This window comes from Paraburkholderia sp. CI2 (assembly GCF_014201055.1).
Classification (GTDB): Bacteria; Pseudomonadota; Gammaproteobacteria; order Burkholderiales; family Burkholderiaceae; genus Paraburkholderia; species Paraburkholderia tuberum.
Genome location: NZ_JACHDL010000040.1, coordinates 1 through 50,936, shown reverse-complemented (window position 1 = coordinate 50,936; position 50,936 = coordinate 1). Strand labels below are relative to the sequence as shown.

Genomic DNA, 50,936 nt, shown 5'->3' with positions numbered 1-50,936 from the left:
TCAGGCGCTCTTCAGGTTGAAGTTGCTGGTACTTTCTTTCGTGCATCGCAACACCTTATACGAAACGGTGTTGCACTTCAGATTTGAGGCCGCCCTCTCTATCGCTGTGGTGCATTTGATCCAGGTGGACGCCATTTACCGCGATTAGCGTCTATGGCTTATGCCATTTGTCCGGATGGATTGCCTACAGAAATGTTGTTACGGGACTCGACTGCGCCGCACAGTCGGCAACCGGCTTACGCCATCCCACAAGGCGACGGGAGGATCGGCGAGCGTAGATCCGCCGGCATGGCAGAACCGACGCACGAATGTCCGCGCGAAAGCATGGGCAACGGCTGCAAATGGCCCGGATTTTGCCGTCGCCCGATCAGACAGGTTTCAGCTCTTTCTGGAGGTTTTCGGCACAAATGGCGTGGGTATGTGCAGAACCTTCTCGCTTCCGCACTTTGGGCAAGCCGGATGAGCGTTTTCATGTTCAGCAAGATGCTCGGCATGTTCGAACATCTCACCGCACTTCTCACACCTGTACCGGTAAGTCGGCATGGCATTCCTCCAAAGAGAATCCCGCACGTCTGGCTGACCAGATACGTCTACGACGTCGGCAATAACCCATTCTAGTGCAGGAAAGTGCGAGAAACGCCTGCGTGCACCTCGCGCGCAGCGCTCATCGTATGGGGCAAATGTCAGTTTGCCCGTCGCCTACCAGCCGAAATACCTGCACGGCATCTTCCAATGTGGACGCCTGTTCTTGCATGCTGGCTGCCGCGGCTGCCACCTGCTCCACCAGGGCAACGTTCTGCTGGGTCATCTCGTCCATCTGCCCGATCGCGCGGTTGACTTCGCCGATGCCGGTACTTTGCTCGTTGCTCGCGTGGGTAATCTCACCCATCAAAGTGACCACACTATCGACAGCCGTGACGATTTCGGTCATGTCCCGGCCAGCCTGGTCGACCAGTTCGCCGCCTGCATTGACGTTGCCGACCGAGTCGGTGATCAGCGCCTTGATTTCCTTGGCGGCCATGGCGCTGCGTTGGGCCAGGCTGCGCACCTCGGCGGCGACGACCGCAAAGCCGCGTCCCTGGTCGCCGGCGCGTGCTGCCTCGACGGCCGCGTTCAAAGCCAGGATATTGGTCTGAAAGGCAATTGAGTCGATCATGCTAATGATGTCGACGATCTTGTGTGAACTGCCGCGGATCAACGACATGGTGGTCACCACATGCCCCACCACGGTGCCGCCTTTGACCGCGAGATCGGAGGCCGAGGCGATGTGTTGGTTGGCGTGCGAAGCGCGTTCGGCATTGGCGCGGACCATCGCCGTCAATTGTTCCATCGTCGATGCGGTTTCCTCGAGCGAGCCAGCCTGCGCCTCGGTGCGGGACGAAAGCTCCGCGTTGCCGGCCGCAATTTCGCGCGCGCCCAGCGCGATCATATCGGAGGCACGTCGGACGTTGCCGACTACCGAGGCCAAACCGACACTGATGCCGTTCATTGCCTGCATCAACTGGCCCAGTTCGTCGCGCCGGCTGACATGAACTTGCGCGGTCAAATCGCCGGCCGCGAGTTTTTCGGCGGCGGCCTTCGCTTCGAGCAGTTGCATGCCGAGACCGCGCCGGGTCGTCACGAAGACCAGCGCGCTGACCAGCAGCGCGCCGAGTAGCCCGAAGCCGATCACCCCGGTTTGCAGGAAAGCGGGCAACGCCGCTCCCGGGCTCGATCGGTCGGGGGGGATCACGGCCTCCAGCAGCCGAGCATAGCCCAGCAGAAGTACGGTATTGGCGGCCAGGGTAAGCAGCGCGAGTCTGGCTCCGATCGACAGGTTCCACACCTCACTGACGTCGAGGCCGACATACAGCGCGCCGATTATCTCGCCAGAACTGTCCCGGATCGGCTCGTACCGTGTCATGTATTGCTTGCCGAATAGCGTCGCGTAACCGGTGTAGGGTTGCCCGCCGCGCAGCATCCGATAGCCGGGATGCGAGCGGTCGAGTACCGTGCCCACGGCCCGCTCGCCGGTTTGCCTTTTGACCGAAGTGGCGACGCGCACGAAGTCGTCGCCAATTGCGACGAATAACGTGCCCGTCGCGCGGGTTTTGCCGGTGAAGTGGTCCACTTCGCCGTAGTTGAGGTTCAGCAGGGTGTTCCCGTTCAGCAGCCCGGGGGTCATGACACCGAGGATGTCGACACTGCTTGATTCGTCGCGTGAAAATGGAGCTGGAAAATACCCGGCGAGCGTTCGCGCGTGACGGCGCACCTGGGCCTTGAGCGGCAGCAGAGAGTACATGAAGTGAACCCCGTCGACTAAGTCAGCGAGCCGAATAAATCGGACGTTTTATTCTGAATTCATTAGACAGAATATTGCATCAGATGGCAATAGAGTGTGCTCGCTAATCTCAGCTCACTGAAAGGCGGCGCCAGGGCGAACCTCAAGAATATCGGCATGCGCCGTGGCGCTCCGCGCGGGTCATAGATGTTTGAACACGCCGAACGCCAGAGCACGCAGTTCTTCGAACTGCGTGACGAGTTCGACACACAAAATGAAGGCCAGCATTGCAGAAGGTCCCGGATGGCGTTCGATCCATCGCAGCGCCGGGGTCGCGTAGCGCGCGCGGATCGCATCTCGAGTCAGGACCAAGGTAATCACGATGCCCACGGCGCCCCCTACCAACAAATCGGTCGGATAGTGAAAGCCGAGATAGGCCCGCGGAAGGCAAATGAAGAGCGCGGTGTAGAGAAGCGCCAGCACGCCGATGCCCCGCCACACGAGGAAGATGCCGGTGGCGATGGCCATCCACAGCATGGCGTGATCGCTTGGGAACGAACTCCAGTCTGACAACTGCGCAGTCTGGGCCGCGCCGCTCGCGAACTGCAGATGAAGTTCGGCGCTATAGATGGGACGCACTCTAAAGGGCAACCAGTGAGCCAGCAGCCTTCCGACGAAGAGCGCCACGACACCGCTGAGAAGCGTCGCGAGAACTATTTCGCGCCGCCATTCGGCGCGCCCGTCTTGCTGAAACCAGATCCACCAAAGCAACGCAGTCAGTACCAGGCCTTTAAAGGTGTAGAGGTCGGCGATGGCTTGTATCGATTGGGTCGCGAAATGACCGAAGTGTATGCTGGACAGATATGTTTCGATGGTCGAATCGAAGCTGTTCATGCTCTTGTAATCAATATCTGCTAGTCGAAGCGGAACGTCAGAATAATTGAGGCAAGCGACAACCAATGAGGCGCAGACAACGTTTGCTAGCAATTTGCCCGTCCGAGGCGGTGTTCGCGGCATGCGCCGCCGCAGTGCGAAGCCAGGGCGGCCCGTTATGGCGCCCCCTTAACCCGCTCATGCGGATTCTCCACTCCCGCCATGCTCAGCGCCTCATGCAGCGTGCCGAAAATACAGCGCTCCTCGACGATCGGCGTGATTCCATGCCGATCCATATCCGAGCGCAAATAGCGATTCACCCGCGCAAAGACCACCTCGATCCCATTGCGCTTGAGCGCCGAGCACAACTCGCCCACCGAGCGCGCCGCCGAATAATCGACATCCGTAATCGCGCTCGCATCGACGACGAACCAGCGCACGGCGTTCGGTGCGTGATCGATCAGGCGGCGCGTATCGTCGACGAAAAAATGATCGTTCGCGTAGAACAGATCGGCGCCGAAACGATACACGATCAACCCCGGCGCGGTCTCCACGCCGGGCACCGCCGGCACCGGCACCCACATGCCGTCGCCGTTGGGCGCGAGCATCATCGTGTGGGGGCGGTAGCTGTGTCGCACGTGACGCAGCAACGACAACGCGACGGCGACCAGAATGCCGTGCTCGACGCCGATCAGCACGACCGCCGCCGCCGTGAACAACGCCAGCGCGAATTCGCCGGGACTTTCGCGGCGAATCGAAAAGAGCGACTGCAGATCGATCAGGCCGACCGCGATCGTAAACACGATGCTCGCGAGAATGCAGTGCGGCAGATACTGCAGATAGCGGCTGAAAAACAGCAGCACGACCACCACGACCGCCGCGAACACGAGCTGCGCGAACTGGCTGCGCGTGCCGGCGCGATCGGCCATCGCGGTCTGCGTCAGGCTGCCGTTGACGACGAACGCGCCGGAAAACGCCGCCGCCGCGTTGGCGGCCGCGATGCCGAGCAGGTCTGCGTTGGTATCGATCGGCTCGTGATAGCGGTCGGCGAACACCCGGCTCGCCGCGGCGCTTTGCGCGACGATCATCACGAAGCACGACGCCGCGACCGGCACGAGATCGAGCATCTGCTGCCACGTCACCGACGGAATCCGCAGCGGCGGCAATCCGCCCTCCACCGGTCCGAGGATGGAGATGCCGTGCGCGGCGAATCCGAACACATCGCTCGCGGCAATGCCCGCGACGACCGCGACCAACGGCACCGGCAGGCGCGGCCAGAAACGTTTGCAGACGAGAATCGCGGTCACCACGAGCAGCGAGATCGCCAGTGTCGGCCGATTGATCTGCGCGGCGTCGCTCACGACGAGCAGTAGTTGTTTCACGCTGCTCGCCGCATGTCCGGGCACGCCGAGCATGTCGCCGAGCATCGCGATGCCGACCTGCACGCCGACGCCCGCAAGAAAGCCGACCAGCACCGTACGCGACAGGAAATCGGCGAGAAAGCCGAGCTTGAAGATGCGCGCGACGAACAGCAACGCGGCCGTCAGCAACGCGACCATCGCCGCGAGCGCCGCATACTCGGCGCTCGACGCGGGCGCCATCGTCGAAAGACGACTCGCGAAGATCGTCGCGGTGGCCGAATCGGCGGCCACGACCAGATGCCGCGAAGCACCGAAGAACGCGAACGCGACGAGCGGCAGGAACACCGTGTAGAGCCCGGTGACGGCCGGCATGCCGGCAATGCGCGCATAGCCGAGGACCTGCGGAATATCCATCGACGCAAGCTGCACACCGGCCAGCGCATCGCGCGCCGCCGCAATCCGGCTCAAAGGAAGAACGCCCTTCAGCACGCTGGCACGCGCCGCCATTTTTTGCAGAGAATCTTGCATACGCGATGCTGACCTAAAACGAAAGTAATCGCGCATCGTGCCGCGAACCGGCGCGCCAAGGCAAGACTTATGGAAGGGAGAACGGGCTATTGACGAAAACGAAAACGAGAAAGCAAACCGAAAGAACGCAAACGATTGCTCCTTTCAAGCGCACAACGAACTAACGGACGTTAATCGCAAAGCGAAAATCTCCACGGCGCAGCCGCGGAAAAAAACGCGCGAAGAAGATCTACCGTTTGAATTGCCCTGTCTGCGGGTCCACATGGCGCGCGAAACCGAACAGCGCAGCAATGCAGATCGGACAGGCGATCAGAAAGATGACCAGCATCACACTCACCCCGTAACAACTTGTTACCGGGAAGTGTAAAGAAATTTGAAGTAAGTTTAATGAGGGAAAACCGCAAAGCACTATTGCGCAGGATTACGGGAGCCTTAAAAAAGATCGTCGATACATAAGTGAAAACGCGAATAGGCGCACCATGCCGCACGTCAAAACCCGCGCGGAAATATCCGTTGGACTTCAAGGAAACCCCCGCCGCGCATTGTTGGCAGCCGCGCCCCTAGTCCGCTCGCAGGTCTGCACACCGCCCGCATACGACAGCCGCCACGATTAGGCAAACCCTTCTACCGCTTTGCGCCGCGCGTATTTTTCTTCGGCATCGGCGCTGGTCCGACCGATTCGCGCATCGTCACGCTGAGCGGAAACTCGCGCAAGATCTCCCAGGTGGTGCCATAACACTGGTTGATGAGCCAGCGCACCGCGTTTTGCGTAAGTTCCCCGGTTGGAATATGCACCGACGTGAGCCCGGGCGCCGCGTAGGCGGCCGAGTAGTCGTCGTCGTAGCTGATCACGGAGATGTCGTGCGGCACCGAAATGCCCGCCTGGTGAAAGCGCGCGAGCACGCTGACCGCCATCGTGTCGTTCGCGCAGAACAGGCCGGTCACGCGTCGCTGCGTCTCGAGCAGCTTCTGCGCGGCCGCGTAGCCGCCTTCGGGCGAAAAGTCGGATTCGATCAGCGTGACGTCGTCGCGCGCAATGCCGGCTCGCGCGAGCTCGGCGAAAAAGCCGTCGATCCGCATCACGTTGTCCGATGCGGTAGCGGGCCCGGAAATCACCGCGATGTCGCGATGCCCGTGATCGAGCAGCGTGCGCGCCGCGAGTTCGCCACCGCGCCGATGATCTGCGCTGAACGACGCCTCGGGCAACTGCTCGAACGCGCGATTCAGGAACACCATCTTCGGATGCATGCCATGGAGCATGATCAGGTCTTCGTCATGCAGATCGTGGCTGATCACGACCACGCCATCGCAATCGCGGCCGATCAAAAAGCGCACTGCCTCGATCGCCTGCTCGCGCGGCGACACCTCGCCGCAACCGGTTGCGACCACGACATGGCGCCCCACCGCGCGCAGCTCGGTGTCGGTCTGCTTCAGGATCGTGCCGTAATAGGAACCAAAGAAGGTCGGCACGAAGATGCCGATGATGCCGAGCTGCTGCGTCGCCATCGCCCGGCCGATCGACGACGGGCGGAAATTCAGCGCCTCGATCGCCGCCTTCACGCGCGCCGCGGCATCGGCGGAAATCGGTCCCTTGCCGGAAATGGCTCGTGAGGCGGTCGACATGCCCACGCCGGCCAGTTCCGCGACGTCCTTGAGTGTTGCCACGCGGTTCTCCATCAAGCCTGTCTCGACGAGCCGCTTCGCGCGTGACGCGCCGCGGCGTTATAAGCGCGCGCCGCTCGCTTCGTCGAATAGCGAGACATGCGCGGCGTCGAACGAGAACGCCACGGTGTCATCCTCCGCAATCGGCGCCTTGGTCTGATCGATCGACGCGATCTGTTCGCCATGATAGTCGAGCCAGATCACGCGGTGGTTGCCCATCGGCTCCATCAGCGAAACTTTCGCGCGCTCGCTGGCGCCTTCCGTGATATGCACGTCTTCGGCGCGTACGCCGAGCACGCAGCGCACGCCCTGCGCGGGCGCCCCCTTGAACGCGTACGCCGACACGTCGATCCGCACCTGCCCAGTGCAAAAGTGAAGCGCGCCGTCGCGCGTCTCGAGCGTGCCCTTCAGCAGATTCATGGCCGGCGAGCCGAGGAAGGTCGCCACGAACAGATTGTTCGGCCGCGCATAGACCTCCGCCGGCGTGCCGAACTGCTGGATCACGCCGCCGCGCATCACGGCCATGCGCGTCGCGAGCGTCATCGCCTCGACCTGGTCGTGCGTCACGTAGATCATCGTCGCGCCCAGGCTGTGATGCAGTTGCTTCAGTTCGCGGCGCAGTTCGGTGCGCAGCTTCGCGTCGAGGTTCGACAGCGGTTCGTCGAACAGGAACACGTCGGCCTCGCGCACGATCGCGCGGCCGATCGCGACGCGCTGCCGCTGTCCGCCCGACAACTGCGACGGCTTGCGCTTGAGCAGCGGCCCCAGTTGCAGCATCTCCGACGCGCGGGCGACGCGCCGCGCGATTTCCGCCTTCGGCGTGCCGTTGATGCGCAGCGCGAACGACAGGTTGCGCTCGACGCTCATGGTCGGATACAACGCGTACGACTGGAACACCAGCGCGATGCGGCGATCCTTCGGATCGGCCCACGTCATGTCCTCGCCGGCGATCTCGATGCTGCCGTCGCTGACGTCGATCAATCCCGCGATGCTGTGCAACAGCGTGGACTTGCCGCAACCCGACGGCCCCAGCAGCACGACGAACTCACCGGCGAGCACGTCGAGATCGAGATTCTCGATCACCGTGTTCGAACCGAGGCGAATCGTCAGATTGCGGACCGCCACATTGGCTGGATGCGTGAGCGCCGCGGCGTCGGAGTCAACGTCAGCGCTTGCACCCGGCACGCCGGCCGCATCGGTCGCATTAGCCATGTTTGCCATGCCCTACCCCTTGACGGCGCCCGACGCAATGCCGCGCACGAACCAGCGGCCCGAAATGAAATAAACCGCGAGCGGCACCAGCGACGTCAGGATCGTCGCCGCCATATTGACGTTGTAGAGCCGCTCGCCGGTCGTCGTGTTGATGATGTTGTTCAACTGCACCGTCATCGGCAGATTCTTCGTGCCAGCGAACACGAGGCCCAGAATGAAGTCGTTCCAGATGTTCGTGACCTGCATGATCAGCGCGACGACGATGATCGGCGTCGACATCGGCAGCATCAGTTGAAAGAAGATGCGCCAGAAGCTGCCGCCGTCGATGCGCGCGGCCTTGAACAGCTCCTGCGGAATCGACGCGTAGTAGTTGCGGAACAGCAGCGTCATCACCGGCATGCCGAACATCGTATGGATCAGCACGATGCCCGGCAGCGAGCTGAACAGATGCACGCTCGCGAGCACGCGCACGAGCGGGTAGATCATGACCTGCACTGGAATGAACGCGCCGATCAGCAGCACGCCGAACAGCAGACCCGCGCCGCGTGGCCGCCAGAACGACAGCGCGTAGCCGTTCACCGCGCCGACCATGATCGACAGCACCGTGCTTGGCACGACGATACGCACCGAGTTCCAGAAGCCGACGCGAATGCCGTTGCAATCGAGCCCGGTGCAGGCCGACTGCCATGCGGCGCTCCACGCGTCGAGCGTGAAATGCATCGGCAAGCCGAGCAGATTGCCGAGGCGGATCTCGCTCATCGGTTTGACCGACGTGACCAGCATCACGTAGAGCGGCAGCAGAAAGAACACCGCCGCGGTGAGCAGAAACGCGTAGATGCCGAGCCGCGCCGGCGAGAACGCCGAGCGGCGGGGCCGCGTGCGCGCGCGATGCGGCATGCCGCCTTTGAGCGTGGAATCGAGCGTGTTCATCCTCTCTCCCCGCGCAGCGCCGCACGGCTGCGTGCATAGAAGAACGGCGCGAGCACCGCGAGCACCGTCGCCAGCAGCACGATCGATGCGGCCGACGCAAGGCCGATGTTCGCGCGCCCGAACAGATAGTCCATGATGAATTTGGCCGGCACTTCGCTCGCGGTGCCGGGGCCGCCCTGCGTCATCGCGACGACCGCGTCGTACAGCTTCACGACCATCACGAACAGCAGCACGAACGCGGTCGAGATCGATGGTCCGAGCATCGGCACCACGATGCTCGCGTACACGCGCCAGCGAGGAATGCCGTCGATGCGCGCGGCTTTCCACAACTCTTCGTCGATGCCGCGCAGGCCCGCGAGCAACAGCGCCATCACGAGGCCCGAAGCCTGCCACACGGTCGCGATCACGATCGTGTAGATGACCCAGTCCTGATCGACGATCCAGTCGAAGCGCGCATGCGCGAAGCCGAGATTGCGCAGCACCTGCTGCGCACCGAGCGCGGGATTCAGGATCCATTGCCACACGAGCCCGGTCGCGACGAACGACATCGCGTACGGATACAGAAACACCGTGCGCAACGCGCCTTCCGCGACCACGCGCTGATCGATAAAGATCGCCAGCAGCAAGCCGATCACCATGCACGCGATGATGAAACACGCGCCATAGATCACGATGTTCTGCAGCGACGTCAACCAGCGGTCGTTGTGAAAGAGCCGCACGTACTGCGTGAAGCCCACGAAGTCGTGCGACGGAAACGTGTGCGAATTGCTGAGCGACACGCGCGCGGTCCAGACCATCGTGCCCAGGTACGTGAACACGACGGTCAGGAGCATCGGCAGCAAGGCCAGCCAGACCGCGATCGAAAACCGCCGGTTCAGCGGCTTGTTTCGCGGTTTGGGGTGCGACTTGTCCTGTGGTTTCGAACCCTCGGCTGGCAGCTTGAGCGCGTGCATGGCGAGGCCTAGCCCTTCAACGCGCTGGCGAACGCTTTCTGCGCGTCGTCGACGGACTCGTTCTTGTTCCAGAAGTTCGTCACGACGTCAGTCAGCGCACCCTGCGTATCGGGCGACAGCAGCATTTCCGGATTCGGCAACTGGCGCGACTTGTCCTTCATGATCGCGATGCCCTCCTTGGCGCAGACGTCGAGGCTGCTTGCGTCGACGTCAGACCGGATCGGAATCGAGCCCTTCTTCGCGCTGAACGCGACCTGCGCGGACGGCGAGGTCATCACCGTGGCGAGCAGATTCTGCGCCTTGATCGCCGACGCGCTGTCGGTCTTCGGGAACACGAAGACGTCGCCCGCGACCAGATACGGCGAACGCGGACCGAAGCCCGGGAAGCAGCCGAAGTCCTTGCCCGCCGTTTGATTCGCCGCGACGAACTCGCCCTTCGCCCAGTCGCCCATGATCTGAACGCCGGCCTTGCCCGAAGTCACGAGCGCGGTCGCGTCGTTCCAGTTGCGGCCAGGCGAGCCCGGATCGACGAAATCGTGCAGCCGCTTGAACGACACGAGCACCTTCTTGAACGCATCGGAGTTCACCGCGTTCTGATCGTGATCGCGATAGACCTTCATATACAGGTCCGGGCCGCCCACATCGGCGAGCACCGCGTCGAACGTGATCTTCTCCTGCCACGGCTGGCCGCCGAACGCGAGCGGAATCACGCCCGCGCTCTTCAGCTTGCCGAGATCGGCGATGAATTCGTCGTAGCTTTTGGGCTCGCTCGCGATGCCCGCTTTCTGGAACACCGGCTTCGAGTAGAAGAACCATGCGGGCATATGAATGTCGACCGGCGCCGCGTAGAAATGGCCCTTCACGCGGATACTGTCGAGAATCGACTGCGGGAAAATGCCGTTCCAGTTTTCTTTCGCGGCGACGTCGTCGACGTTATTCAGGAGTCCCTGGTCGATCAGATCGTGAAACTGCTTCGACGTATTGAACTGGGCGGCGGTGGGTGGATCACCGCCGACGATCCGGTTGATCGCGGTGGCGCGCGCCTGATCTCCGCCGGCGACTGCGTTGTCGACCCATTGGCCGCCGGCCTTGTCGTACGCGACGGCAAACTGCCGAATCGCGGCCGACTCGCCGCCCGAGGTCCACCAGTGAATCACGTTAGCCTTGAGCGGTTCCGCATGCGCGACGACGCCATACAGCGCCAGTGCCGCAACTACGCCTCGCAAGACCATTCTGTTGCTGTTCATTCCGTCTCCTCCAGGCTCAGTGCCCGTGTGTCAAGTCGAAATACCAATCAGCTCCACCCGGTTTTACATCGTTGCTGCGTCGTTTTAATTGTGTTTATTGCGCTTGCGCGTTGCGATCTTCCAGGAATTTCGACACCAGCTCCGCGCTGCGCTTGACCGTACGCTTCTGCGTTTGGTAGTCGACGTGCACGATGCCGAAGCGCCGCTCATAGCCGAAAGCCCACTCGAAGTTGTCCATCAGCGACCACAGGAAATAGCCGCGCACGTCGACGCCCGCCTTGATCGCCTGATCGACCGCGGCGAGATGGCGCTTCAGGAACGAGATGCGCTGCGTGTCCTCGACGCGGCCGTCGATCACCTTGTCGTCCGATGCCATGCCGTTCTCGGTGATGTAGATCGGCGGCAGATTGGCATAGGTATCCCTGAAACCGGTCAACAGATCGCGAAGACCGTCAGGGTAAACCTCCCAGCCCATCTGCGTGCGCTCGACACCCTCGAGCGGCACCTCCTTGAAACCGTGCCCACCATCGCTCGCCACGTTGGTGCGGAAATAATAGTTGATGCCGAGAAAATCGAGCGGCGTATTGATCGTCCGCATGTCGCCTTCGAGTACGAGCGGCTCGCTGCCAGGCCACAACTCGAACAGGTCTTGCGGATACTCGCCCTTGAACAGCGGATCGAGAATCCACGCGTTGTGCTGAACTTCGAACAGCTCGGCCGCGCGACGGTCGGCGGCGCTGTCGCTATTCGGCGTGCCGCGCCCGACATTCGCGACGATGCCCTTGTGCGAGCGCGGATCGTTCACGCGCAGCACCGGAATCGCGAGACCGTGCGCGAGCAGCAGATGATGCATGGCCTGCGCGGCGAAACGCAGGTTCGAGAGTCCCGGCGCGTGATGGCCGTTGCCGTAGCCGAGGTACGCCGAACACCACGGCTCGTTGAGCGTCGCCCACGCATCGACGAGGCCGTGCAGCTCGCGGCTCATCAGATCCGCGTAATCGACGAAACGGTACGCGGTTTCGCGATTGAGCCAGCCGCCGCGATCCTCGAGATGCTGAGGCAGATCCCAGTGATAAAGCGTGACGAAAGTCGTGATGTTCTTCTCTTTGAGCCGTCCGAGCAGGCGCTTGTAGAAGTCGAGCCCCTTGCGGTTCGGCGTGCCGTTTTCGTCCATCACACGCGGCCATGCGGTCGACAGCCGGTACGCTTCGAGGCCGAGGCCCGCGAGCAGGTCGACGTCCTGTTCCCAGCGATGATAGTGATCGCACGCGACGGCGCCAGTGTCGCCGGCCAACACCTTGCCCGGTGTGGCCGAGAACGTGTCCCAGATCGACGGCAGGCGGCCGTCTTCGTTGACCGCGCCTTCGATCTGATACGACGCGGTGGCCGCGCCGAGCACGAAATCCTGGCGCCACAGCGACGAATCGGCGGGCGGTGTGAATGGATCGGAATGCGGTTCGCCGTGAGCGGTTGGACGGGCGGCGTCGATGACTGCGGATGCGTCGTTTACCACGGATTCTCTCCTGCCAATGAGGTCGTTGAACCGGGTGTGGTGGAGCTCGAGGCGCTGGCGTTCGAACTTACTGCGAACGCTTAAGTGGAAGCGCTTCCACACTGTCCAGCGAACGATAGCAGCGGGGAAATCGGCGCAGCAATCCGGGTTTGTCTGGAGGGGTTTCTGGCATGCGTGCAAGGATGATGCGGCGCGCATCGAGGTTGTCCGACTGCAACGGACAGTTGCGGCTTCCGACGAAAATCCCTGGCAGCCGTGCAACGCAAAGTCTCGGATCGCCGACAATCAGCTTATCCACTGAAGCATGGAAGACGATTGCGATGAGCGAATTCAATCTGTCGGAACTCTACCGCGGCTATATCGCCTGCCTGAACACGCAGGACTGGTCAAAGCTGCGAGACTTCGTTGGCGAAGACGTGAAGTACAACGGCCAACGAATCGGTTTGTCCGGCTATCGCGAGATGCTGGAAAGAGACTTCCGCGAAATTCCCGACCTGCACTTCGAGATTCAGATGCTGGTTTGCGAGCCGCCACATATCGCAAGCCGATTGCATTTTGACTGCACACCCATCGGCTTGTTACTTGGGCTTCCCGTGCAAGGAAAACGGGTGGAGTTTTCCGAGAACGTCTTCTACGAGTTTGGTGACGGCAAGATCCAGCAAGTCTGGTCGGTCATCGATAAAGCCGCGATCGAGAGTCAGTTGTAGCGGCTCAGGGACACGCCGCGCTCAAACGCTTCGCGCGGCAATTCTGCCATGTGGGGAAATGCCGCGGTTATCAGAAACGCCCGCATTTCACTTCGATTCTTTTTATCGGGCGAATGCGCTCGTCTATGGCTCGTCGTCCTCGCGATCGGGGTCGACGTCGGGATCGAGCGGCGGCTCATCCGGGTCCTGCGATGGACCGACGTCGGGCAGATCCGTCTGCACGACGTCGGACTGATCCGGGCGGATCGGGTTTTCGTCCTTGTTCGGTGTGGTTGCCATGGCCGGTCCTCCTTAGGTCGTTGCCATGCTGAAGCGGCAGCAAGTTGCGCTCCCGATCCAGACGCGGCCATGCCCTGTCCGGTCACAAATCGAAGCCCATTTGCGCACGGCCAAGCTCGGTGAGATCGTCTGGCGTCGCGCGGCCGACGAAATCGACTTCGAAATGATCGGCCGGAAAATCCGGCGGGCTCCTGCCTTCGAGAAAGCCCGGCAGTTGCCGCTTCAGATACGCATCGTTCTTCGCGCAGCCCGGCAGCGAAGCGATATACATCACGTTGCTATAGCCGTTGCCGCGATGCGCGTCCTCGACCGCGTGAATGACGTCGCTATGCCAGAACACGGTGTCGCCCGCCTGCATCAGCGGAATCGACGACAGCGCATGAAACAGCGGCGCGTGATAGTCGGACTTGATCGACAGCGCGCGCCCCGGCGTCGCTCCGCACAGATCGTCTTCGGCGACATCATCCTGAAGCGCGCGCAACAGGATGTAGACCATCGAGTTCGCCATTGGCACCAACTGCAGCGTGCCGTCGCCGGGGCCCTGCGGCGTCAGCGCGGTCCAGCCTTGAAACGTGCGGAACATCGAGCAGACGGCCGGCGATGCGATCTCCTCGACTTCGGTTCGCCACGCGGCGTCGAACGGATCGTAGTCGCGCCAGTGGCCCGAGAACACATGGCGATAGACCTTGCGGAAGTTCGGCTCGATCCAGCGCTCCACCGAACCGCCGTCGCAATGCGCCGACAACCCGAGCGATTCCGATCCGGGCGGCCGACGGCGCAGGCGGTCCGCATACACCGGCACATGGTTCGGATCGAAATGCACGCGCCCTTCGCTTTCGGTGCGCCACAGCCGGTTCAGGAACACGCGGGCCTGCGTGAGCTCGGTCGATTGCCGCGCGAGCACCTGCGGTTTCGACCAGTACACACCGTAGATTTGCGGCTTGCTCGAGGCGAGCTGCCCAAAGTACCTGTCTTCCGCGCGATTCTGCAGCTTTGCGTCGAGGTCGTTGCGCTCGACGTAGTCGGCGATGTCCTGATCCCATTGCTCGACGAGCGACCGGTCGAACACCTTGCGGATCACACAGGCGCCGCGAGCTTTGACGAGCGCGATCTGCTCGTCGGTGACCCGGTTCGCCACGATGTCGGCGAACTGGATTTCCGGAATGACCGGCTCGCCGCGCTCACGCAGCGTCGCGATTCGCTCCGCCTCCTTCGTCATCGCCGCTTCGACGTCGGCGAACACGTCGCGGTAGTTCGGCAGCATCGCGCGCAGTTCGCGCTTCGCTTGACGGATGGCTGCCGGCAGGTCGTCGATTTGCAAGGCCATTGCATCGTCTCCATGTGGTTTCTGATGCTTGAAGCGTACGCGAACGATCGCCGCCTGCGTGATACTATCCGGTCAAAGATTTGACGATTTCGGACATGAAAGCCGCTTTTGAACATGTGGATTTTAGCCGGGACTGTTCGGTCAGGGTTTACCACCGCCGGCTGCCCCGCATCCCTTTCGAATGGCACCACCATCCCGAGTACGAGCTGACGCTGACGATGAACAGTCAGGGCAAGCGGTACATCGGAGACTCCGTCGCGACCTACGGCGCGGACGATCTGGTGCTGGTGCCGCCGAATCTGCCGCACACTTGGTCCTCGAACCGTTCGATCGACGCGGCGCACCCGCAGGTCGCGATCGTCGTATGGTTCGACGGCGCGTGGGTGCGGCGACTCGCCGATGTCTGCCCCGAATACAACGGACTTTGCGACCTGTTGCGCAGAGCGGCCTGCGGCCTCGCGTTCGAAGACGGTGCCGGCACACGCATGCGCGAACACCTCGACCGCCTGCTGTCCGACAAACCGCGCGAACGCTTGCAGGCGGCGCTCGATGTACTGGATCTGCTGTCGGCGCTGCCCGCCACGCCGCTCGCGTCCCCAAGCGCATTCGACGCGCGAACCGGCACGCCGACTGGCCACGAATCCGATCAGATCAATCGCGTGCTCGCGTTGATCGAAACACAGTTCGCGTACCCGCTTCGGCTTTCCGCGCTGGCCAAGGCGTCGGGGCTTTCCGAGCGCTCGTTGACGCGCCATTTCACGCAGCATCTTGGCGAGAGCGTCGGGCGCTACCTGACGCGCGTACGAATCGGCCACGCATGCCGGATGTTGACCGATACGCAAGCGCCGATTTCCGTCATTGCGACGCGCTCCGGGTTCGCAAACGTCGCGAATTTCAACCGGCAATTCAAAGCCGCCAAGGACATGACGCCGGTTGAATTCAGGCAGCAGTTCGCGGGCGCGCGGCGGGCGGAGCAACAGATGTCGCCAATGCTCACCGAGCGCTCGCCTTCTCTGCGGAGACTTCGCAACAAAGGAGACGGCAAGCGGATGTCTCGGCCCGCGCGTGCAGGCCGGCAGTCCGAATGACCGGACTACCCGGCGAGCAATCCCTGCAGGCGCCAGACATTTTTTGCACGTCCGGGGGAGTACTTGCAGCAAGGGTGGGGCCAGGGATTTTATGGCGCAGACTATGCGCTGGCGGCGAAATTTCAACGCGACGGCAACGCGCGGCTGGTCGACTGCAATACCCGACTCTGGAGGCACTCCATGAACGAACAAGCGATACGTGAAGCCTTGAACGCACACTGGCGAGCGTCGGCGGACGGCGATCTCGACGCCGAACACGCTATCTACGCCGACGATGCGATCTGCGACTATCCCCAATCAGGCGAGCGAATTCATGGACGAACCAATTTGCAGGCTCTGCGCGGCCATCATCCCGGCAAGCCATCGGGTTTCGCGATCAGGCGAATTCAAGGCGAGGGCAATCTGTGGATCACCGAGTACACGATCAACTATCAGGGGCGCATCGCTTACACGGTCAGCGTGATGGAGTTCCGCGAAGGCAAGGTCGTCCACGAGACGCAGTATTTTGCTGATCCGTTCGAGGCACCGGATTGGCGGAGTCAATGGGTTGAGCGGACCGCGTGAAAAAACGCGCGGCGGCCGTGTAGGACCAAGGTCCGATTGATGACAAACGCGCGCATGCGACTATGCTTCGAGGGGGCTGAAGCCCGAACTTGACGAGGTTCGCTATGCGGCAGGCCAAGATCGTTATCGTCGGCGCGGGGCTGGTCGGGGGATCGGCAGCGCTGTTCGTGGCGTTGGCCATTCCGAGTGCGAAAGTCGTCATGATCGATGTCGCGCGGGTGCGCGCTGAGGGACAGGTTCTCGATCTCGCCCACGCCGCGGCATTCTGGGGGCACAGCCGTTTTCGCGCAGGGGACTACGAAGACGCGCGTGACGCCGACATCGTCGTGATCACGGCCGGCGCCGGCGTCAAACCCGGCGAGACTCGCCTGCACCTTGCCAGAACCAATGCGGACATCGCGACCGAAATCGTCGGGCGGATCGCGCCGCTCGCGCCCGACGCCATCTATCTGATCGCGACCAACCCATGCGACGTGCTGACCGGCGCTGTTTACGACCAACTGCGTTGCGAGCGCGAGCGCGTCATCAGCACGGGAACCTCGCTCGATACCGGGCGGCTGCGCTCCCTGCTGTCCGAGCGGCTCGGCGTGGTGGCCTCCGCGATTCACGCCTATGTGCTCGGCGAGCACGGCGAATCGGCCGTGATCCAGTGGTCCGCCGCAACGGTCTGCGGCATGCCCCTCGAAACCTTCCTGACGCGCAACGGCAAGGAGCTGGGCCCCGCCAGCAGGGATCTGATCCTGCGCTCCGTCCACGAGGCGGCGAAGCTCATCAAGGAAGGCAAAGGCGCCACCCATTACGGCATCGCCAGCGCGATAGGAAGGATCTGCGAGGCCATCGTGCACGACACCGATCTGATTCTCACGGTTGGCATCGTCCAGCCCGAAGTGGAAGGCGTACCGGACGTGTGCGTGTCGCTGCCAATGGTCGTCAATGGCGCGGGCGCGCGGTTGATCGCCTATCCGGAACTCGACCCTATCGAGCGCGAGACCTTGCTAGGTAGCGCGCGCATCGTCAAGGACGCGACGGAAAGGGTGCTCCACGAGCGGTGACGCCTTCCCGCGCACTCCGACAATACCCAACCACGCCGGCACGAGGTCCATCATGGCTCCTACACCTGCCAAGGTTTCACGGCCCACCAGCTCGCCTCCCGCCACGCCGAAGCCCTCGGTCGGACTGCCGGCCGGCGTCTGGAAATATCTGGTACCGATCGCGGTCGGCGTCGCGCTGTGGTTTCTGCCCGCGCCCGCCGGCCTCCAGCCGAAGGCGTGGCATATGTTCGCCGTGTTCGTCGCGACCATTGCCGGCATCATGACCGCCCCGCTGCCGATGTCGGTGGTTGCCATCATCGGCTCGACCATTGGCGTGCTCGTCGGCGTTCTGTCGTTTGCCGACGTCACCAAATCCACCGGCACCGACCTCGTATGGCTCGTGATGCTCGCGTTTTTCATTTCACGCGGCGTGATCAAGACCGGCCTTGGCCGCCGGATCGCGCTTCTGTTCATGCGATTGCTGGGAAAGCGAACGACGGGGCTCGGCTACGGGCTCGTGTTGACCGAACTCGTGATCTCCCCCGCGATGCCGAGCATCACCGCGCGCGCGGGCGGCGTGATGTTGCCGATCACGCGAGCCATCTCCGAAGTGCTGGGCAGTCACGCCGACGATCCGGAATCACGCGTGAAGGTGGGACGCTACCTGATTCTCTGCGCCTTCCACGCGAACATCATCACGGCGGGCATGTTCATCACGGCAATGGCGGGCAATCCGCTGGCGGTCAGGCTGGCCGCGGACCAGGGCGTGTCGATCAGTTGGCTCGACTGGGCGGTGGCGGCGTCGATCCCCGGTCTGCTGTGCCTCGCCGTGATTCCGATCGCCATGCTGTGGATCGCCCCGCCGCAGGTCAGACGCACCCCCGATGCCACCGACCTCGCGCAACGAGAGCTCACGACGATGGGGCCCATCTCGGTCAAAGAAATCATCATGGCGTGCATCTTCGTCGGCTTGCTGGTGCTATGGGTGTTCGGCGACGATCTCGGCGTCGGCGCGACGCTCGCGGCGGCGATCGGCGTTTCGTTGCTGTTCATCAGCGGCGTGCTGACCTGGCAGGACGCGCTGAACGAGAAGTCCGCCTGGGACACGATGATCTGGATCGGCCTGCTCATCATGCTGGCCTCCAAGCTCAACGAATATGGCATGGTGAGCTGGTTCGGCAAGGAATTCGGCGCGCATCTCGCGGGCTTTCCGATGCTGGCGGTCTATATGATGGTGGCGGCGATCTACGTTTACATTCACTACTTTTTCGCCAGCGCCACCGCGCATATCAGCGCGCTGTTTCCGCTCTCCATGGCACTGATGGTCGCCGCCGGCGTCCCGCCCTTCGTCGCCGCAGTCTCACTCGGGATTCTGAGCAATGTGAACGGCTGCCTGACGCAATATGGCATCGGCTCCGGTCCCGTCATGTTCGGCGCGGGCTACGTGACCCAGGGCGAATGGTGGAAGGCGGGATTTTTGATGAGCCTGTTTTACATGGTGGCCTGGCTGGTCGTTGGGCCGCTTTGGTGGAAGGTGCTGGGGCACGTATGAGAGATTCGCGCCGGAGCAAGATGGAGCGCAACGTTCCAGATCGAGTCTGATTGGATAACATAAGGCCGCGAAACTTCGCTTGCAGATGCTGTATCGTGAGCGCCTACGCCCTTGCATAGGTCCACGATCTCCGTCCAGACGTCTCAGATGATTCCGCTCCACCGCAATCCAGCTTTCTATCAGCTCCTTGCCGACAGCTACGCCCAGCGGCTTGGTCGTCCGCTGGTGCCGCAGGCCATGCCCGTGGACGAAGCAACCGAATGGCTCTACGAGAGTGCCCCATTCGCGGTACTCGCGCACAACACCGATCCCGACCCGCTCTTTATTTACGGCAACAAGGCCGCACAGCGCCGCTTTGGATACAGCTGGGATGAAATCACCCGACTGCCGTCCCGACTCTCAGCCGAGGCCCCTAACCGCGAGGAGCGGCAGCAATTCCTGGCACGCGTCCAGCGGCTGGGCTACGAGGCGGGCTACAAGGGCGTGCGTGTCACTAAGTCCGGCCAGCGCTTCATGATCGAAGAAGCCACGCTGTGGCAACTTCGCGACGCGGACGGCAAACTGCACGGCCAGGCCGTTGTCATCCCGCGGACGCGCGACATCTGATCTCATGCCAACGGTTGATGCGTGAGCCTACTGCCGCGAAACCACGAGACGAGATACCCGCGACGAAGACCTTTGTGGGGTCGATCTGATAGCGCTGAACTTTTTTTGTGATCGTGGACGTGGCCGATCCGGCATCCGCGATGGGGCTCGAGGTGGCGGCTAACGCTGTTGCCTGTGCAGATGCTGCCGGTCCACTTGCATCCGTACTGGCCGAATCGCCACCGCCACGCATCCGAGGAGACCGATCGCTGACACGGTTGCCGACGCTAACCGTTGGCCTAACGTCATCGTCATCATGGTCGAACTGCTCATCGTTCACAGCGAGTCGCAGCAGTAGGGGCGAATGAGCGAGATTGCGGCTCGGCCAAAGCAGTGCCTTTAGGTGGCAGCAGAGGCCTACTTGATTGCCTTGCTTGTCGGCGTCACGCGCGGATCGTCGCACAGTCGCTGGCAGCCCCCCGTGCATAACGGCATGAGACCCACGCTAAGCTGTAGATATCCACTGCGCCCAGTGCTATCTTTTGGATAAGGCAATTTCTCCAGATGAGAGTCAACATATATATATTGCGGCTTTATACCAAGTTCAATCAAAAATTCTTTTAGCAGCTTACCCCGCGACTCTGCCAGTTCTTTAGCATTGGCTTCCCCAACGTAAGCGTTTGCGACGATTTGGGCTTGAATCTCAACATTGGGCCATTGCCGGGCATTCAATACCATGCTCACCATTTTTAGACGGTAGGTGTTTGGAATTCCTTGGTAGTTCAGTGGAACGCTTTCGGTCAAATCTTCTGATATCGTGCAAGCCATCAATTGCTGCGATACAGCAAAAGAGAATGCAAAAAAAACGGATAAAATAAATTTTTTGATCATATTACCAAATCTTCCTTTCGGAAAATTCACTGAGGGTATCAAAATGGGCAATATAGCACGCGAAATTGTCTGCATTCCTGCATGCCCCCTCTGGATCAGTTTGCGCCCAATAACCAATACCAGGTCCAAAACCATAAACTACATCGTCTGAATCGAATGTATCGACATAGTGCGTACATTCATGAATCAAGATTTTCAACTTGCAATTTGTCGAAACATCAACATCAGGAAGGGTACAAAAATGTGGATAGATTGCGATTATTCTACGTGCCGAGTCCGGCTTGCATACTGCCGCATCGTTGCCCCCTCTATCGGGAGCTATTGCACACGAAATCTGCATGCCCTTCTGTTCGTCCCACCGAATGATCTTCTCGGGTTTTAGCTGCTGCATCGCGGTTGCCAGCCTGGGCAGGCCGAAACTCAATCGATTGTGGATAAATTGATCGCTCCGGCCAAACCAGCGTTTCACCCGGTCTTGCGTCGGCTTATCCCACCGCGCAACATCAGCAATACGCTCATTTATGAGAACCAACGCTGTGTCTCGCAAACGCATTATTAGCTTTCGAAACTCGGCGTTGCTCATATTTTCACATATTGGCAACGTATTGATTACGACATTGGATATTGAACCAGGAGTTGTATTGGTAATGGCTGTGCCGACCTCGGTCCATTCTTCATTCTCGTCGGTCTTGAGGTATTGGCTATGTTTGCTCAAAAAGTCATTTGTCATCTGTTCTCCCATAATAAAAGACTTAACTGCTGTCCGCCGCTATGACCCGGCAACATCGATAAAAAGCTGCTTTGCGTTACCTGTTGAAACACGCTGGGTGCGCCCTGAGCATCCGTGACGCCTTTCGCAAGGACCCTCGAACCGACGCGTATGCGGTAACGCACCCGCCTGTCGCTTGCCCGTGGAGTCTCTTAACTCGAACTGCTCATTGAACCGTTTGGGGGCACGCTCGCGACAATCGCACGCCCATGCGTAACCCAGGGCTTCGGCCATGTCGTAACCGTTTGAATACGACTTCAGCCTATCGAACGGAAACCATTCGCCGGTTTCGGCGTTCAGCGCCATGGCGAACGGCATTGGCGGGAAGTTTGTGTAGATTGAATAGGTGATACGGCAAAGCTGGCACTCTTCCTTGCCGCCGGTTTCATCCTGTTTCCGCTGTCCCATTTGACCTCTTCTGATTTTACAGAAAACACCCGACGAATTAACCATCTAAAGGGGGCTCGGTCAACGACATTAATTTGAGATTAAAATTTTTTGACAAAAATTCACGATGAACTCGGGCATCTCATTTTTAAGCTCATCTTTCGGATGAGTCTCTTTTACATGGTCGCATGGCTGGTTGTTGACCCGCTCGGGTGGAAAATGCTGGGCATATATGAATGATTCGCGCCGAGTCTCGGGATGCATCGAACGTGGGCATCGCCGCACTATTCACACGATGTCGCCACCGGAACTCTGCCGCCCAACTCGTCGAAATGAGTCGATCTGAAAAGCGATGGAGCCGATCTTCAATGCACCTTCGGTGGTCGACAGGAATCCGACCGTGCGCCGTCGAAAGCTCGGAACGCTCGTTCGGAGTTCGACCGGCCGGGCCCTGTCACAGCAATGGCTTGTCGGAGAACTCGATGGCTACGAACACTTTAGTGTGGTGATGGTTTCGGTTCCGGAGATCGACTATCTCGATCTGTCGACGAGAGGGCCACGCGTGGCACGACCATTGGATCGCGCCGTGAACGAAGCTTGCACGTTGTCACCCTCTACTTACCGCCGTCTTCAATCCCCCGCCGATCATCCCTGGAAACCGCCAGTCTCGAAGGTTCCCCGATCATAAGCTTCGCAATAAGCCTTCCAGTCCGCCGCGACCTGCGCCTCACACTGCGTCGCAAGATCGATCAACGGCAGTTGCCAATCGCGCCGACTGCCAAACGCGATCAGATCGTCTGCGATCGCCGACTTCTGCCGCCCTCCGCTGCGCAGATGCGCCCACGCGCTCAACTCGGCCATGCTGTTGATCACTGCCTCGAGCCGCGGCAGCTTGCCGTCCCAGTCGGCAAGCGCGACGCGATCTTCCGATGGCTGCAAACTCCGCAGCACATAGGAGCGCTGGTTGAATTCCACCGCGTGCAAAAAGGCCTGCGAGACCGCCTGATTGCGCCGCTGCACTTCGACGACACGCTGTGCCTCGGTCTGCCACTTCGGCTGCGTCGCCGTCACGTGCGCACTCACTGATGACGGCAGCGCCTCTTTCAAATCGATCAGGTAGTTGCCATCGGGCGAGCCCTTGCCCTCGACCAGAATCACATAGCGATCGACACCGAGGCTGCCCGTCCCCGCAATGCGGCGCGCGACATCGAGCGAGCGGTAGAACTCGGGATTCGGCTCCGTCACCGCAAACTGCTGCATGAACTGCGCGACCGCGGCACGCTGTTCATCGCTGACGGGCAGCGCTTTCTTGCCGTCGACCTTCAGCATGCGCGTTTTGCCCTTGAGCACCGTGCGACGGTCCAGATGCGCGGCGCGCGTGCGGCTCGCGAGCGCGACGAACAGATCGCGCACCATGCCGGTCGCGGTCTCCGCTTCGATCCAGCGCGACTTGCCGTACGCGAGCGCGGCGCCGTAGGCATCGAGAGCGGTGTGGCACAGCGCGAGCGCTTCAGCGCGGCTCAGCTTCAGGTTGGCCGCGCCGACCAGCACGCTCGTCAACAGACGCACGAGCTCGTACGGAACCGGCGCGAGACAGGCTTCGTCGAAGTCGTTGTTGTCGAAGTAGACGAGGCGATTGTCGCCCTTGTAGCTGCCGAAATTTTCGAGGTGCATGTCGCCGCAGATCCACACGTGCGGCGCGTCGTCGAGTACGTTCGCGCGCGGCAGACGCGCATAGAACAGATGGCAGGTACCGCGCAGAAACACGAACGGCGAGCCGCGCATGGCTTTGTATTTCATCGCGAGTCGTTCGGGGTCCCGCCCGGCGTTGAAGTTGGCAATGATCTTTGCGATATCGGACATAGCGGGTTCCGTTGAATGGGCAAGCTCGACGTGAGCTCCATGCCTGCTGCTGTGACCTCGGGGCGTGCCGCGAATTCAATGCGCGTTCAACCCGGATGCAGTGACGTGGCTGTCGTTGCTTGTCGCGGCAGTGGCGATCGGTGGGCTGCTTGCCTACGGGTATCGCCAGTGGGCGTGCTCGACAGGCTCGAACTTTGAGTTCTATGCGCCGTTGTTGGCGTTCAACGCGACCGCGCTCCTGTTGCTGACGAACGCGCTATGTTGGTTCGAATACATGTCCAATGTCATCAATGTGTCGCATCCATTGTGCTTACGATCCGCTGGACTGGGCTTTTCCAGCGACCTCCGTCGCCATACTCGCCTTCTTGATGAGCGGGACGCGCTACGCGATAGCCAGCCATCGGCGCTCGCTCGCCTGGTCAGGTCGTCGCCGCGGTGAGCAAGGTGATTGCATCGCCCGGCCCCCCTCACCCCTCTCCACCGAACCTGCGCCGATACGCCCCCGGACTCGTCAACGCGATCCGGCGAAAATGCCGCCGCAACGACTCCTCCGACCCGAACCCCGCCAGCTCGGCGACGCGCGCTATCGGCAGCGGCGTCGCGGCTTCGAGCAACTCACGCGCAAGCGCGACGCGCTCCCTGACGAGCCATTCATAAGGCGCCATGCCGGTCGCGTCGCGGAACTGCCGTTGCAGCGTGCGCGGGCTCATCGCCGCGCGCCCGGCGAGCGAGCGCAGCGTATGCGGCTCGGCCGCATGGCTGCGCACCCAGTCCATCAGCTTCGCGATACGTCCGCTTTCGTCGGGCGGCATCGGGCGCGGCACGAACTGCGCCTGGCCACCCTCGCGATGCGGCGGCACCACGAGCCGTTGCGCGACGCGATTCGCGACCGCGCCGCCATGATCGCGCCGCACCAGATGCAGCAGCATGTCGAGCCCGGCCGCCGATCCCGCCGACGTGATCACCTGCCCTTCATCGACATACAGCGCGTCGGGCTGCACTCGCAGTTGCGGATAGCGCTGCTGCAACTTGTCCGCGTAGCGCCAGTGGGTCGTCACGCTCTTGCCGTCGAGCACGCCGGCCGCCGCGAGCACGAACACGCCCGAGCAGATCGAGCAGAGCCGCGCGCCACGCTCGTAAGCCGCGCGAAGCTTGCGCAGCAGCGCGGCCGGCGGCACCTCGTCGGCATCGCGCCAACCCGGAATTACGATCGTGTCGGCGCTCGCGAGCAGCTTCAGCGTGTAGGGCGCGGCCAGCGTGATGCCGCCCGCCGCCCGGATCGGACCGGGCTCGCTCGCACAGACCGCGAAGCGATACCACGGCACGCCGAGTTCGGGACGCTCGAGTGCGAACAGTTCGGTCACGCAGCCGAATTCGAAGGTGCAAAGCCGGTCGTAGGCCAGCGCGACGACGAGATGATTGTGCATGGCGCAATGTTACCGAAGATTGACGATCACGCCACTTACCGGGCGACCCGCCGCTCGTCACAATCGACCGTGCCTGAAACGCGCGCGCCCCACCACCCGATCAACTCACCCCTGCTGCCATGACTCACGACAACCTCACCACCGTCCCGAACGCCGTCACCGCGATCCCCGCCGCCGACAGCGCCGCCGCGCTCGCGCACTTCCAGGCGTCGCTGCGCTTCGAAACCGATTGCACCGACGTCCACGCCGCGCTCGCGAGCGGCGCGCCCGGCTTCGTGCTGCTCGACGTGCGCAGTCCCGCGCTGTTCGCGCAGGGCCACGTGCCGGGCGCGCTGAATCTGCCGCACGGCAAGATCGTCACGTCGAAGCTCGCGGCTTATGCGCCGGACACGCTGTTCGTCACCTACTGCGCGGGCCCGCACTGCAACGGCGCGGCGCGCGGCGCACTGCGGCTCGCCCAGTTGGGCCGGCCCGTCAAGCTGATGGCGGGCGGCGTCACCGGCTGGCTGGACGAAGGCTTCCCGCTGAGCCGCGAGGACGCCGATCCGCCGTCCGATCCACGCTCCGATGCATAGCGTGACTCGCAATCCGACACGCGTTCCAGCGCGGCATCCGCCGCCGTCCGCGCGCCGGTTTTGCCCCCTGTTCGCAAATCGCAAATAAGTTGAACAAAAGTTCGAAAAGTACCGATAACATGTCCAGCCGGACTCCTCCCGGCGGACCCAATATGCAGAGTTCATATAATTTCTGGCTCGTCGCGATTTCGTTCGCGGTCGCGACCCTCGCGTCGTACACCGCGCTCGATCTGACGGGCCGCATCTTCCTGCTCGGCTCGACGCGCCGGCGGCATGCATGGCGGCTCGGCGGCGCGTTCGCGCTCGGTGTCGGCATCTGGTCGATGCACTTCGTCGCGATGCTCGCGTTCTCGCTGCCTATCCCGCTCGGGTATGACCTGGCGACGACCGCCTGCTCGCTGGCCCTCGCGATCGGCGCTTCGTATCTGGCGCTCTCGCTGACGACCCAGCAGCGCCTGACGCCGGTCCGGCTGCTGACGGGCGGCGTGGCGATGGGGATCGCTATCGCCGGTATGCATTACTCCGGGATGGCGGCGCTGCGCATGGCGCCCGCGATCCACTACCAGCCGGCATGGTTCGCGGCCTCGATCGCGATCGCGATCGGTGCGTCGAGCGCCGCGCTGTGGATGGCGCGCGCGCTCAGCAACGAACACGAGCGCCATATCGCGCGCAAACGTCTCGCCGCGGCGCTGGTGATGGGCGTCGCGATCAGCGGCATGCACTACACCGGCATGGCCGCCGCCGACTTCGCGCCGGGCGCGATCTGCGGCGCGGCCAACGACATGAACGCGCGATGGCTCGCCACCTCGGTGATCCTGCTCACGTTCGCGGTGCTGATCGTCACGCTGATGCTGTCGCGCTTCGACGTGCGCACCACCTTCCTGCTCGGCGCGGTGTCGCGGCTGAACGGCCAGATCGTGCGGCTCGCGACGCTCGACGCACTGACGGGCCTGCCGAACCGCGCGACGCTGACCGAGCGGATCGAACGCGCGATCAGCGGCGCGCGTCGCCAGCGTACGTCGTTCGCGGTGCTGTTCATGGATCTCGACGGCTTCAAGACGATCAACGATTCGCTCGGTCACTCGGCTGGCGACGCGGTGCTGTCCGCATTCGCGCAACGCCTGCAGCAATGCGTGCGTTCGAGCGACACCGTCGCGCGGCTCGGCGGCGACGAGTTCGTCGTGCTCACGGAACATCTTACGTGCGGCGACGACGCGGCCGCGCTCGCCGACGGCGTGCTTCACCGGATGCGCCAGGGCACGTGGAGCGACGAACAACCGCTGCAGGTGATGCCGAGCATCGGCATTGCGCTCTATCCGCGCGATGGCGACAGCGTCGAGACGCTGCTCCAGCACGCGGACGCCGCGATGTACGAAGCGAAGCGCGCCGGCCGCGGCACCTACCGCTTCTTCGAGCGCAGCATGAACGAGGCCGCCACGCGCACGCTGCGGATCCAGCAAGTGCTGCACGACGCCTTCGCGAATGATCGTTTCTCGCTGCTGTTCCAGCCGAAGTTTCAGCGCGGCGGCGAGGCGCTCGCGGGCGCCGAGGCGCTGATCCGCCTGCACGATCCGGAGATGGGCGCGCTGATGCCGGCCGAGTTCATCCCGGTCGCCGAGCGCTCCGGGCAGATCGTGCAGATCGGCTACTGGGTCGTGCGCGAAACCTGCCGGCGCATTCGCGGCTGGATCGAACAGGGCCTGCCGGCGATGAAGGTGGCGATCAACCTGTCGCCGCGTCAGCTGTTGCAACCGGACCTCGTCGAGACGATCCTAGACATCGTCAGGAGCGAGGACGTCGCGTGCGAGCAGATCATGTTCGAGATCACCGAGACCGTAGCGATGCAGGATGCCGCGCGCACCGTCGAAGTAATCCGCGCGTTTCAGGCGAGCGGCTTCGACATCTCGATCGACGACTTCGGCACCGGCTATTCGAGCCTCGCGTATCTGCAGCGCTTCCAGGTGAAGCAGTTGAAGATCGATCGCTTCTTCATCAACGGTCTCGACGCGAACGGCGCCGCGGGCAGCGCAATCGTGTCGGCGATCATCGCGCTCGCGCACTCGCTCGAAATGGACGTGGTCGCCGAGGGCGTCGAAACCCAATCGCAGCTCGACAAGCTGTGCTCGATGATGTGCGACGAAGTGCAGGGCTACCTGCTCGGCAAGCCGATCAACGCCGACGACTTCGGCGCAATGCTCCGCGGCAGAACGATGGCCGCAAGCGGAGTCTCTATCTGAGCAGCGTCTCCCCCAACGCCGCGAGCCGTTCGGTCAACGCCTCGCTCGCACGCGTCATCGGCAAACGCAATTCGTTGCGCACCCATCCCCTCGCCGCGAGCAGCGCCTTCACCGGCGCGGGATTCGGTTCCGCGAACGCGAGTTGGATCTGCGGCACGAGCGCGTGAAAAATGCGTCGCCCTTCGTCGAGCTTCCCCTGCGTCAACGCGCGATAAAGCGCGACGAAACGCTCGGGCCGCCAATGCGCCGACGCCGCGATCGCCCCGCTTCCACCCGCGCACACCGTCGAGAAAAGCTCGAGGTCGTTGCCCGCGAGCACTTGCAGACGGCCGTCGCGAATCAGCGCGAGCGTCGTGTCGAGCGAACCGGCGCAATCCTTGATCGCCTGAATTCGCGGATGCACGGCGAGCGTCAGCAGCGTGTCGAGGTCGAGCCGCACGCCGGTGCGTTGCGGAATATCGTAGAGCACGACTGGATGCACGCTCGCGTCCGCGAGCGCGCTGAAATGCGCGACGATGCCGTCCTGCGAGGGCCGACGAACCAGTTCCCGGAGGAAAACGCTTGACTTCTACGCGCCAGAAACTAATATACGCACCGCGTACATCAACGCGTTTTGCTGCCTTACTCCCGCCGACCCCACTTTTGCGACAGGTGCCCTCATGAGCGTTCCGCAACAAGCCTTCCTACGCGATGCGATGCGTCGCCTGAACATGACGCGCGATACGTTCGCTAACCGCATCGGCGTGTCGCGCCGGGCGCTGGATACGTGGCTGCTGCCAGACGACTCGCAGGAATCGCGGGCGATGCCGGAAATCGTCGAACGTTTCGTCTCGGAGATCGTCGCGAACACGGAGCCGGGCGAAGGATATACGCAAAGCGTAGACTCGCAATCGCTCGCAAGCCAGATTCTGTTCGAGGGCAAGCCGCAGCTGCTGTCGGTCGATCAGTTTTCGCGCGACTCGGTCGAGGCACTCTTTCGCGTCGCCGACATCATGCAGCCGATCGCCCGGCGCCGCAAAATCTCGCGCGTGCTCGAAGGCGCGGTGCTCGGCAATCTGTTCTTCGAGGCGAGCACGCGTACCCGTGTGAGCTTCGGCGCGGCGTTCTGCCGGCTCGGTGGCTCGGTGTGCGACACGACCGGCTTCACGTTTTCGTCGATGGCGAAGGGAGAATCGATCTACGACACGAGCCGGGTGATGAGCGGCTATGTCGACGCGCTGGTGATCCGCCACCCGGAGCAAGGCTCGGTGGCCGAATTCGCGCGCGCGACCAACGTGCCGGTGATCAACGGCGGCGACGGTCCCGGCGAGCATCCGAGCCAGGCGCTGCTCGATCTCTACACGATCCAGCGCGAGTTCTCGCGGCTCGGCAAGATCGTCGACGGCGCGCACATCGCGCTGGTCGGCGACCTCAAGTACGGACGTACCGTGCATTCGCTCGTGAAGCTGCTGGCGCTCTATCGCGGCATCAAGTTCACGCTGATTTCGCCGCCGATGCTCGAATTGCCGGGCTATATCATCGAGCAGATTTCGCGCAACGCTCACGTGATCGAACAGACGCACGACCTGCGCACTGGCTTGCGCGGCGCCGACGTCGTATACGCGACGCGCATCCAGAAGGAGCGCTTCACCGACGAATCGTTCGAAGGCTACACGCCCGACTTCCAGATCAACCAGGCGCTCGTCGATAGCGTGTGCGGCGCCGAAACGCTGATCATGCACCCGCTGCCGCGCGACAGCCGGCCCGGCGCGAACGATTTGAGCACCGACCTCAATCACGATTCGCGGCTCGCGATTTTCCGGCAGACCGACAACGGCATTCCGGTGCGGATGGCGATTTTCGCGGTGCTGCTCGGCGTCGACAAACAGGTCCAGCATTCGATGCGCGATGCCGCGTGGCGCCCGCCGGTCTACCTGGGACCTGACGACGCGGTGTTTCACGGAATCGATTGACGCGGATAGCCGTCCGCCGTCAGGCCGCGGCCGCGGCCCGCGCGTCACGCATTTCGCGCGCCGCCTGCCTGAACGTGCCAGCAAAGAACAGCACCTGATATTTGACCGCGTTCGACCAGTACTTCCACGTATGGCCGCCGGGCCGCTCGGCGTAATCGTGCGGCACGCCGAGTTCGACGAGCCGCTCGTGCAGCAGCCGGTTCGACTGCACGAGCGAGTCGTTCACGCCGCAATCGATCGTCAGCGCGATATGGTCGCGGCCGAAATCCTCCGCACTCGCGACGATCGCCTTGCTGTTCCAGAAGTCCGCATATTGCATCGGGTCGCCGAACACCCGCTCGATGCCGGGCTCGTCCTCGCTGCCGCGCGGGTCCACCGCACCGCTGATGCTGCCCGCCGCGCCGAACGCGTCGGGCCGGTCGAGCGCGATGCGTAGCGCGCCGAAGCCGCCCATGCTCAAGCCCGTGATAGCGCGCGCCTGCTTCGTCGCGATCGTGCGGAAATGGCTGTCGATATAGGCCACCACTTCCGTACCCACGTAGGTTTCGTAGCGGCTGCGCGGATCGACGGGGCTATCGATGTACCAGCTGTCGCGGCCGCCGTCGGGCATCACGAGGATCACGTGATAGCGGTCGGCGAGCTTGCCGATATGCGAATTCGCGGTCCAGTCCGTGTAATCGCCGCCCGAGCCATGTAGCACGTAGACGACCGGAAAGCGCGCGGCCTGGTTGCCACGCGCGTATCGATCGGGCAGCACGACGGTTGCGTCGAACGTACGATGCATCGCCGCGCTCGGAATCGTGACGACGCGCGACTGGAACGCCCACGCCGGCGATGCGATCAGCATCAGAATGAGCCAGAACGTATGGACTGGATTCATGGTGAGTCGCCCCTTGCGGTTGCTTGCGGCTGCTTACGTTCGTCAGGCATCCGAAGAAGAGCGCCCCGGCATGCCTCGGCCTATGTCCGCGAACGACTGTAGCAATGGCGACTTACAGCCAAATTTCAGCGAAACATACGATCCAGTCAGGCTTCGGTCGCTTCATCGGCTTCAGTTGCCGTCTCTGCGCCCGCATCTTCAACGTGCGCGGCAAACCCCACCCGCCCCGGCGCCAGATCGTCCCGCAATGTGAGCGCCGGAATCTCATACGCGCCGCCGTTCTGCGGCAGGAACGCGATCGGCGCGGCCGTCCACAGCGTGTCGAGCCGTCGCCCGAGCGCCTCGCTCACCTCGGCATACTTCGCCTCGTCGACGCGGCTCGTGCGATAGACGACGAACGGCGGCAATACCTCGAAGCCGGGGTAATACAGCACACCGTGCTGGATCGGGAACAGCACGTCGTCGATCGGACCGTTGATGCCGCGAGCGCTGTAGTGCGACTCCCAGCCGCCCGTCGTGACGATCAGCATCGCGCGCTTGCCCGCGAAACGGCCCTCGCCATAACGCTCGCCCCAGCGCGCATCGGAATGCTCGCCGACGCCATACGCGAGACCGTACGCATAGACACGCTCCACCCAGCCCTTCATGATCGCCGGCATCGAGAACCACCACAGCGGAAACTGCAGGATCACCGCATCGGCCCACTTCAGCTTGTCCTGCTCACGCGCGATGTCCTCGCTCTGCAAGCCGTTCTCGAACGCATGCTTCGATTCGAGCGACGCGAAGAAGCGCTCGCCGCTGTGACGCTCGCTGGTGTCGTGTGCGTCTAGCGACGCTTTCCAGTTCATCGCGTACAGATCGGACACTTGCACCGTATGGCCGGCGCGTTCGAGATGGCGGACAGTGAAGTCCTTCAGCGAACCGTTCAACGATTTCGGTTCGGGATGCGCATAGATGATGAGAACGTTCATGATGGGACCTTCGTGGCTGAAAACAGTCACGACAGGCATCGCCGAGGTATATTGGAAATGAATTCCCAATATGTCAGGTATTGCCGTGGTTAATCTCAGAAGACTCGACCTGAACCTGCTGGTCACGCTCGTGTTTGCCCACAAAAAAAAGAAAAAAGAAAAAAGAAAACAATAAAGATGAAAAAACCGTTGCCAACGCGACTCAATAAAGAACGAAAAATGCAAGCAAAACGAAAGATGTAGAGCCTCCGATTTACGGGCACAACCCAGCTAAAGGCGTTATCGGCAGGTGGATGTCAGTGCGGCAACCCGCTCCGAATGCTCGAATTGCGCCTCTCCCGGCATACCCCCCCGCCGACCGAAGGACCAAATCCGATCCACCGTTGCGGGTCGCGCGCCGACTGATCCGGTCGCCACGTCGGCCAAAGCTGACGCTCGCCCGTTTGACGGCGAAGGCTGCAGGTCGCTTCGCTGCCGTTCGCAGGCAGATGTTGGCGAGCGGACACTTCTCGCGTTCAGCAAATGACAGTCCCAAACCCGCCTTAGTCGCCCGCAATTACGCCGACAGACGTCTCTTCCTTTAACACACTGCTGAAGAAAACGGCTACTACTGGATCATTGACGACACCGGCTTTCCAAAGAAGGGACGTCATTCGGTCGGGGTGGCACGTCAGTACCGTGGGCAACTCGGAAAGCAGGACAACTGCCAGGTTGCAGTGAGCCTGTCGATCGCGACGCAACGCGGCAGCCTGCCGATTGCCTGGCAGTTGTATGTCCCCAGGGAATGGATTGACGACCGGGAACGTGCCCGTCGTGCGGGCATTCCCGACGATCTGGCCTTCGAGACCAAGCCTCAGATTGCGCTGGCCCAGCTTCGCGAGGCTATGGCATCCGGCGTTGCACCGGGCATCGTGCTGGCCGATGCTGGGTATGGCGACGAAACCGCTTTCCGGGAAGGCGTAACGGAAAGGGGTTTGTTGTACGCGGTAGGGATCCGGCCGGGCACCTCTGTGTGGGCACCAGGTACGGCGCCGCTTCCGCCCAAGCCCTGGAGCGGGCGCGGCAAGCCACCGACATTGTTGCGCCGTGCGCCTGGCCACGAGCCGATCGCCGTGAAGGAACTGGCCATGCAATTACCCGTAAGCGCCTGGCAATCCGTAACCTGGCGCGAAGGCAGCAACGCAGCACGTTCCTCGCGCTTTGCCGCCGTACGGGTTCGTCCCGCACATCGCGACTATTGGCGAAGCACCGTTCGCGACGAAGAATGGCTGCTTATTGAATGGCCTGATGGCGATCCGGAACCGCTCAAATACTTTCTCACTACCGCGCCCGGGGAGGCGGTTCAGCGAGACTTGAGCAGCTTGTGTTCGTGACCAAAATGCGCTGGCGCATCGAGCGCGACTATCAGGACCTGAAACAGGAGTTCGGGCTCGGTCATGATGAAGGGCGAGGCTGGCGTGGCTTTCACCACCACGCCACACTGAGTATCGCTGCGTATGGGTTTCTGATCGCTCAGCGACTCCGAATGCAATCAGATGGACGCGATAAAAAACTTCCTTGAACGCGCGCTGTCTGCCCTTCCCCCGGATTACATCCCCCGGGGCAGTCCAGCGCGCTCAACGCCACGTTCCTGATTCCATTACTACGTTGCGCATCCTGCTTGGACTAAGGCTCATGCAACGATGGCTCTCTTCCTGTATGGCAATAGAGCGCGCAACTAATTATCTGACACAGTAAGATTGGGGAATCGTCATAGCGCCGTCGCAGTTATGACCATGGTTGCACCCTTCGCTATGTCATTGATCCGGTCTTGAGCACCGGCAATACGTTGATCTGCGTAGTCGTACTCATTGGATTCGCCTCTTGCTCGTTCAACCGCCCGCAATCATGCGTACCGTAGCGCCACGATCAACAACGACGCGCGAATCATTCCAAGCGCCGCAGCGTGTCGTGCCGGGTCAGGCGCGCTCCAGCGCAGCGAGCTTCTTCCGACCACGGCATGCAGACCCGGAAAGACGCGGGCTTCCAACCGGGAATCTTCCGGTTTCCTCCATGCTCACCCGTGCATGGCATTACCGGAAGTCACCAGATCCAACGAGATAATCACCGCTCCCGGAACGCTTCACGAGCCTTGAAAATCGGCTTCAGAATGTAGTCAAGAATGGTTTTCTCACCGGTACGGATGTCGACCGTCGCGATCATCCCGGGCAGAATCGGTAAGCTTTTTCCGCCTGCATGCAACTCACTGGAGTCTGTCAGCACAAGCACGCGGTAATACGTCGCATCGGGCCGGCCCGATGCGGCCTTCTGGTCGTCCTTGAGCGTGTCGGGGCTGATGTGCTGAACCGTGCCTTTCAAGCCTCCATAAATTCCGTAGTCGTAAGCCGTAATCTTCACGGTGGACGGTTGATTCGGATGCAGGAATGCAACGTCCGAAGGCTTGATGCGTGCCTCGACGAGCAATTGATCTTCCAGCGGGACAATTTCCATGATGTGCTCGCCCGGCTGGATGACCCCGCCAATCGTATTGAAGCGTATATTCTTCACCGTGCCGTACACCGGTGCAATCACAGTCGTACGCTGTAGAACATCCGCACGACCCACTACGGTTTCGCTGGTTTGCGCCAGTTCGAGTTCCAGCTTCGTGAGTTCCGAGTTTGCGTCGGCCTGAAATCTGTTGCGACGCTCGACGATCTGTGAGCGCAGCTCGTTTGCCTGCCGGCGCATGCGGAGCAGTTCGACTTCAGAAACAAGACCTTTGGCCGCCAGCGGCTCGGCCAGGCCAATTTCCTTGTTCGACAGCGAGTAGCTCTTTTCCAACGCGGCCACGCTATCGTTCAGTGCACGACGTCGCGCGTTGTAAGCAAGCGTCTCCTGCTTCACGACCGTAGGCACGGCTTTCACGTCGTCAGGAAACGTCAGCGGCTGCTCGTACGCCTCGGCACGCAAACGCGCAATCGTCGCCTTCAGTCCTACCGACTTGGACCACGCTTCGCGATAGCTCGTCTCGGCTCGCGTCGGATCGATCTTTGCCAGCACTTGCCCCTTCTTGACAATGTCGCCTTCACGTACGTCCAGTTGTTCGAGAATGCCGCCCTCAAGACTCTGGATGACCTGTTCGCGGCTCTTCGAAATGATGGTCCCCTCGCCGTGCGTTATCTCCTCCACGCGCGCAAAGTACGCCCAGGTCAGACCGCCGGCCAGGACCGTGAGAATGACGTAGAGCATGATCATTGAGCCCGGCGTCGACTGCGTCAGCAGCGATTCCCGGATGTCGCTCATGAAAGCAGCGTCGCCTTTGGCGAGCTTAGCCTTTTTCTTGCCTCGTTTGAAAATATTGAAGTTCATTGCGATTGCTCCTTGTTCGGTGCGCCTGCCTGCGTATTACCCGCTTGCGCAGCGGCTGCCGGTACCGTCTCTTTGGCGCTCATGATCCTGATCTTCGCGGCAACGGCCTGAGGCGCCACGGGCGTATTTGTTGCGGCCGCGACGCCGGGCGAGGTGCCCGGTCGCGCGCGCTTCGGCGTTCCATCCACCGCTGCCGGTTCGCTCTTGCCTGACAGCATCGCGAGGATCTTGTCCTTCGGACCATCGGCCACGACCTTGCCTTCTTCGACTACGACAATCCGGTCAACCAGGGCCAGCAAGGATGGGCGATGGGTCACCACAACGATCGCCTGCCCCGCAGTTGCACGCGCGAGATGTTCAAGGAAGAGCGCCTCGGTTTGGGCGTCCATTGCGCTCGTCGGCTCATCGAGCAACAGGAGCTCCGGCCGGGCAAGGAGGCTGCGGGCCAGCGACACCAGCTGACGCTGGCCACCGGAGATGCCCGCACCACCTTCTCCGATTGGGAGGTTGATACCCCGTGGGTGGCGGCTGGCGACATGATCAAGCCCTGTCAAACGTATCACGCGTAGAAACTCGTCGGCGCTCGCTTCCGGCCGTCCGATCATCACGTTTTCGCGCAGACTGCCGTGAAAAAGACGCGCGTCCTGGCCCACGTACCCCACAGCTTTGCGCCAGTCGGCGAGGTCAATCTGCTCAACGTCCAGACCGTCCGTGAACATCTGCCCTCCGACCGGCGCGTAAAGACGCGCCATCACACGCAGAAGGGTCGATTTACCGCTCCCAATGCGGCCCAGGATAGCAACCCGCTCGCCGGACTGGATGCTCAAATTGACGTCCTTCAGAACCGGCGGATTCGGTTGCATCTCCTGTGTGGGATACGAGAAGCAGACGTCCTTCAGGGTGATTTGCCCCGAGAGCGAAGGCTTCGGCAGATACGTGCGCGATGAATCGCGATCGACAGGCATCGCCATCAAGCTGTTCAACGAATGCAGCGCGGCCTTTGCCTGCTGGAAGCGCAAGGCGAGTCCCATCACCTGGCTCAGCGGCGCAGTAATCCGGCCAGCCAGCATCACCGTACCGATCAACGCGCCTTGCGTGAGCTCGCCTGCGTCGATCAGGTAGACGCCGAACACGATCAGCACCACGGTCTGCAACTGCTGCAACAAGGTAATGAAGCTCGTCGCCTTGCTGGAAATCTGACGCGACTTCATCGAAGAAGATGCCGCCATCGCGCTGAAAGACTCCCAGCGCTTTTGCATATGCCCTTCGCCACCCACCGCCTTGAGTGTTTCCAGACCTTCAACCGATTCGATCAGCACGCCCTGCTTGAGCGACGCTTCCTTGAGGTTCCCTTTCATGATCCGCGCGAGCGGCCATTGCACCAACAGACTCACACCGATGATCAACGGGATCATCAGCAACGGCACCCAGCCGAGCGAACCGCCGACCGCGAATACCACGCCTACAAAGACGAGCACGAATGGCAGATCGGAAATTGCAGAGAGCGTGGCAGAGGTTGCGAAGTCGCGCACCGACTCGAACTCGCGCAACTGGTTGGCGAATGACCCTGCCGACGACGGTTTGTGCTCCATGCGGATGGAGAGCGCCTGGCGGAACAAAAGCGTGCCCATGACCAGGTCGGCTTTCTTGCCGGCGACGTCGAGTAAATGGCTACGTACATGGCGCGAGATCGCTTCGAACAGCATCGCAATTCCAACCCCGATCGCGAGCGACCAGAGGGTGACGTAGGCCTGGTTCGGGACCACGCGGTCATACACGTTCATCGTGAAAAAGACGCTGGCAAGGCCGAGCACATTGATCAGCAATGCACCGAGCGCAGCACTCGCGTAGTAGCGTCGATAACGCCATAGCGTGCCTAGCAACCAGTGGCCGGCCGGTTCGACGCTATCCCCTTCGCGCAGCTCGACTCTGGCCGTCGGCTTGACCAGAATGGCGTAGCCCGAATAGATTTCGTCCATTTCCTCTTGGGTGTACTCCACGGGCTCGGGACCAATTTCCGGCACCATCACCTGATATAGAACGCGGCTTTTGGCTTCCTTGTCCGGATTCGCACGCCGACCCAGCAGCACGCAGCCACCCGTGCGGCGATGCAGCAAGATGACCGGCAGCACGTGCTCCGGCAGCAGTTGCAGACGACGCTCCACCAAGCCCGCCGTGAGGCCCGCGTTTGACAGGGAGTCGAGCGCCAGTGATGGCGAAAGCATGCCGCTCTTCGGCAGCCCCGCGGTGAGCGCCTGCGCCGTCTTGCCGCAACCGTAGCGCTCGCAGATCCACATCACGGAACCGAGGAGGCCGTCCTCGTTGGTGAGGGGCGCGGCAGCCTGTACGTCAGGAAAATCGTTTCGAGTCATGATCGTAACCGGTTAGATTGAAGTATGTGGTGCGACACCTGAACCGCAATCCAGACTCAGAAAACAATGAAGCAATGCTCGTCGTTTAAAGGATCGATTCGGCTAATTCGGGTGACCTGATGAACGAAACATGAGATTTCGTACTGGCTCCAATTGTCCGGATATCGGTGACCCCGCGAAATCAGACAGCCGCGACAACATAGTGAGACTGGTACGAATTTTTAGTTCGCAGTCTTTCACAAGCACTGATTTCCGCGCGCGATTGTCTGACCAGATAGGGCCGCCAGTATCAACGGTGGCCAACCCACTATTCGCCTGTTAATCTTGTATCGTTACTAGTAACATGAAGTTAAAGTCCGACGTTTGTCGATTTAAATTCGTCTCAGTGCGGTGAAACATGAAATGGCACCGATTTAAGGTTAGAAACCTGACAGACAGGCTGACCAGCCCCAGGAAAACGGTCCCGCTTTCTCATAGTCGAATTGCTTATGCGGGCGCGTTGTAATGCAAGGCATTGTGCCCGGAGATAAAGGACGCCCCAAATGGAGAATGCCGCCATCCATGTCATGTTTGCCGACGATCACCCTGCGATCGTTGCCGGACTGATTTACATGCTTGAAGAACACCGTACCATCAAGACAGTGGGCACCTGCACAAACTCGACCGAGCTGATCGCGGAACTCGGCACGCGGCCATGCGATGTACTGGTGTGCGATTACTCCATGCCGGGCGGCAATTACGGTGACGGCATTACGCTGTTTTCATTTTTGCGGCGCCGATACCCGGCCATGCGCATTGTCGTGCTGACGATGATCGACAACCCAGGTATCATCCGCTCGCTGCTCAAGCTCGGCATTCAGTGCATTCTGAGCAAGGCCGACCCGATGGAACATCTGGTCGCCGCGATTCACGGCGCATATGCGGACGCACGTTATTTCTCTCCAACCATTTCAAAGATTGTCTGGCAACTCAACGTGGATACGCCTGCCTCCGGCAGTCGAGCGCTTACTGCACGCGAATCCGAAGTGGTCCGACTCTTCGTGTCGGGACGGTCGGTCAACGAAATCGCAGCGCAACTCAAGCGCAGTAAACAAACCATCAGTTCGCAGAAAGCCAGCGCAATGCGCAAGCTAGGCGTGGGAAACGACATCGAGCTGATCAAGTGTTCGATTGACACGGCGCCTACCCTCGTACCGGAAGATGGTGCCCATGATGCGTCCGATCCGACGCAGCCACGCGACGGCAAACCCTGACGACGAGATGACAGCGGCGACGAGGGCCTTTAAGTGCATACGCGATCGAGGGTAGCATCGCAACAAAAAACACTAAAAGCGCAAAAGCGATGAGTTTGGACGCGTGTGATGCGAAGACTGATCCGGTCAGATCTCCGGCTGCGACCCATCGGTCGCCACACCGAGCCCAGCTTCGTATGCAAAGTGAAACAGGTCGGCGTCCCGTTCAATCCCGAGCTTTCGCATCGCGCGGGTCTTTTGGGCACTGATTGTCTGCTTAGTGCGATGTAGTCGGTCGGCGATTTCATTCACAGACATACCTGACACGAACAGCCGGATGACTTCCGTTTCGCGCGTGCTCAGCGTTTGGGTGCGTTCGTTCCGACCAGGAGAGGAATCCGGAATAGCGTCTTTCAGGCTGCGCGAGGTAGAAAGAAAGTAGGTGGCGCCCGCATAGACAGCGTGAATCGCGGAGATCAAATGGCTCGTGTCATGAGCTTTACTTAACACCGAATGCACGCCACGCTTTGACATTTCACGCGTAATGGCAGGGTTTTCGATAGTCGTGAAGACTACGATCTTGAGCGCCGGGTAGGTTCGTAGCAAGAATGCCAGCAACGTCAAGCCGTCCCCGTACTCTCCACCGGGCATCGCGTAATCGGTAATGAGGACATCGCAAGGGGCGCTGTTCAGCACCTTGATGAGCTCGCCGGAGTCTCCTGCCGTGCCTGTAATTTCCAGCGTAGGTACAGCGGAAAGTTCGTGCTTGATACCGGAAAGGAGTGCCGGATGATCGTCGGCCAGCACGACACGGATTTTCATTTTGCTCATGCAAAGCTCCGCGGAAATGGGATGAACCGGGCCGCGACGGCAAGCTCAATGTACCCGAATCTGACTTATCCGAGAATACCCTCTGGAAAACTGGAAAGCAAAATAAGTGGGGCAAATTCGACTGACTGGACAATTTATGGCTTTCCCTCGTATGTGTCGGATTTCCGAGGGCTGGCCACCAGGAACCGAGAGCCGGGCCATTGTCGACGTTGTCAGGTAGCTGAGGTCGTCGCGAAGAGGGTCAGATGAAGAAATAAAAATCGCCGCTTCACGGTCACCGTTGGTCCGCTGGCGTCTTCAGCACGCCGTGCGTTGGTATTTTCTCTTTCAGTTGAGCTTGCCGTCATCGAGGAGTTGCTCTTCGAGCGCAGCGTGGTCGTGACTTACGAGACGATCCGAGGCTGGCGCGACAGATTCCGTGCAGGCTTTGATGCCGCTTGAAAGCGGCCCGACGCGAGACAGATAGCACCCGGCATCTCGATGCGATGTTTTTGACGCCGCGCACCGAGCCTTCCCTGCTTGACGAACAGGGGGTGTCCGGAATTTTGTGTAAACGGGTTGAGGTTTAACCCGGGACCAGCCGCTCTTCGAACTGGATTGTGAAGCGGTTCAGGGCCGCTTTCCAGTCGCGGATAGGCATCGTCCACTTCTTGCTGATGTTGTTCAGCGCCAGGTAGAACAGCTTGGTCACGGCCTCATCGGTCGGAAACGAGCTGCGGGTCTTGATTACTTTGCGCAGACTCATGTTGATCGATTCTATGGCATTCGTGGTGTAAATCACCTTCCTGATTTCCGGCGGGTAATCGAAGAACGGAATCACGCGTGCCCAGTTGCGCCGCCAGCTCTGCCCGATGGAAGGGTAGTCCTTGTCCCACCTGGCCTCGAAGACGCCGAGCATCTGCTCGGCCAACTCTACGGTCGATGAAGTGTAGATCGTCTTCAGATCGGCGGCGACTTCCTGCTGTATTTTCCACGGCACGAAGTTCAGGCTGTTGCGCACCATATGCACGATGCACAGTTGCACGGCCGCCTTCGGATAGACCGCTTCAATGGCTTCAGGGAAACCTTTGAGCCCGTCGACGCAGGCGATAAAAATGTCCTGCACGCCGCGCGTCTTCAGCTCAGTGACCACTTGCAACCAGAACTTTGCACCCTCGGTCTGGGCAATCCACAGTCCCAGAACCTCCTTGTGACCGGTCATGTTCACGCCGATGGCCAGGTACACTGCCTTGGTGCGCACCGCGCCGCTGTCGCGCACCTTGACGTGGATGCAGTCGAGATAGACGATCGGGTAAAGCGCATCGAGCGCACGGCCTTGCCAGACCTTCACCTCCTCGCTGACGGCGTCGGTGACCGCCGAGATGAGCGTGGGCGACACCTCCGTGCCGTACATCTCTTCCAGATGGCCCTGGATCTCGCGCACGCTCAGACCTCGCGCGTACAACGAAATGATCTTGTCGTCGAAGCCCGTCCAGCGCGTCTGATGACGCTCCACAAGCTTCGGCTCGAATGCGCCCTGACGGTCGCGCGGAATATTGAGCGGCAACTCGCCAAACTCCCCCTGCAATGTCTTGGCGCTATGCCCATTCCGGGTGTTGCCAGTGGCATTAGTCACCGCTTCGCTCTTGCCATGGCCCAAGTGCTCGGACATCTCCGTCTCAAGCGCTCGCTCCACCAGCATCTTCGTGAGCTGCTTGAGCAACCCGTTCTCGCCTATCAGATCTTCCGGCTTCTGGTAGTTCGCCAGCAGGCTGTCTGCCAGCTTGACGAGTTCAGGATCGGGTTTTTCTCTTTTGTTGCGTTTCGCTACGGTCATCTGTGCTCCTGTTGCTGACAGTTTCCTGCCAAATGACCGTTTACACAAAAATTTTTACACCCTCGACGAACATGACGCCGGGCCCCGAACAGTCATCAACCCACGCGTAAACGTGGGCGCCGCATGCGAGGCTTATTTGACAAACCGCCTCAGCATGCGCCGGCACTGGATCGTCACGTTGATAACCCATCCTGCGGACGTCCTTTCACCAGAATCAGATTTCTCAACCGACCTCAGGACACTCAGATTCTGATACCTCCGCAAGAACTTCACGCAGCGTTTTCGTGTCGGTCAGAACATCGGTGCGCAAACGGGCGCCAAGAGTCTCAATCATTTTCTGCGCCGCCTGAACACCATCCTTCGATATCGTTATTTCCAGCCGGGCGCATTGATCTGCCAGGGCGTCATGCCCAAACACCGCTAACGCGCCTCGCAGCGAATGCAACTCAGCCAGCAACCGGGTTGCATCCCCGTCATTGTGTGCCGCACGGATCACCGTCAACGATGCCTCACACGACTTCCGGAACGTTTCACGCGTCTGTTCCGGGACGGCTCGCCCCCCCAGCATGCCGTCGCGCCTGGGCTCGCTTCCATCCGCTTCTATCACCACGCGTGGCACGCCAGTCACTTCCGACAGAACCGCCGACAACTCATCCAGTTGTAGCGGCTTGGTCACCACGCGTGCCATGCCGGTCGCCTCGCACCACGTTCGCACCTCCAGCGTTGCGCTCGCCGTGGCCGCCACAATCGGCATCTCCGGCCAGTGCACCTGTGCTTCGCGTGCCAGCGCGTAGCCGTCCAGTACCGGCATCGACAGATCCGTCAGCAGCACATCAAAGCGTTCCCGCGATAGCCAGTCCAGTGCGTGCTGCCCATCTTCTGCCGCCCGCGTCTCGCAGCCCAGCATCCTCAACTGCTCCTCGAACAGTTGACGGTTCACCGCGTTGTCCTCCGCGATCAGCACTTTCAACCGGCGCGACGACAGCACCTGCTGCGTCTCATCGCACGCCTGGAGCGCCTCGCCTTGCAAGGTGTACCGCAACGCCGCCACAAGCCCCTTCAGGCTGTAGCTCGAGACCCTGACTAGCGGCTCTACCGCTACCGGATATGCCGGACCTTCCGTACTACTGTCGATCACCCACGACGACTCCGCTAACAAACCGCTTTCATCATCCGCGTGCCAGGTGTCACGCTCGCCGCAGAGGATCAGCGCGTCCGCCTCGTTCAACATCGCCGGGTGAAGTTGCGCCGGATGCCGGTATGCCTGCACCTGCAGCCCCCACGCCTCCAGCGCTGCCACTGCATACGTGTGCCAGGCGTCCGCCGCAGCCACGAACAGTATCCGCTCTCCCGCGAAACGCGGCATGTCCGACTCGCCTTCGCTCTCGCCCAGCGGCACCCGCGCCGTAAAGCAGCTGCCCTGACCTGGCTCGCTGCGCACGGCGATCGTACCGCCCATCGCCTCGATCAGCCGCGCGCACAACGCGAGGCCAAGGCCCGTGCCGCCAAAGCGACGGTTGATCGTTGCATCCGTCTGGCTGAACGCCTGGAACAGAAGCGCCTGCTGTTCCGACGACATCCCGATCCCGCTGTCTTCCACCTCGATCGTCAACATCGCGTCCTGATCGTCCACGCCCGCCTCCACCGACATCCGCAGCGTCACCTCCCCATACGCCGTAAACTTGATGGCATTCGCCAGCAGGTTGTTCATCACCTGGCCAAGCCGAGTCGGATCACCCTGCATCGGCAGCACCGGCGACGTTCCGAACACGCCCGACAGCCTCACGCCCTTTGCGCGCGCCAGCGGTCCGAACATCAACAGCGCCCGAGACGCCACCTCCTGCGCGTCGAATGCGATCCGCTCCAGTCTCATCTCGCCGGCCTCGCTCCTCGAGAAGTCCAGCACATCACTGACGACCTCAAGCAGTCCGTCCGCCGAGGCCCGGATCGTCGTCAGACGGTCGCGCTGCAACGCATCCAGTTGCGAGCGCGACAGCAGTTCCAGATTTCCCATGATTGCATTCAGCGGCGTGCGGATCTCATGGCTCATCGCCGCAAGGAACGCCGATTTCGCCGCGTTGGCGGAGTCGGCCGCCTGCTTCGCGTCACGTAGCTGCCGCTCCAGACGCTTTCCCGCCGTGATGTCCGTGAACGCCGTCACAAGCACGTCCTGTCCCTGGTAGCGCGCCGGCACGACGCTCACCGAGAGGTCCATCGCCCCGCCCTCGCGCGTAGGGAGCGTCAGTTCCTCGTGCAGCATGCCGTTCGCCCCCGTTGCCCCGCCGCGCTCCCGGTGACGTCGAACCAATTCCGCCGACAGCGTCTCGGTCGGCACGACTACCCGCGCCGCAGCGTCAATCATCGTCGGGCTGCGCAATAGCGCCTTTCCGCTCTCCACTGCGATCAGCCCCAGCCCCACTGGCGCCGTTTCGACCAGCATGCGGCTCAGGTGCTCACTCTCGAACACCCGTCGCGATCGCTCAATTGCCGGCCGGAAAACGCGTTGCTTGAGATAGATCAGAAACCCCCATACGACGGCAAGCGTCGCAAGCGTAAGCACAGCACCGATACCGATCTGTTTTCCGATGCCCGCAACAACGTCGCGCCACGTAAATACATAGACAAGCACCCAGCCCGTATCGCCAAGACGATCCGCAATCGTGAATACACCGTCCCGCCAGGTTTCGCGTTGCATGCTGCCGGTCGCTCCCGCGACACCTAACGCCCGAACGCGATCAATCAATGCAGGGGCCTGCTCATTCCAGGCTGTGCTCGCTACTATTTCTCCTTTCTCTGACACGACCATATACGTGCCATCGAACCCGCCAACGGTCAGAGGTGCTGTCAAGATCTCCGGGTCGTATTCCGTCACGAGGATCGCAAACGGTGATCCGTCTGAGAACACCGGCGCGGCGATGCGAATCGCCATTTTTCCCGTCAAGGGACTGATAGCAGGCAGCATCCAGGATACGGGCCGACGATTATCGGGTTGCTCGCCCGCATGGATGCCGGCCAGACCATCCAGCCCATCCCCCAGATCCGCAATCAAATGCGCACGGCCGGCAGACGTCCCGACCATCGCTGCCTGGTGGGGCAAGGGCGCAGACAGAATTCCGGCAATATTGTGCTGCGCACCATAGAAATAGCGGCTCGCCTGCTGGCCCCGCACCAATGAATTTACTGCGCTGACACGACCGAGTTGTGCAGTGAGACCAAGATAGCGACGGCGTTCATCGTGGGTCAGGGATTTACCTGGCACGTCGAACAACAACGGCGGTTGTGCCGTGGACGTGGGCAATGGCACGAATGCGTACCCCTGACTGCGAAATCGCGTGATTAGCTCAAGATCGACCTGATCCGCGTCCTGCCACGCCAGCTCCGCGCTGACTAGCGCGGAGCGGAACAATGCTTCGCTCGAGTTGACTTCGCTCATGACGAGGTTGCGATCGACGAGGAAGTTCTGCCGCTCGGCTGCAACCTGCCCGCGTACCGCCGACAACGCCGCGAGCGTGAAAGCGAAAAGCATCATGATCGTGGTCACCAATCCACCACCGAACACCAGCAGCTTCTTGTAGCGCTGCAACTGGTTCAAGGCATCATTCTGTGGAGCGGAGGACATGGCGGCACCGGTTCGTTCTGGAGACTATCGATGCACCTTTGACAATCACACTGACGTAGCGCACCGGACCAAAACGATTATCGCGGCGCGAGAGCGGATCCGATCAGCCGCCCCCACAAATCAGACCCATGCGATGCGAAAGCAAATAATAATCAGACCCGTCAACGTGCCGGCGTGCGCACTGAGTGTGAGTCAAGGCTTCGCGAGTAGGTTCGGACGAGTCAGTACTCGCGAACATTTTTGCCAACCGTGGTTCTTCACCCCTGCCTCACTCATCTCTGTGCAGACTGTATTGAGCGCAATGAAGATCCCGCATCGTGCTCGCTGACGATCATCCCGCGGTGCTTTTTCGGCATTAAGCAATAACCGGCTGTAGTCCTCCCACTAGACGTTTTAGGCACGGCGAAGGACTCAGGCGAACCAGGCAAGTCGCTAGACGCTTCCTCTTGCGACATCCTCGTCAGGGAATACGCGATGCCATGGGGATAGTACGGTGACGGCTTGAGGTTTTTAGCCTTCCTGCTGCGAAAGTATCCTGCACTCAGTTCAGAATCGTGGTCTTTATGACATTCGAAAATGCCGCCTCACCCATGCAGGTATCTTCACGTTGCTGGCATGTTGACGGGATCGCGGCGAGAAGCAACACGACACACCTGCCACAGACGTCATTTCTTATGCCGGCTACCGATTTCCGTCCGACGTGATTGGCTAGGCGGTGTGGCGATACTTGCGCATAGCCAGAGAATCGCTGGCTGGGCGCGGCATTGAGCTCACGTACGAAACGGTGCGACGCTGATCGGTGAAGTTCGGGCTTGCCATTGCTCGACGCATCCGTTCCACCGCGTTGGACCGGGCCAACAGGTGGCACCTCAACGATGTGGTGATCACGATCGACGGCAAGCAGTACCCACCGTAGCGTGCTATGGACCAGCCTGGCGCGGTACCGGATGTACTCACACAAAGCCGGCGCGAGTGGCATTCGGCGGCGCACATCATGCGTGATCTGCTTAGGAAGCACCGCCACGCTCCGCGTGTTCTGATCACCAATGACGTGGAACCCCGACAGCACAAAGAATTGCACAACCGGGCGGAGAACTGGCACCAGCCGACGCGAGTGCGCGAAAAAGTGTTGCACGCTCCAAATCAGCGCGCTATCTGACGCGATTCGCGTCGGCTCATGCTCAGGTGAGCAATCGGTTCAAACGCTGCCGGTACAGCGCGAACGCGCAACAGAAGCGGCAGACACGCAAGGAGGCCTACGAGGCGTAAGAAGCTGCAACCGGAAATCCGATTCCGGATCGCCTTGCCAACCAGGTGAGCCAAACTTATGTCATGCGATTTCGCATGCACGTCATTCGGCAAGTTGACATGCCAGTCACGGAAAATATCGACTGAAGCACGCGAGACTCACCGAGCGCGAAGCGACCGACTCATCCAGAGAATCATAGTGTCGTAACTCAGACCAACGAGTCTTTAGGATTCTCTGCGTGGTTCAGCGTGCGTCCGGCGTTCGATGCTGTCCTGACGGTCGGGGCGTCGACCGCTAACGCCGCCAGTTGCTCACGCATGGCGCCCCTCATACCGTCGAACGCGATGCGCTGACTGGCCGTAAGCGGCGAAGCGCCAGTTCGGCTCGTCAATGCGAGTGGATCGGTAGGGTGATTGTTCCGCCGCACCTCGAAATGCAGGTGAGGTCCCGTGGACCTGCCGGTGCTGCCTACTGCGCCGAGTCGTTGTCCTTCAGTCACGGACGCGCCAACGCGCAAATCGCGGGCGAAGCTAGACAGATGTGCGTAATACGTCGTATAGCCTTGCGGATGATTGAGCACAACGTACTGCCCATATCCGCTTTCGTTGCCTACGAACTTCACGGTTCCCGAAGCAGCCGCCACTACGGGCGTCCCCTTCGGCGCGCTAAAGTCCACGCCGGTGTGAAAATGCTGCTTGCCGCTGACCGGATGGACACGATTGCCGAAAGTCGAACTGACCCTAACGTAATCGAGCGGCATCGAAAAGGGTTCAGCGGCAAGCCGCCGTCCGTCGAATGAATAATAGTCCCCGTTGGCGTGCCCCGGTGCGACAAACCACACGGCCTGGTAGACCTTAGCGCCTGAGCGGAGTTCGACGGCCGTCACGCGCCTGCGCTGTGGCGCCGCGGCATCGCGCCCGTGGAAAACGCGATAGGTGTCGCCCTTCTGCGCGGGCGCCGCAACGTCGAGCCGGGAGGCAAAAATACGTGCAATCTGTTCCCGGATCTCGACCGGCACGTCGGCCCGCACCAGAGTATCGCGCAAGTTGCCTTCGATCCGCCCAGCGTATGACCCGATTTCGGCCTCCGGCACGACAAACGGCACAGCCCCAGATAGCGGACTATTTTGAGCGTCGCCAACGAACCCGCTGAACTTGCCGGCAATATCGGCCGAACCTTCGGACATCTGCCGAGGTCGCTCGACGGGTTGCGCAGCCGGCACGGTCACCCCAAGGCCGGACCAGATCGCGCTGGATGCCTTCACGCGATTGAATATTTCTGGTGCTGCAGTCGAAACTGATAGGCCGAGAATCGCGACCATGCCACACAGCACTCCTGCACCCGCGATGGAACTCGCTGGAGATTTACATCTGGAACGCACAGAATTGCCCACTTCGATGGCAATGGCTTGCGCCTTGGGGAAGGTGTTACCTAGAAAGTGGAACGACATCATGTCAAAACCTCGCAGTCAAAATAGAGGGCTGCAGGCGTAAATGACAGTGCTTGAAACGCGCGGCAGCGGGCGGAAATGGGATAGAGCGAAAATCCAACAGTCTGGGTACCCTTCCGCGCTACACAATCCGGTCAGAAACCGTTGGAAAGGGTCCCTTCGCTATCTACATGCGAGTCCTAAAAGGGTTGATGCGATAGAGATAGAGTAAGGCGGCGCCCCATTTCGCCCTATGTGACCAATCCGAAAGAACTCTGTCCCCGTAAGTATCGACCTGCGGCAGCGAGTCGCATCGCCGTCGCGCACGGCACAATCACGAAGCTCGACGACCTCAGACGAGCGCCAGAGGTTCATGGAGATTCGACTCTTTGCCCGCCCAATTTGCTTTGACCGGAGGCATGCAATTTCGGACTTGTAAAGCGGCGCACCTTATACCTCCTCGCTTTTATCGGTTGTTCTTCACGGGATCGCCGGCGCAAGCTAGTGCATCCAACTTGCTGGGCTGATCCCCGCGCGATTCATGACGCCGACGGGTTTGCCAACAGGCCAATTTCGACTCATGGGAAAAAATTGGGCATCTTCGGTGACATCGTGAACAAGCTGTTCCACGAGGCAAATCCCGACGCGAGGACGCCGACAGTTGAGCCTGCTCCTGATCCGGCACAGAAGCGTTGAATATCGCAAACAGCTGACGCAGGATCTGAAGTATTCCGGACACTTGAATGACTCGGCGAGCGTGAACATCTGGCTGCATAGCGAGGGTGACGGCGACGCTGGCCGCAAAGGGTGGCAAGTTTCCGCCCGATCTGGGCGGTTAAGCCACGCGTTGACAGAAAGTCCAATACGGGCCTCTTCTAATTCGCCAGAGCCCCAAAATTCATACGTGTCATATTGGCTGAATGCCGTGAATCGTGAAAACTGATTCGGACAGGCGCACGGGCATGCACGGATCACATCTGCCATTCCTCGCGGCTAACTCGGCGATGGCGCTTGCATTGACAGACCGCGACGAATACAGCTCATCGGCATAGACATGCCAAAGACGACCGCTCTCGCTTTTTGCGATGACAAGTTCTACCGTTAGAAGCTGTTTCGAAATTAGTTAAACATCGCCTTGAGACACGCTCAACACATCAAAGCGCAAGCGAGAGAAAGGAAATCTTCATGGATATGGGCGTATCGTTCGTAGCGAATCTTCAGGCGTCAAAACGAGCGAAGCCACGCAATCGATCGTTCGACTGGCCAATGCGTTTCTCCGAGACCGCTGCCGTGTGGCGAACCGATTTTTGCGAGCGCCGGCGTGACGCCATGTTTTTACAGGCGCTGTCGATGATTCTCAGAACTGTAGCCCCGGTCGCGCTGAACAATTTTCGGTCTATGCAGTGGACCTCCCCACTTGCCACCAATGCGCGCATGGGATCTATTGGAACGAAGAAACGGGTTTGCACAGCAACCGTGTGAACGGTACTAGTTTTGCCCCGCAAGGCGAGACGCTGGTGCGTGCGGCCGAAAAGCCCTTCAAGCTATAACATGATTGCGGCGATCTCCAACCGCGGCGAGTTGAACTTCATGATCTTCGAAGGAATGCTCATAAATGCCACCTTCATCGAACTCACGAAGCGGTTTCTCAAACAGCTCACGCGCAAGATCTACTAGATGGTCGACGGCCATCCGGGCCGCATCGGTCTGCTGCTATCAAGATGTTTGCCGCCGACCAAGCAACGCGTCTGCGGTTGATCCGGCTGGCGAGCTATTTTCAGGAGCCTAATCCCAGACGAGACGCCCAACCAGGGACGTCAAGACTAACGCGCTCGGCAAGATCTAACCGACCATCAAGACGGGAATGAGCCGGAATCTGCGGTTGCATCTGCACCGTCCGCAAAAGGAACTCCCGTGATTCGCAACCCTACTGCAGTAAAAGCATGTCGATATAGCACCCGATCGACTACGAACTAGTTAATGATTTCATCAGTGCCTTTGTAATTTTTATTATTAATTTACCAATACTTATCACGAAAATGCGCTTTTTTTCGGGGCCTTTTTACGAAGAGGCATCGATGATGTGGGCAGTCCATTAGAGAACTCGCGCTGAACGACAACTTGACAATACTTTTGAGGATTCTATGAGAATTGCTGTCCTAGACGACGATCAGGCACAAACCGACTTTTGCTCTCAGACGTTATCGTCGGCAGGGCATATCTGCCACGCGTTTTCCTCAGGCCGGGAACTGGCACGGCAACTGAGACGGCAGACCTTTGATCTACTCATTCTCGACTGGAACGTGCCAGACATGTCGGGCAAAGAGATCTTGTGCTGGGTTCGAGGTAGCCTCTCTGAACGACTTCCTGTTCTGTTCATGACGAGCCGCAGCAGTGAAGCGGATATCGCGTCAATACTTAATCACGGAGCTGACGATTACGTCGTCAAGCCGGTCCCTGGAAGGGTCCTGCTCGCGCGCGTCAGTTCGCTGTTGCGACGCACCTATCAGCTCAGTGCTGCTGGGCGCGAAGTCTATGGAGATTACGACTTCAATCTGATTGCGAAGCAGGCGCTGCTTAAGGGTACCGCTGCTGCGCTGACCCCAAAGGAATTCGAACTTGCACTGCTGCTGTTCCAACACTTGGGCCGACCGTTGTCTCGCGCCCACATTCGCGATGTAATCTGGAATCAGATCGCCGAAATCTCGTCGCGGACAATTGACACGCACGTGTCGGTACTACGTGCCAAGCTCAATCTGCGACCGGAAAACGGTTATCGGCTCGCAGCGGTTTACGGTTATGGCTATCGCTTGGCTCAGATGAATAGTGTCGAGACACTCGAGCGTACGTCCCATTAATCGCGCACCGATGACGTCAGCGGACAAATGGTGATCGTGAAGCCGCGATTTTGATTTCTTCTTCTCGCCATCTTCGCGACGACCTCAGCAACTGACAACGTCGCTCGAGCGCAACGGAATAAAGGACGGACTGCGGTCGCTGGTCGGTTCGATTCCCGTTTCACATCTCGCGGTGGTGCAGGCCCGAAACCTTCCGTGCCATGCGCTGGCAGCGTCAAGCCTTGAGAGAAATTAATCTACGCCCAAATACTTTGGAAACGTGGCGGATGAGCCGTTGCGCGTCTCGTGGCGCAAAGTGCGCCGGGTTTTCTTCGGTAAATCGCCAATGTCGTGCCCAGGTATTTGTGGGCCTCAGCCGGCGAGCGCGTGAAAAATGAATTTGCCACCTTTGACGACGCCCATACGAACGAGGCTTATCGCGCGGAGCCGCTCAATCAACCGTCTGCTTGATGGTGTTTGCCGTGGCGGCCTCAAATCTGAAGTGCAACACCGTTTCGTATAAGGTGTTGCGATGCACGAAAGAAAGTACCAGCAACTTCAACCTGAAGAGCGCCTGAC

40 protein-coding genes and 4 pseudogenes are annotated in these 50,936 nt (G+C 60.8%); 15 read left to right on the top strand and 29 right to left on the bottom strand.

What is annotated here, in order from left to right; translation table 11 throughout:
* Window positions 1-378: 378 nt before the first annotated feature.
* The 11 genes from HDG32_RS34085 to HDG32_RS34035 form a co-directional block, all read right to left on the bottom strand.
* Window positions 379-504, bottom strand: coding sequence for a zinc ribbon domain-containing protein (locus HDG32_RS34085; protein ID WP_409340077.1), 126 nt, complete (start codon window positions 502-504; stop codon window positions 379-381).
* A gap of 160 nt (window positions 505-664) precedes the next feature.
* Window positions 665-2,281 (bottom strand): methyl-accepting chemotaxis protein, encoded by a 1,617-nt coding sequence (locus HDG32_RS34080; RefSeq protein ID WP_184074022.1) that lies wholly within the window; start codon window positions 2,279-2,281, stop codon window positions 665-667.
* Between the two features lie 180 nt (window positions 2,282-2,461).
* Window positions 2,462-3,154, bottom strand: a complete 693-nt coding sequence (locus HDG32_RS34075) for a phosphatase PAP2 family protein (protein WP_184074020.1) — start codon at window positions 3,152-3,154, stop codon at window positions 2,462-2,464.
* A gap of 155 nt (window positions 3,155-3,309) precedes the next feature.
* The gene (locus HDG32_RS34070) at window positions 3,310-5,022 is read right to left on the bottom strand and encodes a SulP family inorganic anion transporter (protein ID WP_184074018.1); all 1,713 of its coding nucleotides are present in this window, start codon (window positions 5,020-5,022) and stop codon (window positions 3,310-3,312) included.
* A 624-nt stretch (window positions 5,023-5,646) separates the two neighbouring features.
* Entirely contained in the window at window positions 5,647-6,699 is a 1,053-nt protein-coding gene (locus tag HDG32_RS34065; protein WP_184049508.1) for a substrate-binding domain-containing protein, read from the bottom strand.
* A 45-nt stretch (window positions 6,700-6,744) separates the two neighbouring features.
* Entirely contained in the window at window positions 6,745-7,905 is a 1,161-nt protein-coding gene (locus HDG32_RS34060) for an ABC transporter ATP-binding protein (RefSeq protein WP_184074016.1), read from the bottom strand.
* 3 nt (window positions 7,906-7,908) lie between these two features.
* The gene (locus HDG32_RS34055; RefSeq protein WP_184074014.1) at window positions 7,909-8,826 is read right to left on the bottom strand and encodes a carbohydrate ABC transporter permease; all 918 of its coding nucleotides are present in this window, start codon (window positions 8,824-8,826) and stop codon (window positions 7,909-7,911) included.
* The gene (locus HDG32_RS34050; RefSeq protein WP_184040305.1) at window positions 8,823-9,779 is read right to left on the bottom strand and encodes a carbohydrate ABC transporter permease; all 957 of its coding nucleotides are present in this window, start codon (window positions 9,777-9,779) and stop codon (window positions 8,823-8,825) included. The genes HDG32_RS34055 and HDG32_RS34050 overlap by 4 nt, the downstream gene beginning before the upstream one ends.
* An 8-nt stretch (window positions 9,780-9,787) precedes the next feature.
* On the bottom strand, window positions 9,788-11,026 hold the full coding sequence (locus tag HDG32_RS34045; protein WP_184074012.1) for an ABC transporter substrate-binding protein: 1,239 nt from the start codon (window positions 11,024-11,026) through the stop codon (window positions 9,788-9,790).
* Window positions 11,027-11,120: 94 nt separating this feature from the next.
* Window positions 11,121-12,539, bottom strand: coding sequence for a GH1 family beta-glucosidase (locus HDG32_RS34040; RefSeq protein ID WP_184074010.1), 1,419 nt, complete (start codon window positions 12,537-12,539; stop codon window positions 11,121-11,123).
* A 67-nt stretch (window positions 12,540-12,606) separates the two neighbouring features.
* Window positions 12,607-12,873: a hypothetical protein gene (locus HDG32_RS34035; RefSeq protein WP_184074008.1), complete on the bottom strand. Its 267-nt coding sequence runs from the start codon at window positions 12,871-12,873 to the stop codon at window positions 12,607-12,609.
* Here HDG32_RS34035 and HDG32_RS34030 point away from each other — a divergent pair.
* Window positions 12,860-13,246: an ester cyclase gene (locus HDG32_RS34030; RefSeq protein ID WP_184040317.1), complete on the top strand. Its 387-nt coding sequence runs from the start codon at window positions 12,860-12,862 to the stop codon at window positions 13,244-13,246. The genes HDG32_RS34035 and HDG32_RS34030 overlap by 14 nt on opposite strands.
* A gap of 123 nt (window positions 13,247-13,369) precedes the next feature.
* Here the strand turns inward: HDG32_RS34030 and HDG32_RS34025 are convergent, their stop codons facing one another.
* Both HDG32_RS34025 and HDG32_RS34020 read right to left on the bottom strand, forming a co-directional pair.
* The gene (locus tag HDG32_RS34025) at window positions 13,370-13,525 is read right to left on the bottom strand and encodes a hypothetical protein (protein WP_184074006.1); all 156 of its coding nucleotides are present in this window, start codon (window positions 13,523-13,525) and stop codon (window positions 13,370-13,372) included.
* Window positions 13,526-13,607: 82 nt separating this feature from the next.
* The gene (locus HDG32_RS34020; protein WP_184074004.1) at window positions 13,608-14,852 is read right to left on the bottom strand and encodes a DUF1479 domain-containing protein; all 1,245 of its coding nucleotides are present in this window, start codon (window positions 14,850-14,852) and stop codon (window positions 13,608-13,610) included.
* Between the two features lie 95 nt (window positions 14,853-14,947).
* Between HDG32_RS34020 and HDG32_RS34015 the strand changes: the two genes are divergently transcribed.
* The 5 genes from HDG32_RS34015 (at window position 14,948) to HDG32_RS33995 (ending at window position 19,693) form a co-directional block, all read left to right on the top strand.
* Entirely contained in the window at window positions 14,948-15,940 is a 993-nt protein-coding gene (locus HDG32_RS34015; RefSeq protein WP_184074002.1) for an AraC family transcriptional regulator, read from the top strand.
* Between the two features lie 180 nt (window positions 15,941-16,120).
* A complete protein-coding gene (locus tag HDG32_RS34010; RefSeq protein ID WP_090810122.1) occupies window positions 16,121-16,504 on the top strand; it encodes a nuclear transport factor 2 family protein in 384 nt (127 codons plus the stop codon).
* A gap of 104 nt (window positions 16,505-16,608) precedes the next feature.
* Complete coding sequence (locus HDG32_RS34005) at window positions 16,609-17,556, top strand: lactate/malate family dehydrogenase (protein ID WP_184074000.1); 948 nt, start codon at window positions 16,609-16,611, stop codon at window positions 17,554-17,556.
* A 52-nt stretch (window positions 17,557-17,608) separates the two neighbouring features.
* Window positions 17,609-19,087 (top strand): DASS family sodium-coupled anion symporter, encoded by a 1,479-nt coding sequence (locus HDG32_RS34000; RefSeq protein ID WP_184065364.1) that lies wholly within the window; start codon window positions 17,609-17,611, stop codon window positions 19,085-19,087.
* A gap of 147 nt (window positions 19,088-19,234) precedes the next feature.
* Entirely contained in the window at window positions 19,235-19,693 is a 459-nt protein-coding gene (locus HDG32_RS33995; protein WP_184073998.1) for an MEKHLA domain-containing protein, read from the top strand.
* A gap of 396 nt (window positions 19,694-20,089) precedes the next feature.
* Here the strand turns inward: HDG32_RS33995 and HDG32_RS33990 are convergent, their stop codons facing one another.
* The 4 genes from HDG32_RS33990 to HDG32_RS33975 all read right to left on the bottom strand — a co-directional run bounded on the left by HDG32_RS33990 (window position 20,090) and on the right by HDG32_RS33975 (window position 23,582).
* Window positions 20,090-20,563: a hypothetical protein gene (locus HDG32_RS33990; protein WP_184073996.1), complete on the bottom strand. Its 474-nt coding sequence runs from the start codon at window positions 20,561-20,563 to the stop codon at window positions 20,090-20,092.
* A gap of 1 nt (window position 20,564) precedes the next feature.
* The gene (locus HDG32_RS33985) at window positions 20,565-21,293 is read right to left on the bottom strand and encodes a M35 family metallo-endopeptidase (protein WP_184073994.1); all 729 of its coding nucleotides are present in this window, start codon (window positions 21,291-21,293) and stop codon (window positions 20,565-20,567) included.
* Window positions 21,294-21,332: 39 nt separating this feature from the next.
* On the bottom strand, window positions 21,333-21,740 hold the full coding sequence (locus HDG32_RS33980; RefSeq protein ID WP_184073992.1) for a hypothetical protein: 408 nt from the start codon (window positions 21,738-21,740) through the stop codon (window positions 21,333-21,335).
* 624 nt (window positions 21,741-22,364) lie between these two features.
* A complete protein-coding gene (locus HDG32_RS33975) occupies window positions 22,365-23,582 on the bottom strand; it encodes a DUF2252 domain-containing protein (RefSeq protein ID WP_184073990.1) in 1,218 nt (405 codons plus the stop codon).
* Between the two features lie 100 nt (window positions 23,583-23,682).
* Between HDG32_RS33975 and HDG32_RS33970 the strand changes: the two genes are divergently transcribed.
* The gene (locus HDG32_RS33970; protein ID WP_260336694.1) at window positions 23,683-24,021 is read left to right on the top strand and encodes a hypothetical protein; all 339 of its coding nucleotides are present in this window, start codon (window positions 23,683-23,685) and stop codon (window positions 24,019-24,021) included.
* 28 nt (window positions 24,022-24,049) lie between these two features.
* On the opposite strand, the gene ftrA is transcribed toward HDG32_RS33970, so the two are convergent.
* The gene (gene ftrA / locus HDG32_RS33965; RefSeq protein WP_184073988.1) at window positions 24,050-25,009 is read right to left on the bottom strand and encodes a transcriptional regulator FtrA; all 960 of its coding nucleotides are present in this window, start codon (window positions 25,007-25,009) and stop codon (window positions 24,050-24,052) included.
* Between the two features lie 119 nt (window positions 25,010-25,128).
* Between ftrA and HDG32_RS33960 the strand changes: the two genes are divergently transcribed.
* Window positions 25,129-25,584, top strand: coding sequence for a rhodanese-like domain-containing protein (locus tag HDG32_RS33960; protein WP_090806430.1), 456 nt, complete (start codon window positions 25,129-25,131; stop codon window positions 25,582-25,584).
* Window positions 25,585-25,736: 152 nt separating this feature from the next.
* Window positions 25,737-27,821 carry a bifunctional diguanylate cyclase/phosphodiesterase gene (locus HDG32_RS33955; RefSeq protein WP_184073986.1) on the top strand — a complete coding sequence of 695 codons (2,085 nt, stop codon included), beginning with the start codon at window positions 25,737-25,739 and terminating at the stop codon, window positions 27,819-27,821.
* Here HDG32_RS33955 and HDG32_RS33950 read toward each other — a convergent pair.
* Window positions 27,814-28,356, bottom strand: a pseudogene (locus tag HDG32_RS33950) (dihydrodipicolinate synthase family protein); the annotation flags it as partial. The gene HDG32_RS33955 and the pseudogene HDG32_RS33950 overlap by 8 nt on opposite strands.
* A gap of 124 nt (window positions 28,357-28,480) precedes the next feature.
* On the opposite strand from HDG32_RS33950, the gene HDG32_RS33945 reads away from it, so the two are divergent.
* A complete protein-coding gene (locus tag HDG32_RS33945) occupies window positions 28,481-29,773 on the top strand; it encodes an aspartate carbamoyltransferase (RefSeq protein WP_184073984.1) in 1,293 nt (430 codons plus the stop codon).
* A gap of 19 nt (window positions 29,774-29,792) precedes the next feature.
* On the opposite strand, the gene HDG32_RS33940 is transcribed toward HDG32_RS33945, so the two are convergent.
* Both HDG32_RS33940 and HDG32_RS33935 read right to left on the bottom strand, forming a co-directional pair.
* On the bottom strand, window positions 29,793-30,653 hold the full coding sequence (locus tag HDG32_RS33940) for an alpha/beta hydrolase family protein (protein WP_184073982.1): 861 nt from the start codon (window positions 30,651-30,653) through the stop codon (window positions 29,793-29,795).
* Window positions 30,654-30,799: 146 nt separating this feature from the next.
* On the bottom strand, window positions 30,800-31,624 hold the full coding sequence (locus HDG32_RS33935) for an NAD(P)H-dependent oxidoreductase (RefSeq protein WP_184073980.1): 825 nt from the start codon (window positions 31,622-31,624) through the stop codon (window positions 30,800-30,802).
* A 599-nt stretch (window positions 31,625-32,223) separates the two neighbouring features.
* Between HDG32_RS33935 and HDG32_RS33930 the strand changes: the two are divergent.
* Window positions 32,224-33,258 (top strand): annotated as a pseudogene (locus HDG32_RS33930) (IS701 family transposase); the annotation flags it as partial.
* Between the two features lie 469 nt (window positions 33,259-33,727).
* Here HDG32_RS33930 and HDG32_RS33925 read toward each other — a convergent pair.
* Entirely contained in the window at window positions 33,728-34,972 is a 1,245-nt protein-coding gene (locus tag HDG32_RS33925; RefSeq protein ID WP_090809617.1) for an HlyD family type I secretion periplasmic adaptor subunit, read from the bottom strand.
* A complete protein-coding gene (locus HDG32_RS33920) occupies window positions 34,969-37,344 on the bottom strand; it encodes a type I secretion system permease/ATPase (protein ID WP_184073978.1) in 2,376 nt (791 codons plus the stop codon). The genes HDG32_RS33925 and HDG32_RS33920 overlap by 4 nt, the downstream gene beginning before the upstream one ends.
* Window positions 37,345-37,886: 542 nt before the next feature.
* Here HDG32_RS33920 and HDG32_RS33915 point away from each other — a divergent pair.
* A complete protein-coding gene (locus HDG32_RS33915; protein ID WP_184073976.1) occupies window positions 37,887-38,597 on the top strand; it encodes a response regulator transcription factor in 711 nt (236 codons plus the stop codon).
* Between the two features lie 126 nt (window positions 38,598-38,723).
* Here the strand turns inward: HDG32_RS33915 and HDG32_RS33910 are convergent, their stop codons facing one another.
* Window positions 38,724-39,407, bottom strand: coding sequence for a response regulator transcription factor (locus HDG32_RS33910; RefSeq protein ID WP_184073974.1), 684 nt, complete (start codon window positions 39,405-39,407; stop codon window positions 38,724-38,726).
* Between the two features lie 257 nt (window positions 39,408-39,664).
* On the opposite strand from HDG32_RS33910, the pseudogene HDG32_RS36865 reads away from it, so the two are divergent.
* Window positions 39,665-39,940, top strand: a pseudogene (locus tag HDG32_RS36865) (IS6 family transposase); the annotation flags it as partial.
* A gap of 32 nt (window positions 39,941-39,972) precedes the next feature.
* Here the strand turns inward: HDG32_RS36865 and HDG32_RS33905 are convergent.
* The 3 genes from HDG32_RS33905 to HDG32_RS33895 all read right to left on the bottom strand — a co-directional run bounded on the left by HDG32_RS33905 (window position 39,973) and on the right by HDG32_RS33895 (window position 47,544).
* Window positions 39,973-41,223 (bottom strand): IS256 family transposase, encoded by a 1,251-nt coding sequence (locus HDG32_RS33905; protein WP_184073972.1) that lies wholly within the window; start codon window positions 41,221-41,223, stop codon window positions 39,973-39,975.
* Window positions 41,224-41,446: 223 nt separating this feature from the next.
* Window positions 41,447-44,842, bottom strand: coding sequence for an ATP-binding protein (locus HDG32_RS33900; protein ID WP_184073970.1), 3,396 nt, complete (start codon window positions 44,840-44,842; stop codon window positions 41,447-41,449).
* 1,457 nt (window positions 44,843-46,299) lie between these two features.
* Window positions 46,300-47,544 (bottom strand): M23 family metallopeptidase, encoded by a 1,245-nt coding sequence (locus HDG32_RS33895; protein ID WP_260336693.1) that lies wholly within the window; start codon window positions 47,542-47,544, stop codon window positions 46,300-46,302.
* A 637-nt stretch (window positions 47,545-48,181) separates the two neighbouring features.
* Between HDG32_RS33895 and HDG32_RS37350 the strand changes: the two genes are divergently transcribed.
* Window positions 48,182-48,463 carry a DUF3597 family protein gene (locus HDG32_RS37350; RefSeq protein ID WP_409340076.1) on the top strand — a complete coding sequence of 94 codons (282 nt, stop codon included), beginning with the start codon at window positions 48,182-48,184 and terminating at the stop codon, window positions 48,461-48,463.
* A gap of 203 nt (window positions 48,464-48,666) precedes the next feature.
* On the opposite strand, the pseudogene HDG32_RS33885 reads toward HDG32_RS37350, so the two are convergent.
* Together HDG32_RS33885 and HDG32_RS33880 are read right to left on the bottom strand one after the other, a co-directional pair.
* Window positions 48,667-48,948, bottom strand: a pseudogene (locus tag HDG32_RS33885) (transposase); the annotation flags it as partial.
* A gap of 111 nt (window positions 48,949-49,059) precedes the next feature.
* Entirely contained in the window at window positions 49,060-49,212 is a 153-nt protein-coding gene (locus HDG32_RS33880; RefSeq protein ID WP_184073968.1) for a hypothetical protein, read from the bottom strand.
* Between the two features lie 452 nt (window positions 49,213-49,664).
* Here HDG32_RS33880 and HDG32_RS33875 point away from each other — a divergent pair, with 452 nt between their 5' ends.
* Window positions 49,665-50,378 (top strand): response regulator transcription factor, encoded by a 714-nt coding sequence (locus tag HDG32_RS33875; RefSeq protein WP_184073966.1) that lies wholly within the window; start codon window positions 49,665-49,667, stop codon window positions 50,376-50,378.
* Window positions 50,379-50,936: the final 558 nt, after the last annotated feature.

What these genes read in the sequence shown, in the direction of transcription:
- HDG32_RS33895 (WP_260336693.1), bottom strand. Translation starts at nt 47,544, where the DNA reads ATGATGTCGTTCCACTTTCTAGGTAACACCTTCCCCAAGGCGCAAGCC.
- HDG32_RS33940 (WP_184073982.1), bottom strand. Translation starts at nt 30,653, where the DNA reads ATGAATCCAGTCCATACGTTCTGGCTCATTCTGATGCTGATCGCATCG.
- HDG32_RS34050 (WP_184040305.1), bottom strand. Translation starts at nt 9,779, where the DNA reads ATGCACGCGCTCAAGCTGCCAGCCGAGGGTTCGAAACCACAGGACAAG.
- HDG32_RS34005 (WP_184074000.1), top strand. Translation starts at nt 16,609, where the DNA reads ATGCGGCAGGCCAAGATCGTTATCGTCGGCGCGGGGCTGGTCGGGGGA.
- HDG32_RS33910 (WP_184073974.1), bottom strand. Translation starts at nt 39,407, where the DNA reads ATGAGCAAAATGAAAATCCGTGTCGTGCTGGCCGACGATCATCCGGCA.
- HDG32_RS34060 (WP_184074016.1), bottom strand. Translation starts at nt 7,905, where the DNA reads ATGGCAAACATGGCTAATGCGACCGATGCGGCCGGCGTGCCGGGTGCA.
- HDG32_RS33905 (WP_184073972.1), bottom strand. Translation starts at nt 41,223, where the DNA reads ATGACCGTAGCGAAACGCAACAAAAGAGAAAAACCCGATCCTGAACTC.
- HDG32_RS34070 (WP_184074018.1), bottom strand. Translation starts at nt 5,022, where the DNA reads ATGCAAGATTCTCTGCAAAAAATGGCGGCGCGTGCCAGCGTGCTGAAG.
- ftrA (WP_184073988.1), bottom strand. Translation starts at nt 25,009, where the DNA reads ATGCACAATCATCTCGTCGTCGCGCTGGCCTACGACCGGCTTTGCACC.
- HDG32_RS34020 (WP_184074004.1), bottom strand. Translation starts at nt 14,852, where the DNA reads ATGGCCTTGCAAATCGACGACCTGCCGGCAGCCATCCGTCAAGCGAAG.
- HDG32_RS33925 (WP_090809617.1), bottom strand. Translation starts at nt 34,972, where the DNA reads ATGAACTTCAATATTTTCAAACGAGGCAAGAAAAAGGCTAAGCTCGCC.
- HDG32_RS33875 (WP_184073966.1), top strand. Translation starts at nt 49,665, where the DNA reads ATGAGAATTGCTGTCCTAGACGACGATCAGGCACAAACCGACTTTTGC.
- HDG32_RS33995 (WP_184073998.1), top strand. Translation starts at nt 19,235, where the DNA reads ATGATTCCGCTCCACCGCAATCCAGCTTTCTATCAGCTCCTTGCCGAC.
- HDG32_RS34015 (WP_184074002.1), top strand. Translation starts at nt 14,948, where the DNA reads ATGAAAGCCGCTTTTGAACATGTGGATTTTAGCCGGGACTGTTCGGTC.
- HDG32_RS34030 (WP_184040317.1), top strand. Translation starts at nt 12,860, where the DNA reads ATGAGCGAATTCAATCTGTCGGAACTCTACCGCGGCTATATCGCCTGC.
- HDG32_RS34010 (WP_090810122.1), top strand. Translation starts at nt 16,121, where the DNA reads ATGAACGAACAAGCGATACGTGAAGCCTTGAACGCACACTGGCGAGCG.
- HDG32_RS33935 (WP_184073980.1), bottom strand. Translation starts at nt 31,624, where the DNA reads ATGAACGTTCTCATCATCTATGCGCATCCCGAACCGAAATCGTTGAAC.
- HDG32_RS34025 (WP_184074006.1), bottom strand. Translation starts at nt 13,525, where the DNA reads ATGGCAACCACACCGAACAAGGACGAAAACCCGATCCGCCCGGATCAG.
- HDG32_RS33920 (WP_184073978.1), bottom strand. Translation starts at nt 37,344, where the DNA reads ATGACTCGAAACGATTTTCCTGACGTACAGGCTGCCGCGCCCCTCACC.
- HDG32_RS33945 (WP_184073984.1), top strand. Translation starts at nt 28,481, where the DNA reads ATGAGCGTTCCGCAACAAGCCTTCCTACGCGATGCGATGCGTCGCCTG.
- HDG32_RS33975 (WP_184073990.1), bottom strand. Translation starts at nt 23,582, where the DNA reads ATGTCCGATATCGCAAAGATCATTGCCAACTTCAACGCCGGGCGGGAC.
- HDG32_RS34065 (WP_184049508.1), bottom strand. Translation starts at nt 6,699, where the DNA reads ATGGAGAACCGCGTGGCAACACTCAAGGACGTCGCGGAACTGGCCGGC.
- HDG32_RS33960 (WP_090806430.1), top strand. Translation starts at nt 25,129, where the DNA reads ATGACTCACGACAACCTCACCACCGTCCCGAACGCCGTCACCGCGATC.
- HDG32_RS33985 (WP_184073994.1), bottom strand. Translation starts at nt 21,293, where the DNA reads ATGACAAATGACTTTTTGAGCAAACATAGCCAATACCTCAAGACCGAC.
- HDG32_RS33880 (WP_184073968.1), bottom strand. Translation starts at nt 49,212, where the DNA reads ATGGCCGTCGACCATCTAGTAGATCTTGCGCGTGAGCTGTTTGAGAAA.
- HDG32_RS33915 (WP_184073976.1), top strand. Translation starts at nt 37,887, where the DNA reads ATGGAGAATGCCGCCATCCATGTCATGTTTGCCGACGATCACCCTGCG.
- HDG32_RS34000 (WP_184065364.1), top strand. Translation starts at nt 17,609, where the DNA reads ATGGCTCCTACACCTGCCAAGGTTTCACGGCCCACCAGCTCGCCTCCC.
- HDG32_RS33980 (WP_184073992.1), bottom strand. Translation starts at nt 21,740, where the DNA reads ATGGGACAGCGGAAACAGGATGAAACCGGCGGCAAGGAAGAGTGCCAG.
- HDG32_RS34045 (WP_184074012.1), bottom strand. Translation starts at nt 11,026, where the DNA reads ATGAACAGCAACAGAATGGTCTTGCGAGGCGTAGTTGCGGCACTGGCG.
- HDG32_RS34075 (WP_184074020.1), bottom strand. Translation starts at nt 3,154, where the DNA reads ATGAACAGCTTCGATTCGACCATCGAAACATATCTGTCCAGCATACAC.
- HDG32_RS34080 (WP_184074022.1), bottom strand. Translation starts at nt 2,281, where the DNA reads ATGTACTCTCTGCTGCCGCTCAAGGCCCAGGTGCGCCGTCACGCGCGA.
- HDG32_RS34085 (WP_409340077.1), bottom strand. Translation starts at nt 504, where the DNA reads ATGTTCGAACATGCCGAGCATCTTGCTGAACATGAAAACGCTCATCCG.
- HDG32_RS34055 (WP_184074014.1), bottom strand. Translation starts at nt 8,826, where the DNA reads ATGAACACGCTCGATTCCACGCTCAAAGGCGGCATGCCGCATCGCGCG.
- HDG32_RS33990 (WP_184073996.1), bottom strand. Translation starts at nt 20,563, where the DNA reads ATGATCAAAAAATTTATTTTATCCGTTTTTTTTGCATTCTCTTTTGCT.
- HDG32_RS33955 (WP_184073986.1), top strand. Translation starts at nt 25,737, where the DNA reads ATGCAGAGTTCATATAATTTCTGGCTCGTCGCGATTTCGTTCGCGGTC.
- HDG32_RS33900 (WP_184073970.1), bottom strand. Translation starts at nt 44,842, where the DNA reads ATGTCCTCCGCTCCACAGAATGATGCCTTGAACCAGTTGCAGCGCTAC.